The 56,403-nt window shown below is 46.7% G+C and carries 69 protein-coding genes, 1 rRNA gene and 1 other annotated feature (1 of these 71 only partly in view); of the genes, 68 read left to right on the forward strand and 2 right to left on the reverse strand.

What is annotated here, in order from left to right; translation table 11 throughout:
• From rrf to pssA, 9 genes are all read left to right on the forward strand, one after another.
• Window positions 1-89, forward strand: a 5S ribosomal RNA gene (rrf, locus tag FHS16_RS30405); the annotation flags it as partial.
• A 290-nt stretch (window positions 90-379) separates the two neighbouring features.
• Complete coding sequence (locus FHS16_RS30410; RefSeq protein ID WP_183571336.1) at window positions 380-841, forward strand: CtsR family transcriptional regulator; 462 nt, start codon at window positions 380-382, stop codon at window positions 839-841.
• A gap of 35 nt (window positions 842-876) precedes the next feature.
• The gene (gene mcsA, locus FHS16_RS30415) at window positions 877-1,398 is read left to right on the forward strand and encodes a protein-arginine kinase activator protein McsA (protein WP_183571338.1); all 522 of its coding nucleotides are present in this window, start codon (window positions 877-879) and stop codon (window positions 1,396-1,398) included.
• 19 nt (window positions 1,399-1,417) lie between these two features.
• Window positions 1,418-2,506, forward strand: coding sequence for a protein-arginine kinase McsB (gene mcsB, locus FHS16_RS30420; RefSeq protein ID WP_183571340.1), 1,089 nt, complete (start codon window positions 1,418-1,420; stop codon window positions 2,504-2,506).
• Between the two features lie 2 nt (window positions 2,507-2,508).
• The gene (gene clpC, locus FHS16_RS30425) at window positions 2,509-4,968 is read left to right on the forward strand and encodes an ATP-dependent protease ATP-binding subunit ClpC (RefSeq protein ID WP_183571342.1); all 2,460 of its coding nucleotides are present in this window, start codon (window positions 2,509-2,511) and stop codon (window positions 4,966-4,968) included.
• 145 nt (window positions 4,969-5,113) lie between these two features.
• Window positions 5,114-5,485, forward strand: coding sequence for an antibiotic biosynthesis monooxygenase (locus tag FHS16_RS30430; RefSeq protein WP_183571344.1), 372 nt, complete (start codon window positions 5,114-5,116; stop codon window positions 5,483-5,485).
• Between the two features lie 346 nt (window positions 5,486-5,831).
• The gene (radA, locus tag FHS16_RS30435) at window positions 5,832-7,199 is read left to right on the forward strand and encodes a DNA repair protein RadA (protein WP_183571346.1); all 1,368 of its coding nucleotides are present in this window, start codon (window positions 5,832-5,834) and stop codon (window positions 7,197-7,199) included.
• An 11-nt stretch (window positions 7,200-7,210) separates the two neighbouring features.
• Window positions 7,211-8,287 carry a DNA integrity scanning diadenylate cyclase DisA gene (disA, locus tag FHS16_RS30440; RefSeq protein WP_183571348.1) on the forward strand — a complete coding sequence of 359 codons (1,077 nt, stop codon included), beginning with the start codon at window positions 7,211-7,213 and terminating at the stop codon, window positions 8,285-8,287.
• A gap of 86 nt (window positions 8,288-8,373) precedes the next feature.
• Window positions 8,374-9,120, forward strand: a complete 747-nt coding sequence (gene pssA, locus FHS16_RS30445) for a CDP-diacylglycerol--serine O-phosphatidyltransferase (RefSeq protein ID WP_183571350.1) — start codon at window positions 8,374-8,376, stop codon at window positions 9,118-9,120.
• A gap of 290 nt (window positions 9,121-9,410) precedes the next feature.
• Here the strand turns inward: pssA and FHS16_RS30450 are convergent, their stop codons facing one another.
• Window positions 9,411-10,373: a tyrosine-type recombinase/integrase gene (locus tag FHS16_RS30450; protein WP_183571352.1), complete on the reverse strand. Its 963-nt coding sequence runs from the start codon at window positions 10,371-10,373 to the stop codon at window positions 9,411-9,413.
• A 159-nt stretch (window positions 10,374-10,532) separates the two neighbouring features.
• Here FHS16_RS30450 and FHS16_RS30455 point away from each other — a divergent pair, with 159 nt between their 5' ends.
• On the forward strand, window positions 10,533-11,150 hold the full coding sequence (locus tag FHS16_RS30455; protein WP_183571354.1) for an HD-GYP domain-containing protein: 618 nt from the start codon (window positions 10,533-10,535) through the stop codon (window positions 11,148-11,150).
• An 82-nt stretch (window positions 11,151-11,232) separates the two neighbouring features.
• Here the strand turns inward: FHS16_RS30455 and FHS16_RS30460 are convergent, their stop codons facing one another.
• The gene (locus tag FHS16_RS30460) at window positions 11,233-11,628 is read right to left on the reverse strand and encodes a nucleoside triphosphate pyrophosphohydrolase family protein (protein WP_138756310.1); all 396 of its coding nucleotides are present in this window, start codon (window positions 11,626-11,628) and stop codon (window positions 11,233-11,235) included.
• Window positions 11,629-11,804: 176 nt separating this feature from the next.
• On the opposite strand from FHS16_RS30460, the gene FHS16_RS30465 reads away from it, so the two are divergent.
• The 58 genes from FHS16_RS30465 to FHS16_RS30750 form a co-directional block, all read left to right on the forward strand.
• Window positions 11,805-12,902, forward strand: coding sequence for a PIN/TRAM domain-containing protein (locus FHS16_RS30465; protein WP_183571356.1), 1,098 nt, complete (start codon window positions 11,805-11,807; stop codon window positions 12,900-12,902).
• A 147-nt stretch (window positions 12,903-13,049) separates the two neighbouring features.
• Window positions 13,050-13,769, forward strand: a complete 720-nt coding sequence (gene ispD, locus FHS16_RS30470) for a 2-C-methyl-D-erythritol 4-phosphate cytidylyltransferase (protein ID WP_183571358.1) — start codon at window positions 13,050-13,052, stop codon at window positions 13,767-13,769.
• A complete protein-coding gene (gene ispF, locus FHS16_RS30475) occupies window positions 13,766-14,248 on the forward strand; it encodes a 2-C-methyl-D-erythritol 2,4-cyclodiphosphate synthase (RefSeq protein WP_183571360.1) in 483 nt (160 codons plus the stop codon). The genes ispD and ispF overlap by 4 nt, the downstream gene beginning before the upstream one ends.
• Window positions 14,249-14,324: 76 nt before the next feature.
• Complete coding sequence (gene gltX / locus FHS16_RS30480) at window positions 14,325-15,788, forward strand: glutamate--tRNA ligase (RefSeq protein ID WP_183571362.1); 1,464 nt, start codon at window positions 14,325-14,327, stop codon at window positions 15,786-15,788.
• A gap of 520 nt (window positions 15,789-16,308) precedes the next feature.
• A complete protein-coding gene (gene cysE, locus FHS16_RS30485) occupies window positions 16,309-16,971 on the forward strand; it encodes a serine O-acetyltransferase (RefSeq protein ID WP_183571364.1) in 663 nt (220 codons plus the stop codon).
• A complete protein-coding gene (gene cysS / locus FHS16_RS30490) occupies window positions 16,968-18,407 on the forward strand; it encodes a cysteine--tRNA ligase (protein ID WP_183571366.1) in 1,440 nt (479 codons plus the stop codon). Before cysE ends, cysS begins: the two co-directional genes overlap by 4 nt.
• Entirely contained in the window at window positions 18,404-18,838 is a 435-nt protein-coding gene (locus FHS16_RS30495; RefSeq protein ID WP_183571369.1) for a Mini-ribonuclease 3, read from the forward strand. Before cysS ends, FHS16_RS30495 begins: the two co-directional genes overlap by 4 nt.
• Window positions 18,839-18,882: 44 nt before the next feature.
• Entirely contained in the window at window positions 18,883-19,638 is a 756-nt protein-coding gene (gene rlmB, locus FHS16_RS30500) for a 23S rRNA (guanosine(2251)-2'-O)-methyltransferase RlmB (RefSeq protein ID WP_183571371.1), read from the forward strand.
• Between the two features lie 3 nt (window positions 19,639-19,641).
• Window positions 19,642-20,166, forward strand: a complete 525-nt coding sequence (locus tag FHS16_RS30505) for an NYN domain-containing protein (RefSeq protein ID WP_183571373.1) — start codon at window positions 19,642-19,644, stop codon at window positions 20,164-20,166.
• Between the two features lie 297 nt (window positions 20,167-20,463).
• Window positions 20,464-21,114 carry an RNA polymerase sporulation sigma factor SigH gene (sigH, locus tag FHS16_RS30510; protein WP_054025342.1) on the forward strand — a complete coding sequence of 217 codons (651 nt, stop codon included), beginning with the start codon at window positions 20,464-20,466 and terminating at the stop codon, window positions 21,112-21,114.
• Window positions 21,115-21,428: 314 nt separating this feature from the next.
• The gene (gene rpmG, locus FHS16_RS30515; protein ID WP_015847242.1) at window positions 21,429-21,578 is read left to right on the forward strand and encodes a 50S ribosomal protein L33; all 150 of its coding nucleotides are present in this window, start codon (window positions 21,429-21,431) and stop codon (window positions 21,576-21,578) included.
• A gap of 18 nt (window positions 21,579-21,596) precedes the next feature.
• A complete protein-coding gene (gene secE, locus FHS16_RS30520) occupies window positions 21,597-21,806 on the forward strand; it encodes a preprotein translocase subunit SecE (protein ID WP_138756299.1) in 210 nt (69 codons plus the stop codon).
• Between the two features lie 24 nt (window positions 21,807-21,830).
• Window positions 21,831-22,364: a transcription termination/antitermination protein NusG gene (gene nusG, locus FHS16_RS30525; protein WP_053373884.1), complete on the forward strand. Its 534-nt coding sequence runs from the start codon at window positions 21,831-21,833 to the stop codon at window positions 22,362-22,364.
• Window positions 22,365-22,487: 123 nt separating this feature from the next.
• Window positions 22,488-22,913, forward strand: a complete 426-nt coding sequence (gene rplK, locus FHS16_RS30530) for a 50S ribosomal protein L11 (RefSeq protein WP_028609671.1) — start codon at window positions 22,488-22,490, stop codon at window positions 22,911-22,913.
• 100 nt (window positions 22,914-23,013) lie between these two features.
• Entirely contained in the window at window positions 23,014-23,706 is a 693-nt protein-coding gene (rplA, locus tag FHS16_RS30535) for a 50S ribosomal protein L1 (protein ID WP_183571375.1), read from the forward strand.
• A 12-nt stretch (window positions 23,707-23,718) separates the two neighbouring features.
• Window positions 23,719-23,885 (forward strand) — a sequence feature (ribosomal protein L10 leader region).
• Between the two features lie 57 nt (window positions 23,886-23,942).
• Window positions 23,943-24,446, forward strand: a complete 504-nt coding sequence (gene rplJ, locus FHS16_RS30540; protein ID WP_183571376.1) for a 50S ribosomal protein L10 — start codon at window positions 23,943-23,945, stop codon at window positions 24,444-24,446.
• A gap of 90 nt (window positions 24,447-24,536) precedes the next feature.
• The gene (gene rplL, locus FHS16_RS30545; RefSeq protein WP_183571379.1) at window positions 24,537-24,896 is read left to right on the forward strand and encodes a 50S ribosomal protein L7/L12; all 360 of its coding nucleotides are present in this window, start codon (window positions 24,537-24,539) and stop codon (window positions 24,894-24,896) included.
• 226 nt (window positions 24,897-25,122) lie between these two features.
• Window positions 25,123-25,722: a class I SAM-dependent methyltransferase gene (locus tag FHS16_RS30550; protein WP_183571381.1), complete on the forward strand. Its 600-nt coding sequence runs from the start codon at window positions 25,123-25,125 to the stop codon at window positions 25,720-25,722.
• Window positions 25,723-26,106: 384 nt separating this feature from the next.
• The gene (rpoB, locus tag FHS16_RS30555; protein WP_183571383.1) at window positions 26,107-29,658 is read left to right on the forward strand and encodes a DNA-directed RNA polymerase subunit beta; all 3,552 of its coding nucleotides are present in this window, start codon (window positions 26,107-26,109) and stop codon (window positions 29,656-29,658) included.
• Between the two features lie 95 nt (window positions 29,659-29,753).
• The gene (gene rpoC / locus FHS16_RS30560) at window positions 29,754-33,380 is read left to right on the forward strand and encodes a DNA-directed RNA polymerase subunit beta' (protein WP_183571385.1); all 3,627 of its coding nucleotides are present in this window, start codon (window positions 29,754-29,756) and stop codon (window positions 33,378-33,380) included.
• Between the two features lie 245 nt (window positions 33,381-33,625).
• Window positions 33,626-33,856 (forward strand): ribosomal L7Ae/L30e/S12e/Gadd45 family protein, encoded by a 231-nt coding sequence (locus tag FHS16_RS30565; RefSeq protein ID WP_183571387.1) that lies wholly within the window; start codon window positions 33,626-33,628, stop codon window positions 33,854-33,856.
• A gap of 257 nt (window positions 33,857-34,113) precedes the next feature.
• Window positions 34,114-34,536, forward strand: a complete 423-nt coding sequence (gene rpsL, locus FHS16_RS30570) for a 30S ribosomal protein S12 (protein ID WP_054025332.1) — start codon at window positions 34,114-34,116, stop codon at window positions 34,534-34,536.
• 90 nt (window positions 34,537-34,626) lie between these two features.
• Window positions 34,627-35,097, forward strand: coding sequence for a 30S ribosomal protein S7 (rpsG, locus tag FHS16_RS30575; RefSeq protein WP_028609662.1), 471 nt, complete (start codon window positions 34,627-34,629; stop codon window positions 35,095-35,097).
• Between the two features lie 29 nt (window positions 35,098-35,126).
• Window positions 35,127-37,202 carry an elongation factor G gene (gene fusA / locus FHS16_RS30580; protein ID WP_183571389.1) on the forward strand — a complete coding sequence of 692 codons (2,076 nt, stop codon included), beginning with the start codon at window positions 35,127-35,129 and terminating at the stop codon, window positions 37,200-37,202.
• A 112-nt stretch (window positions 37,203-37,314) separates the two neighbouring features.
• The gene (gene tuf / locus FHS16_RS30585) at window positions 37,315-38,505 is read left to right on the forward strand and encodes an elongation factor Tu (protein WP_138756290.1); all 1,191 of its coding nucleotides are present in this window, start codon (window positions 37,315-37,317) and stop codon (window positions 38,503-38,505) included.
• A gap of 313 nt (window positions 38,506-38,818) precedes the next feature.
• Window positions 38,819-39,862: an ABC transporter substrate-binding protein gene (locus FHS16_RS30590; RefSeq protein ID WP_183571391.1), complete on the forward strand. Its 1,044-nt coding sequence runs from the start codon at window positions 38,819-38,821 to the stop codon at window positions 39,860-39,862.
• A gap of 96 nt (window positions 39,863-39,958) precedes the next feature.
• On the forward strand, window positions 39,959-40,873 hold the full coding sequence (locus tag FHS16_RS30595; protein ID WP_183571393.1) for an ABC transporter permease: 915 nt from the start codon (window positions 39,959-39,961) through the stop codon (window positions 40,871-40,873).
• Complete coding sequence (locus FHS16_RS30600; RefSeq protein ID WP_183571394.1) at window positions 40,873-41,667, forward strand: ABC transporter ATP-binding protein; 795 nt, start codon at window positions 40,873-40,875, stop codon at window positions 41,665-41,667. Before FHS16_RS30595 ends, FHS16_RS30600 begins: the two co-directional genes overlap by 1 nt.
• A gap of 561 nt (window positions 41,668-42,228) precedes the next feature.
• Window positions 42,229-42,537, forward strand: a complete 309-nt coding sequence (gene rpsJ, locus FHS16_RS30605) for a 30S ribosomal protein S10 (protein ID WP_017692074.1) — start codon at window positions 42,229-42,231, stop codon at window positions 42,535-42,537.
• Window positions 42,538-42,578: 41 nt separating this feature from the next.
• Window positions 42,579-43,202, forward strand: a complete 624-nt coding sequence (gene rplC / locus FHS16_RS30610; protein ID WP_138756286.1) for a 50S ribosomal protein L3 — start codon at window positions 42,579-42,581, stop codon at window positions 43,200-43,202.
• Window positions 43,203-43,230: 28 nt separating this feature from the next.
• Window positions 43,231-43,854, forward strand: coding sequence for a 50S ribosomal protein L4 (rplD, locus tag FHS16_RS30615; protein ID WP_183571396.1), 624 nt, complete (start codon window positions 43,231-43,233; stop codon window positions 43,852-43,854).
• On the forward strand, window positions 43,854-44,147 hold the full coding sequence (gene rplW, locus FHS16_RS30620; RefSeq protein ID WP_053373900.1) for a 50S ribosomal protein L23: 294 nt from the start codon (window positions 43,854-43,856) through the stop codon (window positions 44,145-44,147). Before rplD ends, rplW begins: the two co-directional genes overlap by 1 nt.
• A 17-nt stretch (window positions 44,148-44,164) precedes the next feature.
• Entirely contained in the window at window positions 44,165-44,995 is an 831-nt protein-coding gene (rplB, locus tag FHS16_RS30625) for a 50S ribosomal protein L2 (RefSeq protein WP_183571398.1), read from the forward strand.
• Between the two features lie 67 nt (window positions 44,996-45,062).
• Window positions 45,063-45,344 (forward strand): 30S ribosomal protein S19, encoded by a 282-nt coding sequence (gene rpsS, locus FHS16_RS30630; protein WP_183571400.1) that lies wholly within the window; start codon window positions 45,063-45,065, stop codon window positions 45,342-45,344.
• Window positions 45,345-45,387: 43 nt separating this feature from the next.
• Window positions 45,388-45,723, forward strand: a complete 336-nt coding sequence (rplV, locus tag FHS16_RS30635; RefSeq protein WP_183571402.1) for a 50S ribosomal protein L22 — start codon at window positions 45,388-45,390, stop codon at window positions 45,721-45,723.
• A 13-nt stretch (window positions 45,724-45,736) separates the two neighbouring features.
• Window positions 45,737-46,399 carry a 30S ribosomal protein S3 gene (rpsC, locus tag FHS16_RS30640; RefSeq protein ID WP_183571404.1) on the forward strand — a complete coding sequence of 221 codons (663 nt, stop codon included), beginning with the start codon at window positions 45,737-45,739 and terminating at the stop codon, window positions 46,397-46,399.
• A gap of 2 nt (window positions 46,400-46,401) precedes the next feature.
• Window positions 46,402-46,836 carry a 50S ribosomal protein L16 gene (rplP, locus tag FHS16_RS30645; RefSeq protein WP_028609647.1) on the forward strand — a complete coding sequence of 145 codons (435 nt, stop codon included), beginning with the start codon at window positions 46,402-46,404 and terminating at the stop codon, window positions 46,834-46,836.
• Entirely contained in the window at window positions 46,826-47,026 is a 201-nt protein-coding gene (gene rpmC / locus FHS16_RS30650) for a 50S ribosomal protein L29 (RefSeq protein ID WP_053373905.1), read from the forward strand. Before rplP ends, rpmC begins: the two co-directional genes overlap by 11 nt.
• Before the next feature lie 53 nt (window positions 47,027-47,079).
• Window positions 47,080-47,343: a 30S ribosomal protein S17 gene (rpsQ, locus tag FHS16_RS30655; protein ID WP_183571406.1), complete on the forward strand. Its 264-nt coding sequence runs from the start codon at window positions 47,080-47,082 to the stop codon at window positions 47,341-47,343.
• A 47-nt stretch (window positions 47,344-47,390) separates the two neighbouring features.
• Window positions 47,391-47,759, forward strand: coding sequence for a 50S ribosomal protein L14 (gene rplN, locus FHS16_RS30660; protein ID WP_054025318.1), 369 nt, complete (start codon window positions 47,391-47,393; stop codon window positions 47,757-47,759).
• Window positions 47,760-47,806: 47 nt separating this feature from the next.
• Window positions 47,807-48,160, forward strand: coding sequence for a 50S ribosomal protein L24 (gene rplX / locus FHS16_RS30665; protein ID WP_076271424.1), 354 nt, complete (start codon window positions 47,807-47,809; stop codon window positions 48,158-48,160).
• A gap of 31 nt (window positions 48,161-48,191) precedes the next feature.
• Window positions 48,192-48,734: a 50S ribosomal protein L5 gene (gene rplE / locus FHS16_RS30670; RefSeq protein WP_053373908.1), complete on the forward strand. Its 543-nt coding sequence runs from the start codon at window positions 48,192-48,194 to the stop codon at window positions 48,732-48,734.
• Between the two features lie 26 nt (window positions 48,735-48,760).
• Complete coding sequence (locus tag FHS16_RS30675) at window positions 48,761-48,946, forward strand: type Z 30S ribosomal protein S14 (protein WP_037291562.1); 186 nt, start codon at window positions 48,761-48,763, stop codon at window positions 48,944-48,946.
• Window positions 48,947-48,976: 30 nt separating this feature from the next.
• Complete coding sequence (rpsH, locus tag FHS16_RS30680) at window positions 48,977-49,375, forward strand: 30S ribosomal protein S8 (protein WP_053373909.1); 399 nt, start codon at window positions 48,977-48,979, stop codon at window positions 49,373-49,375.
• Window positions 49,376-49,406: 31 nt separating this feature from the next.
• Window positions 49,407-49,949 (forward strand): 50S ribosomal protein L6, encoded by a 543-nt coding sequence (rplF, locus tag FHS16_RS30685; RefSeq protein ID WP_183571408.1) that lies wholly within the window; start codon window positions 49,407-49,409, stop codon window positions 49,947-49,949.
• 60 nt (window positions 49,950-50,009) lie between these two features.
• Window positions 50,010-50,378 carry a 50S ribosomal protein L18 gene (gene rplR, locus FHS16_RS30690; protein ID WP_138756279.1) on the forward strand — a complete coding sequence of 123 codons (369 nt, stop codon included), beginning with the start codon at window positions 50,010-50,012 and terminating at the stop codon, window positions 50,376-50,378.
• 30 nt (window positions 50,379-50,408) lie between these two features.
• A complete protein-coding gene (gene rpsE / locus FHS16_RS30695) occupies window positions 50,409-50,906 on the forward strand; it encodes a 30S ribosomal protein S5 (protein ID WP_054025314.1) in 498 nt (165 codons plus the stop codon).
• 13 nt (window positions 50,907-50,919) lie between these two features.
• Complete coding sequence (gene rpmD, locus FHS16_RS30700) at window positions 50,920-51,105, forward strand: 50S ribosomal protein L30 (protein WP_076271422.1); 186 nt, start codon at window positions 50,920-50,922, stop codon at window positions 51,103-51,105.
• Window positions 51,106-51,144: 39 nt separating this feature from the next.
• Window positions 51,145-51,585, forward strand: coding sequence for a 50S ribosomal protein L15 (rplO, locus tag FHS16_RS30705; protein ID WP_053373914.1), 441 nt, complete (start codon window positions 51,145-51,147; stop codon window positions 51,583-51,585).
• Entirely contained in the window at window positions 51,586-52,887 is a 1,302-nt protein-coding gene (secY, locus tag FHS16_RS30710; protein ID WP_183571410.1) for a preprotein translocase subunit SecY, read from the forward strand. It abuts the gene before it with no gap.
• A gap of 91 nt (window positions 52,888-52,978) precedes the next feature.
• Entirely contained in the window at window positions 52,979-53,629 is a 651-nt protein-coding gene (locus tag FHS16_RS30715) for an adenylate kinase (RefSeq protein ID WP_183571412.1), read from the forward strand.
• The gene (map, locus tag FHS16_RS30720; RefSeq protein WP_183571414.1) at window positions 53,629-54,387 is read left to right on the forward strand and encodes a type I methionyl aminopeptidase; all 759 of its coding nucleotides are present in this window, start codon (window positions 53,629-53,631) and stop codon (window positions 54,385-54,387) included. Before FHS16_RS30715 ends, map begins: the two co-directional genes overlap by 1 nt.
• A gap of 8 nt (window positions 54,388-54,395) precedes the next feature.
• A complete protein-coding gene (locus tag FHS16_RS30725; RefSeq protein WP_183571427.1) occupies window positions 54,396-54,677 on the forward strand; it encodes a KOW domain-containing RNA-binding protein in 282 nt (93 codons plus the stop codon).
• Between the two features lie 3 nt (window positions 54,678-54,680).
• Window positions 54,681-54,896: a translation initiation factor IF-1 gene (infA, locus tag FHS16_RS30730; RefSeq protein WP_053373919.1), complete on the forward strand. Its 216-nt coding sequence runs from the start codon at window positions 54,681-54,683 to the stop codon at window positions 54,894-54,896.
• 39 nt (window positions 54,897-54,935) lie between these two features.
• Window positions 54,936-55,049 (forward strand): 50S ribosomal protein L36, encoded by a 114-nt coding sequence (gene rpmJ, locus FHS16_RS30735; protein ID WP_003333770.1) that lies wholly within the window; start codon window positions 54,936-54,938, stop codon window positions 55,047-55,049.
• A 19-nt stretch (window positions 55,050-55,068) separates the two neighbouring features.
• A complete protein-coding gene (gene rpsM, locus FHS16_RS30740; protein ID WP_054025308.1) occupies window positions 55,069-55,437 on the forward strand; it encodes a 30S ribosomal protein S13 in 369 nt (122 codons plus the stop codon).
• A gap of 19 nt (window positions 55,438-55,456) precedes the next feature.
• Window positions 55,457-55,852: a 30S ribosomal protein S11 gene (rpsK, locus tag FHS16_RS30745; RefSeq protein WP_054025307.1), complete on the forward strand. Its 396-nt coding sequence runs from the start codon at window positions 55,457-55,459 to the stop codon at window positions 55,850-55,852.
• 127 nt (window positions 55,853-55,979) lie between these two features.
• On the forward strand, window positions 55,980-56,403 hold the beginning of the coding sequence (locus tag FHS16_RS30750) for a DNA-directed RNA polymerase subunit alpha (RefSeq protein WP_053373922.1). It continues 521 nt past the right edge of the window; only the first 424 of its 945 coding nucleotides appear in the window; it begins with the start codon at window positions 55,980-55,982; its stop codon lies off the right edge, out of view.

Consider the following 56,403-nt stretch of genomic DNA (forward strand, 5'->3'; position numbering starts at 1 on the left):
GCGTTCCCATACCGAACACGACCGTTAAGCCCTCCAGCGCCAATGGTACTTAGACCGCAGGGTCTTGGGAGAGTAGGACGTCGCCAAGCACGAGAAACCTACCGCATTTATGCGGTAGGTTTTTTGTTTTACCCGTTATTATGATTTATTTTCTAAAGGTATATGTATAAACGGCCTGCAACGACACCAAGCTAATGGTAAATGATTTTTAAGGAGCACTTGACCTTTTGCGGAAATTGCATATAATAAAATCAAGGTCAAAGAAAGTCAAAGTCAATTGTCCGAATATTTGGTGTATGACTGATTTGATTGTAACACCTTTACTGTTAATTTGTTTCAATTTTAGTTTTATTGGTTATTTCTCAGGGAGGTTGGTGGTTTGCGAAACATTTCCGATCTCATCGAGCAGTATTTGAAGCATATGCTCCAGGATAGTCCGGAGGGCGCAGTAGAAATTCAACGCAATGACTTGGCTGACAAATTTTCATGTGTACCTTCGCAAATCAATTATGTAATCAGTACTCGATTTACCATGGAGAAAGGATACATGGTTGAAAGTAAGCGCGGAGGCGGAGGCTATATCCGAATACATCGGATTGATCTTCCGGCACTGAAGGCAATTCAGTTCCACATCGAAGAAACGGTGGGGGAATGCGTGGACCAAGGTGCGGCGGAAGGACTTATTTATCAGCTTGAGGAAGCAAGGCTTATAACCAAACGCGAAGGGAATTTGCTTCGTGCGGCAGTCCATCGCGATACCATCGCGCTCAAGCTGCCGTTAAGAGATGAAATTCGGGCGCGGTTGCTTAGGTCCATGCTTATCTCACTGCTCGTTAAATAACGAACAGCCGTTAATACCGGGAGGAGGGATCAGGCTTGTTTTGCCAAGAATGCGGCCAAAAGCCGGCTACGCTTCATTTTACAAAAATCGTCAATGGTGAGAAAACCGAATTTCACATTTGTGAAAGCTGTGCTCGTGAGAAGGGAGAAGGCATTCCTGGCGCGCCGAATAGTTTTTCCATTCATAGTTTATTGTCAGGTCTTCTTGACTTCGAGCAGTTAGGAGGTTCGGGTATCGTCGGTATTAAGCAGCCAACGCTTCAATGCGAGGAATGCGGCCTTACTTATACGCAGTTCAGCAAGATCGGTCGTTTCGGCTGCAGCTCCTGTTATCAAGCGTTTGAAAGCAAGCTCGATCCGCTGCTCAAGCGTGTTCACAGCAGTACCGTGCACAGCGGCAAGATTCCCAAGCGCTCAGGCGGTCAAATCCAGTGCAAGCGGGAAATTGAGGAGCTGAGGCGGAACCTGCAGGAGAAGATTGATCAAGAGGAGTTCGAGAGCGCGGCACAGCTGCGTGACCGGATACGCGAGTTGGAACGAAAAATTGCAGACCTGTAGGCTGGCATAGAAGGAGTGAATGATCCTCTTGACTAAGCATCGATTCTCACAGCATGCGCTTAGTGAATGGATGAAGGACACTGGCCCCGAATCCGAAATTGTCATAAGCAGCAGAGTGCGGGTAGCGCGTAATTTACGTCATCAGCCTTTTCCGCTGCTTGCAACAAATCAGCAATCCAAGGATGTAATGGATCAGCTCACAGAAGTGAGTCAGAGCGGCAAGCTGCAGTCTATTGGTTCTTTTGAGACGATCGTATTATCGGATTTGAGTGAGCTTGATAAAAGGGTGCTTGTAGAAAAGCATTTAATCAGTCCTAATTTAGCGAATGATTCGCGATGCGGGGCCGTTATTTTGAGCGATAACGAATCTGTTAGCATAATGATTAACGAAGAAGATCATTTGCGCATTCAATGTCTGTATCCGGGTTTTCAAATCCAGGAAGCATGGGCATTGGCCAGCGGAATTGACGATATTTTTGAGGAATCTGCGGATTATGCCTTTGATGAGAAACGCGGTTATCTGACGACTTGTCCGACGAATGTGGGAACGGGCATTCGAGCCTCGGTTATGATGCATCTTCCGGCTCTCGTGCTTACGTCGCAAATTAATCGCATATTGTCAGCGGTAACGCAGGTTGGATTAGCCGTTAGAGGATTGTATGGCGAAGGGAGTGAGGCACTTGGCAATTTATTTCAGGTGTCGAACCAAATTACGCTAGGACAATCGGAGAATGAAATCATTGAAAATTTATACGGCGTAGCAAGGCAAATTATTGAGCACGAGAAGGCTGCTCGCAAGCGGCTGATGCATGATTCAAGATTAAGGACAGAAGATCGCGTGAAAAGATCGTATGGGATATTATCACATGCCCAGATTATGGATTCGAAAGAATCTGCGCAGCGACTGTCTGATGTAAGGCTCGGCGCAGACCTCGGCATATTGCCGGATGTCACGCCGCATATGTTAAACGAGCTCTTAGTCATGACTCAGCCTGGATTCTTACAGCAAACCTTCGATGAGAAGATGAGTCCAGACCAGAGGGATTTCAGAAGAGCAGAACTCATACGCAATCAATTGCGTGTGGAAAAAGGCCATGGGGGTGCGTAACTATGATGTTTGGAAGATTTACGGAGCGAGCACAGAAGGTGCTGGCATTGGCGCAGGAAGAAGCGGTTCGTCTAGGACATAACAATATAGGTACGGAGCATATTTTACTTGGTCTTATTCGCGAAGGGGAAGGCATAGCAGCAAAAGCATTAATCGGGCTGGGACTCGGGCTTGAAAAAATTCAGGACGAGGTTGAAGCATTGATCGGCCGCGGTCAAGAACAGCCTAACAATATTGCTTATACGCCTCGCGCGAAAAAAGTAATTGAGCTCTCGATGGATGAGGCAAGAAAGCTTGGACATACGTATGTAGGCACGGAGCATATTCTGCTCGGCCTTATTCGTGAAGGAGAAGGCGTGGCAGCGCGCGTGCTCAATAATCTCGGCATTAGCCTTAATAAGGCTCGTCAGCAAGTATTGCAGCTTCTAGGCAGCAGTGAGGCCGTATCGAGCAATCACGGATCTCAAGCCAACGTAAGCACGCCGACGCTAGATGGTCTTGCCAGAGATTTGACCGCCTATGCAAAAGAAGGAAATCTTGATCCTGTTATTGGGCGCAGCAAGGAAATCGAGCGCGTTATTCAAGTGCTTAGCCGCCGTACCAAAAATAATCCCGTACTGATTGGCGAACCGGGCGTTGGTAAGACAGCCATTGCCGAGGGTCTTGCCCAGAAAATTATTGAAAATGAAATTCCTGAAACATTGCGTGATAAACGCGTAATGACGTTAGATATGGGTTCGGTTGTAGCGGGTACGAAATACCGCGGCGAGTTCGAGGATCGTCTTAAAAAGATCATGGACGAAATTCGGCAAGCAGGCAATATCATTCTCTTCATCGATGAGCTTCATACACTTATTGGTGCAGGCGGGGCAGAAGGAGCGATTGACGCATCGAACATTCTAAAGCCGGCATTGGCACGCGGCGAATTGCAATGCATCGGCGCTACGACGCTGGATGAATACCGGAAGTACATCGAGAAGGATGCGGCGTTAGAACGCCGATTCCAGCCGATAACGGTGGATCAGCCATCTCCTGAGGAAGCGATTCAAATTTTGTACGGTTTGCGTGACCGATATGAGGCACATCACCGTGTGAAAATTACGGATGAAGCGATTGTGCAAGCGGTGAAGCTGTCAGATCGCTATATTCCAGATCGGTTCCTGCCGGATAAAGCGATTGATCTTATTGATGAAGCTGGTTCCAAAGTGCGTTTGAATTCTTACACGGTACCTCCCAACTTGAAACAGCTAGAAAACCGTCTTGAGGATATTCGCAAAGAAAAGGATGCAGCGGTTCAGAGCCAGGAGTTCGAGAAAGCTGCGGCGCTTCGTGATACGGAGCAAAAAATTCGCGAAGAGCTCGACATTACGAAAAACCAGTGGAAAGAAAAACAAGGGCGTACTGATTCTGAAGTAACGCCGGAGGATATTGCTCAGGTCGTTGCAAGCTGGACAGGAATTCCGGTAAGCAAAATGGCCGAAGGCGAAACCGAGCGCTTGCTGAAGATGGAAGATATCCTCCATGATCGTATCATAGGTCAAGAGGATGCGGTTAAATCGGTTTCGAGAGCTATTCGCCGTGCTCGTGCAGGCTTGAAGGATCCGAAGCGTCCTATCGGCTCATTCATATTCCTAGGTCCGACTGGTGTAGGTAAAACAGAGCTGGCAAGAGCGCTTGCCGAAGCGATGTTCGGAGATGAGAATGCCGTTATCCGAATCGACATGTCGGAATACATGGAGAAGCACTCTACGTCCCGTCTAGTCGGAGCGCCTCCGGGCTACGTTGGCTATGAAGAAGGCGGCCAATTGACCGAGAAGGTTCGCCGCAAGCCTTACTCCGTGGTGTTGCTCGATGAGATCGAGAAAGCCCATCCGGAAGTATTTAATATTTTGCTGCAAGTGCTTGAAGATGGCAGACTGACCGATTCGAAAGGACGTATGGTCGATTTCCGCAATACTTTGATCATCATGACTTCGAATGTCGGCGCCGATCAAATTAAAAAGAATTCTTCCTTGGGCTTTACCGCCGTTCAGGATGCAGGACGTGATTTCTTGCAAATGAAGGACAAAGTTATGGCGGAGCTTAAGAAAAGCTTCCGTCCTGAGTTCTTGAACCGTATCGATGAAAGCATCGTGTTCCATTCGCTTGGTGAGGAGCATATCGCTCAAATCGTAACGCTGATGTCAGAGGAGCTTCGCAAGCGCCTGCGCGAGCAAGAGGTTGACTTCCTATTGACCGATGCTGCCAAAGCGTTTCTTGCCAAAGAAGGCTACGACCCGCAATATGGAGCACGTCCGTTGCGTCGTGCTATTCAGAAGCATATCGAGGATCGCTTATCAGAGGATCTGCTAATGGGCAAAATCCAAAAAGGCGATACGTTCACAATCGATGAAAAAGACGGCGGCTTAACGGTCAGCAAGTCTATTTCGGAACAAGAGCCTGAGGAATCCACAACCAAGTAATACAACCCAATAATCGTTTAATGCGAGCTGTCCCGCGAACAGAAACATCAGTCTGCGGGACAGCTTTTATTTTGCAATTAATTGACAATGAGAATCATTATCGTATAATAGAAGAATAGGATGCGATACAATAGGAGGAACAACGATGATAGTTGTTACCAATACGATAAAAGTAAAAAAAGGTTATGGGGAGACTGTGGCTAACCGATTCGAAAATTCAAAGGGAATTGATTTATCCCCAGGGTTTTTACGAATGGAGGTATTGTTCACGGAAGGACTAGAGGAGTGCGATGAGCTGAAGGTCAGCACGACTTGGGAAAATAAAGCGTCTTTTGAGGGCTGGGTGAACAGTGACTCCTTCCGGCAAGCACATGCATACAAGGGATCGCATAAGTCCGCGGAAGGGAAGCAAACAGAATGCGTAATGCTTGGTTCGCAGCTCACTACGCATCGCGTACTAGTTGCCAGACAAGCGGGAATTGTACAGCACAGTGAAGGCGTGTCGGATGCTGAATGAATGTTACGAATATAAAGGTATTGGAGCGCTCTCTTATCCACTGTGGATAAAGGGAGCCTTTTTTATGCCGTTTTTTCAAGCTGCTGCTGTGGGGATATGTTGATGACTTGTGGATAATGTTGATAAGTTGTTGGCAAATCTGTGGATAGAATAAAAAAACGGGCAAATGGGATAGGTTTAGCTGTGGTTAACGAATAATAGCTAGGTTATCGCCTTTTTTTCGTGCACAATGTGGGTTTATACATGGGGGATAAAATGGTAAACTTTATATAGTGTTAGTTTAAGCAGAATCGCTAGGGTTGGCTTCATCTATTCATGCTAGCCCATAACGTTTAAGGAGTATAGAATGGCCAAAATAAAAACGAAGTTTGTTTGTTCAGAATGCGGGACCGAATCGGCGAAATGGCTTGGCAAATGCCCGGGCTGCCATGCATGGAATTCCATGGTCGAAGAGAAGGAAACAGTGGTTAAAACGAAGGGAGTCGGATTGTCTTCGTTTCATGCGAAAGAAAAGCCGCAGTCCATCATACATATAGAAAGTGGGCAAGAGCCACGTATTGAAACAAGGATGCTTGAGCTAAACCGCGTGTTAGGCGGAGGCGTTGTGCCGGGCTCATTAATCCTTGTCGGCGGAGACCCAGGTATCGGGAAGTCAACGCTGCTGCTCCAGACCTCGCATGCCCTTGCCGTGAAAGGGCTAAAGGTTCTTTATATTTCGGGAGAGGAGTCGGTACGGCAAACGCGGCTTAGAGCGGATCGTCTAGGTGCCTTGACGGAATCGCTGTATGTATTATGCGAGACCAATATGGAGCAAATTAACGATGCGATCGAATCGGTTCAGCCGGATTTTCTCGTCATTGACTCCATACAGACCGTATATGACCCCAATGTGCAATCTGCGCCTGGAAGCGTATCGCAGGTTCGTGAATGTACAGCGCATTTCATGAGAGTAGCCAAAATCAAAGGAGTTGCAACGGTTCTGGTCGGCCACGTTACGAAGGAAGGGGCTATTGCCGGCCCAAGATTGCTTGAGCATATGGTCGATTGTGTTCTTTATTTCGAGGGAGAGCGCCATCATACTTATCGCATTTTGCGTGCTGTCAAAAACCGTTTCGGTTCGACGAATGAAATCGGCATTTTCGAAATGGGCGAGGATGGACTTCGGGAAGTTTCGAACCCTTCAGAATTGTTCTTATCCGAGCGGCCGCTTGGCGTATCTGGTTCGACGGTCGTTGCGAGCATGGAGGGAACTAGACCCGTACTCGTGGAGCTCCAGGCGCTAGTGGCGACAACAAACTTTCCATCCCCGCGAAGAATGTCAACGGGTATCGACCACAACCGCATGGCGCTTATAATCGCGGTGCTCGAGAAGCGCAACGGAATGTTTTTGCAAACGCAGGATGCTTATTTGAATGTGGCAGGCGGTGTAAAGCTTGACGAGCCGGCAGTCGATCTCGCGGCTGCAGTCAGCATTGCCTCCAGCTTTCGAGACGCGCCAACGAAGCCATACGATGTTATATTTGGCGAGGTTGGGCTTACGGGTGAGGTTCGCGCAGTATCTCGGGCGGAACAGCGGGTGAAAGAAGCAGAGAAGCTGGGCTTCAAACGCGTTATTATGCCGGAGAAAAGTTTAAAAGGGTGGAAGCCGCCCGAAGGTATTGAAATTATCGGCGTAAGCACAGTGTCGGAAGCACTTAAGGCAGCGCTTGGATAGGGGGGCAGACGATGAAAGAACCTACTCAGCTTGAAATTATGAATCAATTGTTGCAATTAGTCGCACCAGGTACCCCTTTTCGTGATGGGCTTGAGAATGTGCTTCGGGCCAAAACGGGGGCATTGCTTGTTGTAGGCTACAGTCCTGAGGTTATGGAGGTCGTCGATGGGGGTTTCTCCATTAACTGCGATTTCTCGCCTAACTATTTGTATGAGCTAGCCAAAATGGATGGCGCGATTATACTAAGCGAGGATATGCGAAGGATATTGTATGCGAACACGCAGCTCATCCCGAACAGCTCGATTCCGTCGATAGAAACGGGAATTAGGCACCGTACGGCGGAGCGCGTGGCGAAGCAGACCGGCAAGCTGGTCGTTTCCATATCCCAGCGGCGCAACATCATTACACTTTACCAAGGCAACCTCAGATACTCTCTGAAAGATATGGGCGTCATTCTAACGAAAGCGAATCAAGCGATTCAAACGCTGGAGAAATACAAAGCGGTGCTAAGCCAATCATTTACGAATTTATCGGCGCTTGAGTTCGAGGAGCTGGTTACCCTCCAGGAAGTGGCTCATGTCATCCAGCGCGTTGAGATGGTGCTGCGAATAAAAATGGAAATCAAACGCTACGTGAATGAGCTTGGTACGGAAGGCCGTCTTATCAGCATGCAAATGGATGAGCTGGTTGGAGGCGTGGAAGAGGACGCCTGGTACTTACTTAAAGACTACGCGAAAGAAAATTCGGATGAAAAAATCCGGGAAATTCGTGCTGGTCTGAAAAAACTAAGCTCGGATGAGCTATTGGATGCACCGCCAATCATTCGGCTAATTGGTTACCAACATACAAGCAATATGAATGATGAATCCGTCTCGCCTCGCGGATACCGTTTACTGAACAAAATTCCTCGATTGCCGCTCATCATCATGAATAACTTAATTGAACGTTTTGGACGTCTGCCTCATATTCTGATGGCCACAATCGAGGAGCTGGACGAAGTAGAGGGCATTGGAGAAGTACGTGCACGTGCGATCAAAGAGGGTCTTAAGCGGATTCAAGAGCAGATGTTCATTGACAGGCAAATCTAAATCCCATACAATAGATAGAATGTGGTTCTGTACGAACTTGTGCATTCGTTCGTGTTTTGGGGCATAGTAGAGAAGAGGTGGAAAAGATGATCGCAAAATCGATACCGAGCCTTCTCACGGTGGGGAATTTATTCTTAGGAGTAATCGCCATCATTCTTGTATTTAATGAAAAACCAGATACAGCGGCAATGATGGTTTTGATCGCCATGCTGCTTGATGGTGTAGACGGACGCGTTGCTCGGGCGCTGAACGTTCAAAGCGAATTCGGTAAGGAGCTTGATTCGTTATCCGATGTCATTTCGTTTGGCGTAGCACCAGCTTTTATTATGTACGTTGTTGCTTTTCAAGATCTTAGTCCCGCCTTGGCGTGGATTGTTACGGCGTTGTTTCCCATATGCGGCGCACTGCGGCTTGCTCGCTTTAATGTGATTTCAAGCGCTCCAGGCTATTTCATCGGTCTCCCTATACCGGCAGCCGGAGGCGTCCTAGCGACAATGGCTTTATTCAAAGACGACATTTATGTTTCAATACTGTTAACAAGCACGGTTGTACTTTCTCTGCTCATGGTGAGTACGATTAAATATCCAAACTTCAAGAAAGTTGGCATTCCGAAGAGTGCCGTTTGGGTTGTACCGATTATCATTGTAGTGGCTGTGGTGCTTGGTTTGTTTTTCAAAAATGATCTTTCCAAAATACTGTTTGTACCGCTGCTGTTATATGCGCTGTACGGCCTAAAAAAAAACGTTGATCGCCGACTGCCCAAGCGGAATCGGAAACGTAAGAAGCGTGACGAGGTTGTTGATGATACCGTCCAATCAGAAAAACCTGCATGACATGCAAATAAATACGAGAAATGAGAAAATAGCGATTCGAACACAGCAAATTGTGTTTGGAATCGCTATTTTTTGTGTATTTATTAGTTATTTGATTATTAATGCATTATGTAAGAATCAATTAACGAAAAAATAAATATATTTTCAAATGGTTAGTCGCATAATAACAGTTATACGACAAAATTAGACACTATAAACGAATTTGTTACTTACTATTATATGCCATTAATACCATCTTAACAACGTTGAGAGCGGTTGTCTAGGTCAAAAGAACCTTTTGATCCAGTCTTCTAGATATAGCTGATTAATACATCCTCTACATAATCAGAAGCCGATTTGGCAAGCTGTTCCACCGTATGCAGGTAGCGTTGCGTCGTATTGATATGTGCATGGCCTAAGCTTTCTTGAACCTGTTGCAAAGAGGCGCCATTCAGCAAGGCGAGTGTTGCGTTAGTATGCCTCAACCAGTGAGGTGTAACGGGCTTGTCCAATCCAGTTTTGGAACAAGAAATCTTAATCATTCGCTCAACTTGCCTTGACGATATACCGAAAATAACAACATCGGAACGATTGCTTAGATTAGGCTGGCGGTCGAGATAGCGAGAGTATAGCATCCATAAATGGCGAGGAACCTTGATATCCCTTACTTTCCCCCCTTTGCCCTTCGTAACCGTAAGCCACACGGTGGACTCTAACGGGTCTGAATAGAAATCACACCATTTGACTGCACATAGCTCAGAGACGCGCAGTCCAAGCAGGAGAAGGCTCAAAGCAATTAAATAGTTGCGCTCATTGTCATGCTGCAGAAAATGCAGAAGCTTGCCAACTTCGTTTTTTGTGAGAAAATGCTTTTTGCTCGTTAAGGGAATAACGGGGAGGCGGACACTGCTGGTCGGGTTCTGTTTGAACAAACCGATGTTGGGATCGCAGCCCCATTTATATAAAGATTTGAGAGCGGCAATAATGGCAGAGATGGTCGCGGGAGCCAGCGGGAGCCCGGTTTTCTCGTTTTTTATGGACATCAGAAAGAGTTTGAATGCTTCTATTTCTCGCCAAGAAACATCATTCAGGTCTCTTCCGGATATGAACAGGCGAAAGCGTTCGATTGCTCTGAAGTAGCTTTTGAAGGTATGTTGGGATTGGCTTCTGCTGCTCAAAAACATTTGGATTTTTTGTTCGTCTGTAAAGCGCGGTTCTTTCTCGGGCATTACGTGCAATAAGGCTTTTTCTTCAAAAATAGCTTCTGTTCTCATCAGATATCCTCCTCTTGTTGTCGTATAACTGTTATTATGCGACACCTCGCTGTATGTATATTTTTTCTAATCTATAGACTATGATTTACAAAAAAAGTTACAAAGGCAACTGAATTGTCATTTTAATTCGGTTTTAATTCGGTTGAAGAGGAGAAACGGATGACGATTAGTCAGAGCTATGCGGAAGTGATTTCTATGCAGCATACGGGCGCGGGCAGTTGGATGAAGTACTTGATGTATAAGAGCCCTGCTACGTACAGGCATTGTGTAAGAGTAGCTTTGTTAGCCGAAATTGTTGTTCCATATTTACCGATTGATGAGAAGGAGCATGCTGCGTTCATTAGAGGGTGCTTTCTTCACGACGTAGGGAAAACGAAGGTGCCGAACGATATTTTGCATAAAAAAGAGAGATTGAACGACTGGGAGTGGAGCGTACTTCGCAAGCATCCTGTCTATGGTGAGGAGATCCTTCGAAACCAATCTTTTTATGACGAAAATATTTTGCAGTTGGTAAGGTTTCATCATGAGCGATATGATGGAGCGGGATATCCGGAGGGCAGGAAAGGCGAGCAGATTCCTTTGTTTGCAAGAGCCTGTTCCGTTATCGATGCGCTGGACTCGATGTTATCCATGCGGCCTTATAAGAAACCGCTAACTGCATCCGAAGCTTACAGAGAGCTTGAGCGACACCGGAATACGCAATTTGACGCTGTAATCGTTGATTTGGTGCTGGAGCTTCCGGAGCATGAGATAGGGATATATTTGAACGGCATATAAAAAAAGAGAAATAAACCGGTAATAAAAAAAGCTTTGGAGAGAGAGGCTCCCCAAAGCTTCATGCTGACAGCGTTCTTGTATGCTACGTTAAATTAAACAGACCTAATGTTGAGCATTTGTCGTATTCATCTGCAATAACCTCATCCAACTGAATATCCAGCAAGTTGCACAATGCAGTCATGTAGAACAGATTGCGCCCTAAATCATTCTTAAGCGCGTCACGGCAATGCTCGCAAACGGCGCCAGTGAGATGACTTTGCAGCGTCGTTTTGGCATTCTCAAGATTCAGTTCATCCGAATATTGCTGCTTGCGTGCGTTCAGCTCGATACAGCCGCAGTCAGTGACTGCTTTCGTGACTGCGCGATTGACCGAAGCGCCGGACTGTCCGAATTTGGACATAACATCTAACAAGCTGCGGTGCCTAAGCAGCAATTCGGATACTTGCTGCTGAAATTGATCCAGTGTAGGAGCGCTCATCGGTTCCACCTCTTTCACCAACCTCGTATGTTGAAATCTTTAACTCCATTATAAGCTTGAACCCGACCGTTTACAAAATGTGAATTATTAAAATTTATAAATGTTTGCAATTAATAGGCGCCCCCACGGTTAACAAGGCAATTATTGGAACATAATTGTAGTGGAGGTGAACCATAATGGTTAGACGAATTATTCAATTGATGGGGATGTTGTTCGGTGGTATGGCAGGTGGCGAGGTATACGGATGGGTGAATGGAGCGGCCGTATGGTCAGGCTCATCCTTCGGTATGCTGCAGCGATCCGGCACTTATTACATGAATGTAGCCATTGGCGCGGTTTTTGGTGTAGTTGTGGCAACGATGCTCGCAGGTCAAATTATCCGTTATATGCAAAAAGGAGCCGAGCAGGCGGCTGAGCTTCCGATGCAGCAGCTTATCGCGGGCGCGGGAGGGCTTCTTGCAGGTTTATTGCTTACTGTATTGATCTATCCAGCGGTATCGGGTCTTGAAGGACTCGGAAGCTTAATTCCGGCAGCAATGATGGTATGCTTTGGTTATTTGGGCATGCGCATTGGCTTGAATAAGCAGCAGGAGCTTGCAGACGGGTTTGCTGCCATGCTGGAGAAGCGCAGGGTTGCGCCCGCAGCTGACGAGGCTGGCGGCTACGAGGAACATAAGATACTCGATACGAGCGTTATTATTGACGGACGGATCGCGGATATCTGCAAGACTGGATTCATTGAAGGCACGCTGGTCATTCCGGAGTTTGTGCTCGAGGAGCTTCAGCACATTGCAGATTCATCCGATTTGCTTAAACGCAATAGAGGACGCCGCGGGCTTGATATTTTGAACAAAATTCAAAAAGAGCTTGATGTGAAGGTCTTGATTTATGAAGGGGATTTCGAAGAGATCGGTGAGGTGGACAGCAAGCTTGTGAAGCTAGCCAAGGCGCTGCATGGGAAAGTCGTGACCAACGATTTCAATTTAAACAAGGTATGCGAGCTGCAGGGTGTTTCTGTGCTCAATATTAATGATCTAGCTAATGCAGTAAAACCAGTTGTTTTACCGGGAGAAGAAATCATCGTACAAGTGATAAAGGACGGTAAAGAGCATGGGCAAGGCGTCGCTTATTTGGATGACGGCACGATGATCGTAGTTGAGGGCGGCCGCGAATACATTGGCACAACGATGGAAGTGCTCGTGACCAGCGTGCTGCAAACCTCAGCTGGGAGAATGATATTCGCAAAGCCGAAGCTGTTGGAAAAAGCGCTATAACAAGGTATGATAGTACTATTGTTTAAGCGCAAACGGCTGACGCCGCTCCATGGCGGCAAAAGCTCGTTTCGCGGTGAAGGATAGGGCAGCTATAAGGAAAGCTGTATAGACGCATATCCTTTAACACGGTATGAGGCGGGTCGGTACATGGGAGCAGATTGGGGAGTCATCATCGTAGCGGCCGGTAAAGGCACGCGGATGGGTACGAAGGAAAGCAAGCAATATTTGCAGCTGGCGGACAAGCCTATACTTGTTCATACGCTAGAGTTTTTTCAGTCACTGGATTGGGTCAAGGAAGCGGTGCTTGTCGTCGGAAGCGACGATGTGGAACGCTGCCGCGATTGGGTGAAGGAATATGGAATGTCGAAAGTAACGGCAGTTGTAGCCGGAGGAACAGAGCGGCAGCATTCCGTACATTGCGGGCTGCAGGAGCTGTCAACGGACTGGGTGATGGTCCATGACGGGGTACGCCCGCTTGTCACCGCTGAGGCTGTGCGCGCATGCTGTACGCAAGCGGAACAAAGCGGTGCCTCCGTACTCGCCGTTCCTGTTAAAGATACGATTAAACAAGTCAATGAAGCGGGCGTGATCGTCTCTACGCCAGACCGCCGAAGCTTGTGGGCGATACAAACGCCGCAGGCTTTTCGGCGCGTCTTGCTGCTGGAAGCGCATGAGCGGGCTTTGGCGGAGCGGTTCGTTGGGACGGACGATGCGATGGTGGTTGAGCGCATGGGCGTGAACGTTACGGTCGCTGAAGGGGAATACACCAATATTAAAATAACGACGCCTGAGGATTTGCCGTGGGCGGAATTTTTGCTTGCGAAGCGTCGTGCCGACAGAGCAGAGGGGAAAGGTGAACAAAGATGATTCGAGTGGGACAAGGATTTGACGTGCATCAATTGGTAGAGGGTCGTCCGTGTATAATAGGCGGGGTAACGATTCCTTATGAAAAGGGGCTGCTAGGCCACTCAGACGCGGATGTGCTTCTTCATGCGATTACGGATGCCATTCTAGGCGCGCTTGGGCTTGGGGATATCGGCAAGCATTTTCCTGACACGGACGCAGCATACAAAGATGCTGACAGCTTGAAGCTGCTTGAGGACGTATGGAAACTCGTGCGCGAGCGCGGCTATAAGCTTGGCAATATCGATTCGACCATTATAGCGCAGCGGCCCAAAATGCTGCCGTATATTCCGCAAATGACGGCTGTCATTGCAAAGGCGCTGGAAGCGGACATTTCACAGGTAAACGTCAAAGCAACGACAACCGAGCAGCTTGGCTTCACGGGACGCGGTGAGGGGATTGCGGCGCAATCCGTTGTTTGTCTAATCATGGATGTGATATGATCGGATTTATTCATGGAGAGGCATTGCTTGCGGAGACCTGCAATCGCTACGCTAAACTTTTAGGAGGTAATTGGAGATGACAGCAGAGGTAAGAGTTCGTTATGCCCCGTCACCGACGGGCCATTTACATATCGGCAACGCTAGAACGGCCTTATTTAATTATTTGTATGCAAGAAACAAAGGCGGCAAATTCATCATTCGGATCGAAGATACCGATGTGAAGCGCAATGTTGCTGGCGGGGAAGAAAGCCAGCTCAAGTATTTGAAGTGGCTGGGCATCGACTGGGATGAAAGCATCGATATTGGAGGCGGCTACGGACCGTATCGGCAGACAGAACGCCTCGACATTTACAGCAAGTATTGGCAGGAGCTGCTAGATCGAGGTCTTGCTTACCGGTGCTACTGTACGGAGGAAGAGCTGGAGCAGGAGCGGGAAGAGCAGACAGAACGCGGCGAGACGCCTCGCTATTCCGGTCGCCATCGCCATCTGACCGAAGAGCAGCGTCAGGCTTTCGAAGCGGAGGGCCGCGTACCGAGCATCCGCTTTATCGTGCCGGAAGGGCGTACCTATGCATTTGATGATCTAGTTAAAGGCTCGATCAGCTTTGATACAGCCGAAATGGGCGATTTCGTCATCGTGAAGAAGGATGGCATACCTACGTATAATTTTGCGGTTGTACTGGACGATTATTTGATGAGAATCAGCCATGTGCTACGCGGCGAAGATCATATTTCGAATACGCCGCGCCAACTGATGATCTATGAAGCTTTTGGCTGGGCGCCTCCTATATTCGGACATATGACGCTTATCGTGAATGAACAGCGCAAGAAGTTAAGCAAACGCGACGAGTCTATTATTCAGTTCATTTCGCAGTATGACGATTTAGGTTATCTGCCTGAAGCCATGTTTAATTTCATAACGCTATTGGGCTGGTCGCCAGAGGGCGAGCAAGAGATCTTTACGCGCGAAGAGCTGGTCTCCGTATTCAATGCGGATCGATTAAGCAAAAGCCCTGCCGTATTCGATACGCAGAAGCTGAGCTGGATGAATAACGAATATTTGAAAAAAGCTGACACGGCTCGAGTGGTTGATCTATGTCTGCCGCACCTTCAGCAGGCGGGCCGCGTTGAGAGTGAACTCGACGCTGCTGGACGCGCATGGGTGACGGATTTGGTTGCCCTGCATCAAGACAAGCTGCGCAGCGCTTCGGATATCGTGCCGATGACGGAGCTTTTCTTCCGCGATGCGGTGGAGGACGAGGAAGAGGCAGCAGCGGTTCTGGCGGAGGAGCAGGTTCCGACCGTTCTCCAGGCTTTCTTGACGCTTATTGAAGCGGGCGAGACGCCATTCGAGGTTGACGGCATCAAGGACATGATTAAAGCCGTTCAGAAAGCTACCGGCTTTAAAGGCAAGCAGCTGTTCATGCCGATCCGGGCAGCGCTGACGGGACAGACGCATGGTCCTGACCTTAATCAATCACTTGCTTTGCTCGGCAAGGAGAAGGTTGTTAAGCGTCTTCGGAACCGTCTGGCTAGTTAGTCAGTTTAACGGGCATAAGGGTAAGCAAAACGTACGGATAGAATACCCTTGTCACTTTTTTGGGTATTCGGTATACTATGACTAATAGAAGAATGAATCGAACGGCCATGAACAGGAGAAGTACGTTTGCTTGTGGATTCGCAGAGAGGACAACCGTCATTCGAATCGACGCCCCATTTTGGTGCGGCTATGAGACTCGGATGGGGCTGCAAGTTGTCTGGTCCGCCGAACGGAAATATGCACCTGGGAGCTTTGTTCCGAGCTGCTTCAGCATGACATGCACGATCAGTAGGATTAGGCGGAGACGCATAATCGTTCTTGAAGGCGTACATGGGACTGGGCAGGGTAGGCAGCAACGTATCGTCTGCGTTAAAGACTTTGAGATGAATGATCCAAGGCTACGTCGCCTTGCTTGTTCAAGCAGAGTGGAACCGCGAGATTGCACGCCTCTGCAGCATAATATGCTGCAGGGGCTTTTTTTATTGGAAATTTATGAGCGCATGAAAAAGGAGCATTGCTTATGTTTCGTCACTTTCGATCGGACATCCAAGCGGTTTTTGAGAATGATCCGGCTGCACGCAGCCGCTTCGAGGTTGTTTTCACCTATTCGGGCTTGCATGCCATATGGGCACACCGCATTGCTCATCCGTTATACCGAAGAGGCTGGTTCACGATAGCTCGAATGATCTCTCAGGTAAGCCGGTTCATGACAGGGATAGAGATCCATCCAGGCGCGCGAGTCGGCGATCGGCTGTTTATTGACCACGGCATGGGTGTCGTTATCGGGGAAACCTGCGAGATTGGCGATGACGTTGTGATCTATCAAGGCGTCACTCTGGGCGGAACCGGCAAGGAAAAAGGTAAGCGCCACCCGACAATTGGCAATAATGTAGTTATTGGTTCCGGAGCGAAGGTGCTGGGCTCCTTCCAAGTGGGCGAGTTTTCCAATATAGGCTCCAATGCGGTCGTGCTTCGGGAAGTGCCGACGAATTGTACGGTAGTCGGAAATCCTGGGCGCGTCGTGAAGCGAAACGGCGAGCGGGTAGGCGACCGTCTAGACCATACGCAGCTCCCGGATCCGGTAATTGAAATGTTCCGTACGATGCAGAAGGAAATTGATGAATTAAAAACCGAGCTGAAGCAGCTTCGGGAACCAGTGGCCGGAGGAGAGATACGAAAATGACAGTATCCATTTACAATACAGTTTCGAGGCTTAAAGAGCCTTTTGTACCCCAAGAACCGGGTAAGGTCAAAATGTATGTATGCGGTCCAACCGTGTACGATTATATCCATATTGGCAATGCACGCCCTGTCATTTTCTTTGACGTTGTTCGGCGGTATTTGGAGGAGTCGGGGAATGACGTGCAATACGTCGTTAACTTTACGGACGTGGACGACAAGCTTATCCGCAAAGCCGAACAGCTTGATACAACAGTGCCTGAAGTAGCAGAAAAGTTCATTGCGGCATTTTATGCAGACATTGAAGCGCTTGGCGTGCATAAGGCAACGCTCAATCCGCGAGTAACGGAGCATATTCCTCAAATTATTGCGTTTATCCAAGGTCTAATCGACAAAGGCTATGCATATATGAGCGATGGCGATGTTTATTTCCGAACGGCTGCTTTCGCTGATTATGGGAAGCTGTCGCATCAGAACATCGAAGAGCTGCAGTTTGGTATTCGTGTTGAGATTGGCGACCGCAAAGAGAATCAGCAGGACTTCGTATTGTGGAAAGGCGCGAAGCCGGGAGAGATTAAGTGGGAAAGTCCTTTTGGGGAAGGGCGTCCGGGCTGGCACATTGAATGCTCGGCTATGGCTCGCGCTTACCTTGGCGATACGCTTGATATTCACGGAGGAGGGCATGATCTGCAATTCCCCCACCATGAATGCGAAGTGGCGCAATCCGAGGCGCTGACAGGAAAGCCGCTGGCGAATTATTGGATGCATAACGGGTACATTCATATCAATAATGAGAAGATGTCCAAATCGCTTGGCAATGGCATCACGGTACATGAGCTTGTGAAGCGGGTTAAGCCTCATGCGATTCGTTACTTCATGCTTTCTACGCATTATCGCAGTCCGCTTAATTTCAGCGATGATACCGTAGCTCAAGCAGAGAATAGCGTGGAGCGGATCGCTAATTGCGCGGTCAACCTTAGGCATAGGCTTGCAGCGTCTGCAGGCGGAGCAAACCAAGCGGCAGCAGGAACTGGACTTGTCGCATCTGATGATGCAGAGCTCGATGCAAGGCTGAAAGTTATTCATGACCAGTTCCATGCCAAAATGAGCGATGATTTCAATACGCCAGACGCAATTACCTCCGTGTTTGACTTGGTTGCCGAGGCGAATCAATATCTCAATCGATCCGAAGCAGCCGCAGGCGGGGTTAGTGCTTTGCTCACGCTGCTCGAGCACATGGATGCGGTGCTTGGCTTGCTGCCGCAGCAGCAGGCGGACTCAGAGCTGCTTGACGCGGACATCGAACAGCTTATCGTAGAGCGTACGGAAGCAAGAGCTTCGAAAAATTGGGCGAGAGCGGATGAAATTCGGGTACTGCTCACAGAAAAAAACATTGTTCTTGAGGATACGCCTCAAGGTATCCGCTGGCGGCGCAAATGAGCGAGCGCATAGATGCGAACGCACTGTTGTTTCACGCACCCTCCAAAACGCCGCAGCTGATGAATCCCGTCATCCTTGCATATATGGGCGATGCTGTGTTCGAGCTTTTGGTAAGGCAGTATTTAATATCGCTACCTAACCAAAAGTCTCATCATATACACCGTGAGGCAACAAAGTTTGTTTCGGCTAAAGGCCAGAAAAGGGTGCTTGATCTATGGCAGCCGCATCTGACTGAAGAAGAGGCGGACATCGTCCGCCGCGGCCGCAATTCAAAATCGGGAGCACCTCCCAAAAATGCGGACCTTGCAGATTATCGGCTTGCTACGGCTTTGGAGAGCTTAGTCGGTTATCTTTATTATGAAGGACGCATCGAACGCATGCATGAGCTATTTTCGATTGCCATCGGCAAACAACAGACAGTCGAAGGCTAAAAGAGCTTTGCACGATACTATAAAGATACGAGGAGGGTAACCGAATGACGGAAGAAACGATACAAGACGAGATGATTGCGGGCAAACACCCGGTACTGGAAGCTTTGCGCTCCGGACGAGAAATCAATAAAATTTGGATTGCCGACGGCGCTCAGAAAACATTAACACAGCCGATTGTCGCGGAAGCGAAAAAATTCGGCATCGTCGTACAGTTCGTTGATAAAAGAAAGCTGGACAGCTTAACGCCTGGCGTTACGCATCAAGGGGTAGTTGCACAGGCTGCCGCATTTGCGTATGTCGAGGTAGAGGAAATTCTTGAACGCGCGAAGGAGCGGGATGAAATTCCTTTTATTCTGCTGCTCGATGAGATCGAAGATCCGCATAACCTTGGGTCGATATTGCGTACGGCAGAATGTACTGGGGTTCATGGCGTGATAATTCCGAAAAGAAGGTCCGCAGGCTTAACGGCGACGGTTCTGAAAACATCAGCCGGAGCGGCAGAGCATGTGCCGGTTGCACGCGTGACGAACCTCGCTCAAACCATCGATAAGCTGAAAGAGGCTGGAGTGTGGGTAGCTGGCACCGACCTGAGCGCTTCGCAGGACGTGTACAAAATGAAATTCGACATGCCGCTCGTTGTGGTTATCGGAAATGAAAGCAAAGGAATGGGAAGGCTGATCAAGGAGAAATGCGATTTCCTTGTTAAATTGCCGATGTTAGGTCAGTTGAACTCCCTGAATGCTTCTGTAGCGGCAGGCGTTCTTATGTATGAGGTTGTACGCCAACGCCGGAGCCTTTAGGTGATGAACCGGAAGGACGATATTTTGTTAGTCGATGGATATAACATGATTGGCGCTTGGCCCGTGCTAGAGAAGCTGAAGGAGTATGACCTTGAGGAAGCGCGGGACAAGCTGCTGGACATGATGGCAGACTATCAAGGCTTTACGGGGATGCAGGTATACGTCGTATTCGATGCACATCAAGTTCCAGGACTAGGCGCAACATATAGACATCATAAGCTGACAATCGTATATACGAAAGAAAAGGAAACAGCCGACGAGTGCATCGAGCGTCTATGCTCCGAGCTATATGTACGCCGCAGGAACATTTACGTAGCCACATCGGATTTGGTGGAGCAGCATGTTGCTTTCGGCAAAGGCGCGCTTAGGGTTTCTGCCCGTGAATTGCTCATCGATATTGGTCAAAACCGGAAAAACATTGAGCAATCGCTCCGTGAAGATAAACCTGGCACGCGCAATTCGGTTGATGGGATAATCAGTCTTGAAATTCGCAGCCAACTTGAAAAGCTAAGGCGCGGAGAGAAATAGTGGAAGGATAGCAGCGGTGTTTGCTAAGGTTGCGAAGCGAATGCCAATGCAGATTCCACAAAGTTACAAAATTGCTAGATACTCGATAGTTTACGGATGCCCGATTGGTTGACGGTGTAAGGTTACATAATGTATACTGACTCTATTATTAGCGATAAGAACGTGCTGTATTTCCATAAGAAACTTTCTTATCTTTGGACGTAAATTGCTGCCGGGGCCATGCTACTGGATCGGCAGGATAAATTTGCGTGAATACGAATCTAGCGGTGTACGCCTTGCAGGCCGGAGGGATAGTTCGTGAGTATCGACCTCAAAGAATGGAGTACGCTTGAGTATGACAGCAGTACGGACGAGGATATCGTCGAAGCGGTCCGCAATGGCGACAGTATGGCGTTGGAATACTTGATTAATAAGTATAAGAATTTCGTGAGGGCTAAAGCGCGCTCCTATTTTCTTATCGGTGCGGATCGTGAAGATATCGTGCAGGAGGGTATGATAGGTCTATATAAAGCAATTCGAGATTTCAAAGGGGACAAGCTAGCTAGCTTCAAGGCCTTTGCGGAGTTGTGTATTACTAGACAGATTATTACCGCCATCAAAACAGCCACGCGTCAGAAGCATATCCCGCTTAATTCCTACGTATCGCTTGATAAGCCCATTTATGACGAAGATTCGGATCGCACGCTGCTGGATGTCATCTGTGGTACGCGAGTATCTGATCCCGAAGAATTGATTATCAATCAAGAAGAGTTTATTGGTCTGGAAGACAAGATGTCCGAGATTTTAAGCGATCTTGAGCGCAAGGTGCTTATGCTTTATTTGGATGGAAGATCGTATCAGGAAATTGCTGTCGATTTGGATCGACACGTGAAATCCATTGATAACGCTCTCCAACGAGTGAAACGCAAGCTAGAACGTTATTTGGAAGTCAGAGACATTAGCGGTTAAACGCATTCATACGTAAATCGTCATTAATGAGGGCTGTCTTCCATCTGGCGGTGTCTAGATGGAATATAGGTCCTTTTTGTTTTAAACGGGCGTAAGTAGACTATAATGGTAGAAACGAGCCCGATGCTCTTGTGATTACCAGTTTTTCGCAGGCTTGACACTTATCTTTTACATTGACATCAAAATTGCTGTGTGATAAAGTGTTTAGGTAGGCCTAAAATCGAGGTTTTTTTTCGTTTTGGCGTTGGAATCAATGAACTTTCATATAGAGCTTCATGATTCGTATTTTGTAGCAGTTCGGGAGGTGTAATTCAATGCGGGTAATTATCACGTTGGCATGCACAAACTGCAAACAGAGAAACTATGCGAGCAGCAAGAACAAACGCAATCACCCCGACCGCATCGAGTTGAAGAAGTTTTGCAAGTTCTGTAACGAGCAGACTCCTCATCGCGAGACGAGATAGTCAATTGGAGGTGTGAACGTGGCATTTTTGGCTAAACTAAAGCAAAGCTTTGGTACAACGTTTAGTTTTTTTGCCGACAGCTGGGCGGAACTTAAGAAGGTTCGCTGGCCAAGCCGTAAAGAGTTGACAAGCTATTCGATCGTGGTATTGTTGACGATCACGTTTGTAACGATTTATTTCTGGCTTCTTGACATCGGGATCTCGTCTCTGGTTGAATTCATTGTTTAAGAATGGTCCAAAGGTGGATTTGTGATGGAAAAAAGATGGTACGTCGTGCATACTTACTCAGGCTATGAGAACAAGGTGAAAGCCAATTTGGAGCGCCGTGTTGAATCGATGGGCATGGAAGACAAAATCTTCCGCGTGCTCGTTCCTATGGAAGATGAAGTGGTAGAGAAGGACGGTAAGAAAAAGACTGTCCAACGTAAAGTCTACCCCGGATATGTTCTTGTGGAAATGGTTCAAACCGACGATTCATGGTACGTTGTTCGAAATACGCCTGGCGTAACTGGATTTGTAGGATCAACTGGATCAGGTTCAAAACCGATTCCTCTATTGCCAGATGAGGTTGAGCAAATACTCAAGCACATGGGCATGGAAGAGCCGAAACCGAAAATCGAGTTTGATCTGAAAGAAACGGTTCGCGTCAAAGTAGGTCCTTTCGCAGATTTTGTTGGTACAGTAGAAGAAATTTTGCTGGACAAAGCGAAGTTAAAGGTTCATGTAAACATGTTTGGCAGGGAGACCCCGCTAGAGCTGGATTACACTCAAGTGGAGAAGATATAATATCTGGTTTCCAAAACCCACTGGGTTAAACCGGTGGAGGTTTGGACGCGAAGTGGCAATGCCTCTTAATCAGTGGCATATGCTATTTACGCATGGAATAAAGGGTAAGGAGGTGTGTCAGGCATGGCAAAAAAGGTCATTAAAATGGTCAAATTGCAAGTTCCTGCAGGTAAAGCAAACCCAGCGCCGCCGATCGGTCCAGCACTTGGTCAAGCAGGCGTTAACATCATGGCGTTTTGTAAAGAGTTTAATGCTCGTACCGCAGATCAAGCAGGCTTGATTATTCCAGTCGTTATTACAGTATTCGAAGACCGTTCTTTCACTTTCGAAACAAAAACGCCGCCGGCAGCAGTATTGCTTCGCGTCGCAGCTGGTATCGAAAAAGGTTCAGGCGAACCGAACAAGAAAAAGGTCGCTACTGTAAAACGTGACAAAGTTCGCGAAATCGCTGAGCAAAAAATGCCGGATCTTAACGCAGCTTCAGTTGAAGCAGCAATGCGTATGGTTGAAGGTACTGCTCGCAGCATGGGCGTAACTATTGTTGACTAATTTTACTCAGTAGCTTGCTTTGCGAAGCTTCGGCTTTCGCGAGTGGGAGGATCATCCTTAGGAGGATTTTTCGCTACTACCACATGAGGAGGAAATTACAATGGCTAAACAAGGTAAAAAATATCTAGAAGCTGTTAAGCTGATTGACAGCGAAGCAACTTACGAGCCTTTAGAAGCGATTGAGCTTGTAAAGAAGGCAGCAACAGCTAAGTTCGACGAATCCGTTGAAGTAGCAGTTCGTTTGGGTGTAGACCCGCGTAAACAAGACCAAGCCGTTCGTGGCGTAGTTGTACTTCCACACGGAACTGGTAAAACAAAACGCGTTCTCGTTTTCGCAAAAGGCGAAAAAGTGAAAGAAGCGGAAGCTGCGGGCGCAGACTTTGTCGGCGATGCAGACATGATCAACAAAATCCAACAAGGCTGGTTCGAATTCGACGTTTGCGTAGCAACGCCGGACATGATGGCTGAAGTTGGTAAACTTGGACGTATTCTTGGTGGTAAAGGCTTGATGCCTAACCCTAAAGCTGGTACAGTAACGTTTGACGTTGCTAAAGCCGTTCAAGAAATTAAAGCCGGTAAGATTGAATACCGTCTTGATAAAGCAGGTCAAATCCATGCTCCAATCGGAAAAGTATCATTTGATGCTGAGAAACTCAACGAGAACCTCAAATCATTGATCGATGCACTTAACCGTGCTAAACCGGCTGCTGCAAAAGGTGTTTACCTGAAAAACATCGCCGTTTCTTCGACAATGGGCCCTGGCGCTCGTGTTTCTACAGCGGTTTATCGCTAAGAAGAACGGAACTAAATTCGAATACGCATACCGTAGACAGTAGGTGCCATAAGGCTTAATTTCCTACCGAGGTGTTATGATAAAACGTTTGTAAGCAATATTCAATCCTTTCCGGGTTGATGCGCGATAACGACATCATGGCCTTCGCAGTGTCTGCGAAGGCCTTTCTCATGCATCGAGGCGTGGAAAGCCCGTCGTAATTAACGGAATGTATACTATTACGGGAGGTGTACAGTTTGGCTAACGCAAATATCATCCAAGAGAAACAAGAGGCAGTTGCCGTAATCGCGGCGAAAATTGCTTCTAGCTCCAGTACAGTAGTAGCTGACTACCGTGGATTGAACGTTGCGCAAGTTACTGAGCTTCGGAAACAGCTTCGTGAAGCAGGAATTGAATTCCAAGTTCTTAAAAACTCGCTCGTTCGCCGCGCAACTGAAGGTACGGATTATGTAGAATTGAACAACATTCTTACAGGTCCTACTGCAATTGCATTCGGTAAGGAAGACGCTGTTGCTCCAGCAAAAATTTTGAACGATTTTGCTAAGAAAAACGATGCTTTGAAACTTAAAGGCGGCGTTGTAGAAGGTAAAGTCGTATCTCAAGAAGAAATTAAAGCTCTTGCGGAACTTCCGTCCCGCGAAGGTTTGCTCTCTATGCTACTCAGCGTATTGCAAGCTCCAGTGCGCAACTTCGCGCTTGCAGTTAAAGCAGTCGGTGAAAAACAAGAAGCAGGCGTTTAATTTCTACTCAAGACCGCTTACAGTATTGAACCGGCGTAAGCCGGCTTAGGATAAAACAAAAAAATAAACCACATTCCCGGAGGTATAATCATGTCTAAAGAACAAATCTTAGAAGCGATTAAAGTTATGAACGTTCTTGAACTGAACGAGCTTGTTAAAGCAATTGAAGAAGAATTCGGCGTAACTGCAGCAGCTCCAGTAGCAGCAGCAGGTGCAGGCGCGGCTGTTGAAGCTGAGCAAACAGAATTCGACGTAATCCTTAACGGCGCTGGCGCTTCCAAAATCAACGTAATCAAAGTTGTTCGCGAAATTACAGGTCTTGGCCTGAAAGAAGCGAAAGACTTGGTTGACAGCGCTCCTAAAGCTGTTAAAGAAAAAGTTGCTAAAGAAGAAGCTGAAGCAGTTGCAGCTAAACTTTCTGAAGCTGGCGCTTCTGTAGAAGTTAAGTAGTATTCGTTAAACCATATAAGCTGATCATGCGATTGTACGATGAATCGGCTGGCGAGCCCCTTGAATCCGTCAGGTTTCAAGGGGTTCGTTGTATGTTAAAGGATAAGAATGTATAAATGAAAAGACTTATACATTCTTATCTTTCAACGCGAGTTTAGCCTTTCGTGCGTAAGGATGACAGCTAAATGTTTGAAGAAGTTTTGGAATAACGGGAGAGTGATGAATTATGTCGAATCACTATTACTCACAAAGCCCGGACGTGAAACATAATCGTCAGGTTCATGAAGTGTCACTACGAGGCTTTTCTTTTCGGTTTATGACAGATACAGGCGTATTCTCGAAATCGGGTGTCGATTATGGGAGTCAGGTATTGATTGATGCGATTGAGATCAGTACAAATGCTAACGTTCTCGATGTCGGCTGCGGCTACGGTCCAATCGGATTGACTTCAGCCAAGCTTGCAGAACTTGGGCATGTAACAATGATTGATATAAATGAAAGAGCGGTACAGCTCTCGATAGAAAATGCAAAGCTTAACCAGCTTACGAACGTAACGGTTCTGCAGAGCGACTTATTCGTAGCAGTCAAAGGTAAAACGTTTGATGTGATCGTGACCAATCCGCCCATCCGCGCAGGTAAAACCGTTGTTCACCGCATATTTGAAGAAGGTTTTGAATTGCTTGAGCCCGGTGGCAGCATGTGGGTCGTCATTCAGAAGAAACAAGGCGCGCCTTCGGCAAAAGCAAAGCTGGAGTCGCTGTTCGCAGATGTTGAGGAAGTTACGAAGGATAAGGGCTACCGCATTTTCCGTGCTGTAAAAGGATAGGAAAAATAGACAAATGCTGTTTTGAAAATATCTTTGAAAACGGAATAAAAATTATTGACTTGACATTTTAGATATGGTAAAATTATAAAATGTCAGCATTAAATTGGGCTCGATCTCTTTAGTTAACTAAAATGTCAAGTGTAAATTTAAAGCGCGGAATGCATAAGTTTTACACATTTGACGTATAATGTTTACGTTTTGGGCAAAATTATTTGATATGAGACTATCACGGCCGCGCTGTGATTGGTTAACTGCCGGAACATGCTCTTTTTTCGAACTATTCGATAAGGGCTTTTCTTTATTTGACTATATAGGCGGCTGGTCCGTTTATAGTGACGCAGTGATTATCGATGCTGTGATACAGACATGAGGGGTGAGGTTAAGTTGGCAGGACAACTTGTTCAGTATGGTCGGCGCGCGCGCAGAAGCTACGCCAGGATCAACGAGGTGCTGGAAGTCCCGAACCTGATTGAAATCCAACAAAAATCGTATGAGAAGTTTTTGGACAGCGATCTAATCGAACTGTTCCAAGACATTTCTCCGATTTCGGACTTTACGGGCAATCTATCGCTTGAGTTTATCGACTATAGCTTAGGCGAACCGAAATATTCGGTCGATGAATCAAAAGAGCGCGACGTGACGTATGCGGCTCCTTTACGCGTTAAGGTGCGACTTTTCAATAAGGAGACCGGCGAAGTAAAGGAACAAGAAGTTTTCATGGGTGATTTCCCGCTTATGACAGAGACTGGCACGTTTATTATTAACGGGGCTGAGCGTGTCATAGTTAGCCAATTGGTTCGATCCCCGAGTGTGTACTTCAGCACGAAGGTCGATAAAAACGGGAAGAAAAACTACACGGCTACGGTTATACCTAACCGCGGCGCTTGGCTAGAGCTTGAAACAGATGCGAAAGATATCATCTACGTACGTATTGACCGGACCCGGAAAATTCCGGTAACGGTGCTTTTGCGTTCGTTAGGCTTCGGTACTGACGCTGAAATTCTAGAACTGCTAGGACATGATGAGTACATTCGCAACACGCTTGACAAAGATAATACGGATTCCACGGAGAAAGCGCTGATAGAAATTTATGAGCGTCTTCGTCCAGGCGAGCCTCCGACTTTGGACAATGCGAAGAGCTTGCTTGTGGCTCGCTTCTTTGACCCGAAACGTTATGACTTGGCCAATGTAGGCCGTTACAAAATAAACAAAAAGCTCCACATCAAGAACCGTTTGTTTAATCAGCGGCTAGCGGAAAATCTAGTTGACCCTACGACAGGCGAGATTATCGCTGAATCGGGACAAATGATTGACCGTCGCTTGCTTGATGAAATTCTCGAGAAGCTTGAGAAGGATGTTGGCTTCAAGACGTACCACGTTGCAAACGGCGTATTGGATGCTGATAGTATTCCTCTACAAACGATCAGCGTATTCTCGCCATATGACGAAAGCAAAGTAATTAAAGTAATAGCGAATGGCATTATTGATAAATCCGTTAAGCACATTACGCCTGCGGATATCATTTCTTCCATTAACTACTTTATTAATTTGCTGCACGGCGTAGGAAGCACGGATGATATCGATCATCTTGGTAACCGTCGTCTGCGTTCGGTAGGTGAGCTGCTTCAAAATCAATTCCGTATCGGTTTGTCTCGTATGGAGCGCGTAGTGCGCGAGAGAATGTCCATTCAAGACGCGAATGCGATTACGCCGCAAGCGCTAATCAACATTCGTCCGGTTATTGCTTCTATAAAAGAGTTCTTCGGCTCCTCGCAGCTGTCTCAATTTATGGACCAAACGAATCCGCTTGCTGAATTGACACATAAACGTCGTCTATCTGCACTCGGACCCGGTGGTTTGACTCGGGAACGCGCGGGATTTGAAGTGCGTGACGTCCATCACTCCCACTATGGGCGGATGTGTCCGATCGAGACGCCAGAGGGACCGAATATCGGTTTGATCAACTCCTTGTCATCGTTCGCCCGCATTAACGAATATGGCTTCATTGAAGCGCCATACCGTTGGGTTGATCCGAAAACAGGAATCGTAACTGAGCAAATCGCGTACTTGACTGCCGACGAGGAAGACAACTACGTAATCGCGCAAGCGAATGCGAAGCTTACTCCGGAAGACAAGTTTGCCGAAGAAAACACGATTGTTCGTTACAACAAGCAAGCTGATAACATCCTGACTATGCCTAGCGATCGCGTTGACTACATGGACGTATCTCCTAAGCAGGTAGTATCTGTTGCGACAGCGTTAATTCCGTTCCTGGAAAACGATGACTCCAACCGTGCCCTCATGGGATCGAACATGCAACGTCAAGCGGTTCCACTACTTATTCCTAGATCTCCGCTTGTTGGTACGGGTATGGAGCATAAGGCTGCGAAGGATTCAGGCGTTTGTATCGTTGCCAAGCATGACGGCGTCATTGAGCGTTCGTCCGCGAATGAGATCTGGCTGCGCCGCGTTGAACAAATCGACGGCAAGCCGGTTACTGGCGACCTTGTGAAACATAAGCTGCACAAGTTTATGCGATCAAACCAAGGAACGTGCATCAATCAGCGCCCGCTTGTACGCAAAGGCGATGTAATCAAGAAAGGTGATATCCTTGCGGATGGACCTTCCACTGAAAAGGGCGAATTGGCTCTTGGACGCAACGTAGTCGTTGCATTCATGACGTGGGAAGGGTACAACTATGAGGATGCGATCCTGCTTAGCGAGAAACTTGTGAAAGAAGATGTTTATACATCGATTCACATCGAGGAATATGAGTCCGAGGCTCGTGACACGAAGCTTGGACCGGAAGAAATCACACGCGACATCCCGAACGTTGGCGAAGAAGCTCTTCGCAACCTAGATGAGCGCGGAATCATTCGTGTCGGTGCTGAAATCGGTGCTGGCGATATCCTGGTTGGTAAAGTAACGCCGAAGGGTGTAACGGAGCTGACTGCGGAAGAACGTTTGCTTCATGCGATCTTCGGTGAGAAGGCTCGTGAGGTTCGTGATACTTCGCTCCGCGTACCGCATGGTACAGACGGTATCGTTGTTGACGTGAAAGTCTTTACTCGGGAGAACGGCGATGAGCTTCCACCAGGCGTTAACCAATTGGTACGTGCTTACATTGCTCAAAAACGGAAAATTTCCGAAGGCGACAAAATGGCCGGCCGACATGGTAACAAAGGGGTTATCGCCCGTATTATGCCTGAAGAAGATATGCCTTTCCTTCCAGATGGTACACCAGTCGAGGTTGTTCTTAACCCGCTCGGCGTTCCGTCACGGATGAATATCGGTCAGGCACTTGAAGTTCACTTAGGTATGGCTTGTAAGCATCTTGGCATTCATGCTGCAACACCAGTATTCGATGGTGCGCGCGAGAATGACGTTTTCGATACGATGGAAGAAGCAGGCATGCAGCGTAACGGTAAAACCGTACTGTATGATGGACGGACAGGAGAAAACTTCGAACGTGAAGTTACAGTTGGGGTCATGTATATGATCAAACTGGCGCACATGGTCGATGATAAAATTCATGCCCGTTCAACTGGACCTTACTCGCTCGTTACGCAACAACCACTCGGTGGTAAAGCCCAATTCGGCGGACAACGTTTCGGGGAGATGGAGGTATGGGCGCTTGAGGCATATGGCGCTGCATACACGCTTCAAGAAATCTTGACGGTGAAATCCGATGACGTGGTTGGTCGTGTCAAAACGTACGAGTCAATCGTCAAAGGCGAGAATGTTCCAGAACCAGGCGTTCCTGAATCGTTCAAAGTTTTGATCAAAGAGCTTCAAAGCTTGGGTATGGATGTTAAAATTCTATCCGAGAACGAAGAAGAGATCGAGATGAAAGAAATGGACGATGAAGACGAAGCTACAGGTGATAAGCTCAACCTCAATATAGAAGGTGCCGAGGTCGGCGCTGCTACTGAATAAACTAGTTGCTGGATTCCGTCGCATGGTCACGCGCCTATGACGGAATCTAGCTGATTAGATAGACATTGTCATACATGACGGAGGAGGGTTGCTCCTTGTTGGACGTGAACAACTTCGAGTATATGAAAATCGGTCTGGCATCGCCGGATAAAATTCGCTCGTGGTCCCGCGGAGAAGTTAAGAAACCGGAGACGATCAACTATAGGACCTTAAAGCCGGAGAAGGAAGGTCTCTTCTGCGAGAAAATTTTCGGACCTACAAAAGACTGGGAATGTCATTGCGGCAAATACAAACGTGTACGCTATAAAGGTGTCGTTTGTGATCGCTGTGGCGTAGAAGTAACACGCGCTAAAGTACGTCGCGAGCGCATGGGTCACATTGAATTGGCTGCACCAGTTTCCCACATTTGGTATTTCAAAGGGATTCCAAGCCGCATGGGTCTTGCGCTGGATATGTCCCCTCGTTCGCTCGAGGAGATCATTTACTTTGCATCCTATGTGGTTACTGATCCAGGTGATACGCCGCTTGAGAAAAAACAACTCCTTTCGGAGAAAGAATACCGCAGCTACCGGGAGAAATACGGGTATGGTTTTCATGCTGGTATGGGCGCCGAAGCTGTCAAAAAGCTTTTGCAGGACATCGACGTTGATAAAGAGCTAGAGCAACTGAAGGAAGAGCTGCGTACGGCTCAAGGCCAACGCCGCAACCGTGCGATTAAGCGTCTGGAAGTCGTAGAAGCATTCCGCAACTCCGGCAACGAGCCGGAATGGATGATTCTTGACGTGCTTCCTGTCATTCCTCCTGAGCTTCGTCCTATGGTTCAGCTTGATGGCGGACGATTCGCGACATCCGATCTTAATGATCTGTATCGCCGTGTTATTAACCGTAACAACCGTCTGAAGAGACTGCTAGACCTAGGCGCTCCTGACATCATCGTTCAGAATGAAAAACGGATGCTGCAGGAAGCGGTTGACGCGTTGATCGATAATGGTCGTCGCGGTCGTCCCGTAACTGGTCCTGGTAACCGTCCGCTTAAATCCCTCAGCCATATGCTGAAAGGTAAGCAAGGACGTTTCCGTCAGAACTTGCTCGGTAAACGGGTTGACTACTCTGGTCGTTCGGTTATCGTAGTAGGTCCAAACTTGAAAATGTTCCAGTGCGGCCTTCCGAAGGAAATGGCACTAGAATTGTTCAAGCCTTTCGTTATGAAAGAGCTTGTTAATAAAGGCTTGGCGCATAACATCAAGAGCGCGAAGCGCAAAGTTGAACGCGTAAGCCCTGAGGTGTGGGACGTTCTTGAGGAAGTTATTAAAGAACACCCGGTACTGCTTAACCGTGCCCCGACGCTTCATAGACTAGGTATTCAAGCATTTGAACCTATTCTGGTAGAAGGTCGCGCAATTAAGCTTCATCCGCTCGTATGTACAGCGTACAACGCTGACTTCGACGGTGACCAAATGGCCGTTCACGTTCCGTTGTCTGCTGAAGCACAAGCGGAAGCTCGCTTGCTGATGCTTGCATCAGGCAATATTCTTAACCCGAAAGACGGCAAACCGGTCGTTACTCCTTCACAGGATATGGTTCTAGGAAGCTTCTACTTAACGATGGATAACAAAGAAGCCAAAGGCAGTGGTTCCGTATTCGGTACCATTAACGAGGCCATCTCTGCTTACCAACGTGGTATCGTTTCCTTGCACGCTAGAATTTTCATTCCAGTTCGCGTGCTCAAAAAAGTTAATTTCACCGAGCAACAACAAAACTCGCTACTCGTAACAACGGTTGGTAAAGTAATCTTCAATGAAATTTTCCCGGAAGATTTCCCTTACATCAACGAAGCTACGAAAACGAATTTGCTGCACGGTACACCTGACAAATATTTCGTCTACGAAAAAGGTGCCGATCTTCCAAAGTTCTTGGATGCTATCGAAACGCCAGGTGCGGTAGGTAAGGACTATCTTGCATTAGTCATTGCAGAATGCTTCCGCCAATACCACACAACGCTAACAGCGATGCTTCTTGACCGCATTAAGCAGCTGGGCTTTACGTACTCGACTAAGGCTGGTATTACGATCGGCGTTTCCGACGTAATCATTCCGGTTGAGAAAGACGAGATCATGAAGCGCTCCGATGAGAAGGTATCTACCGTTATGAATCAATACCGTCGTGGTTTGATTACGAACGAAGAGCGTTATGACCGTATCATCAGCATTTGGAGCAAATGTAAGGACGAAATCACCGAAGTTCTTATGAAGTCGATGGATCGTTACAATAACATTATGCTCATGGTAGACTCCAAAGCACGGGGTAACAAATCACAAATTACACAGCTTGGTGGTATGCGTGGTCTGATGGCCAATCCATCCGGTCGTATCATCGAGTTGCCAATTAAATCGAACTTCCGTGAAGGCCTAACGGTACTCGAGTACTTTATCTCGACTCACGGAGCGCGTAAAGGTTTGGCGGATACAGCACTTCGGACTGCCGATTCCGGTTACCTGACTCGTCGACTTGTTGACGTTGCTCAAGACGTAATCGTGCGGGAAGAAGATTGTGGTACGGATAAAGGCTTCTCCGTAAGCAAAATTCAAGACGGTAAAGAGGTTATCGAAGATCTTTATGACCGTATTGAAGGCCGCTATGCGTTCGAAACCGTTCGTAACCCAAAAACTGGCGAAATCATTGTTAACCGCAGCGAGCTGATTGATTCCAATAAAGCAGATGCGATTATCGATGCCGGCGTAGAAAAACTGCAAATTCGTTCCGTACTGAGCTGCCGTGCGCGTCATGGCGTATGTAAGATCTGTTACGGCCGTAACCTTGCAACTGGCAAGCACGTTGAGATTGGGGAAGCGGTTGGTATTATCGCCGCACAATCCATCGGAGAGCCAGGAACACAGCTGACGATGCGTACGTTCCATACGGGCGGCGTTGCCGGCGATGATATTACACAAGGTTTGCCGCGTATTCAAGAGTTGTTTGAGGCGCGTAATCCGAAAGGTCAAGCGATTATCTCTGAGCTTGACGGTGTAATTAAAGAAATTCGCGAAGCGAAGGACCGTCGCGAAATCGAGGTTCAAGGCGAAGCGGAATCGAAAGTGTATGCAGTTACCTATGGATCGCGTATTCGCGTAACGCAAGGTCAACAAATCGAAGCCGGCGATGAGCTGACGGATGGTTCGATTGACCCTAAAGATATGCTGCGCATCAAAGGTATCCGTGGCGTTCAAAACTACATTTTGCAAGAAGTACAGCGCGTTTACCGGAACCAAGGGGTAGAAATCAATGACAAGCACGTTGAGGTCATGATTAAGCAAATGCTCCGGAAAATCCGTATCGTAGACGCAGGCGGCACAACTCTGCTTCCAGGAGCGTTTGTTGACATTCATGAATATGAGTCTCAGAACCGCACTGCGATCTTTGCAGATTTGGAACCTGCTGTTGCAAAACCAGTTTTGCTCGGTATTACGAAAGCATCGCTTGAGACAGATTCATTCTTGTCGGCGGCATCCTTCCAAGAAACAACTCGTGTATTGACTGATGCGGCTATTAAAGGCAAAGTTGACCAGTTGCTTGGACTCAAGGAAAATGTTATTATCGGTAAGTTGATTCCTGCAGGTACGGGAATGGCTCGATACCGTAACATTCGCTTTGCTGGCCTAGAAGATGAAGCTACTACTGCAGTTGAAGGGGAATTGGAAACGGAAGCTGTAACTGTCGATTAATTGACGGTTGCCGATTGCGTTCTATGACCGGATACTAAACCATACAGAAAGAGCGTAACATCTTCCGCTTTATTTGGAAGCGGAAGATGGCCGCTCTTTTGCATGTTTACAGTGTAAATCTCATTGCTAATTGGTTTGCAAATGATTATCTTGAAGTTTCTTGACACAATCACGGTATAGGTGCTATTATATCGAAGTGTGCCTAATTGTGTGATCGCTGAATGGAAGAATTGAAGGTGATTTTCATGCAATTCAAAGTCGGCGCAAAGCAGACTGCCAAGATGCTCGAGCAAGATAGAGCGATTGAAGTCTATGTTGCACGAGATGCAGATCCGCAGATGAAAGAGAAGATTGTTCATCTATGTGAGCGGACGGGAGTTCCGGTGAAATGGATCGATTCAATGAATGAGCTTGGGGAAACCTGCGGCATTGATATCGGGGCCGCGATGGCAGCGCTCGTAACCGAAGAAGAATAATGCAATATCCGTTTTTGTTAGTTGATTATTTAACGATGATTGACTGGCGAGAACTTTTGTTTGTTCTTTTATGAACCGCCTGGATCTGTGGGCTTAATTTTAGGTAAAATGTCTACCATACAAGCGTATACGGCTGTTGCTGTCTTTTGGTGGAAAGAGCTCGTTGCGCAAAAGAAATATAAGTTGATTTATAAACAAATGTATTTATAAATGCTTATATTCTCAAAAGACATGAATATAAGGAAGGGGGTGGCAACATGCCAACTATTAACCAGCTAGTCCGTAAAGGACGCCAAGCGAAAGTCGTTAAATCGAAATCGCCGGCATTGCAAAAAGGTTTCAATGCATTGAAACGTGAAGCTACTAACATCAGCGCTCCTCAAAAACGCGGTGTGTGCACTCGTGTAGGTACAATGACTCCAAGGAAACCGAACTCCGCACTTCGTAAATATGCTCGTGTTCGTTTAACGAACCGTTTAGAGGTTACGGCTTACATTCCTGGTATCGGACACAACTTGCAAGAGCATAGCGTTGTTTTGATCCGTGGCGGTAAAGTAAAAGACTTAGCAGGAGTACGCTACCATATCGTTCGCGGCGCGCTTGATACTGCAGGTGTTAACAACCGTATGCAAGCTCGTTCGAAATACGGTACTAAACGTCCGAAAGTTAAAAAATCATAAGTAAAATCCTTATAGGGATATAGAACATATTCCTAATGGGTCATTGAAATGCTAGAAATAGCGACTATTAGAAGAAAGGGGGACTTTCTCATGCCACGCAAAGGTCCTGTAACGAAACGCGATGTGCTTCCAGATCCGCTGTATAACAGCAAGCTGGTAACGCGCCTAATCAACCGCATTATGCTAGACGGTAAAAGAGGCGTTGCACAAACGCTATTGTATGATGCATTCAAACTGATTCAAGAACGCACGGGTAAAGATCCGATGGAAGTGTTCGAAGCAGCTTTGAAAAATATTATGCCAGTACTTGAGGTTAAAGCACGCCGTGTCGGCGGTGCGAACTATCAAGTGCCTATCGAAGTTAAACCAGAGCGCCGTACGGCACTTGGTCTCCGTTGGCTCGTGAACTACTCACGTAACCGCGGTGAGAAAACGATGGAAGAGCGTTTAGCTGCTGAAATCACAGATGCTTCCAATAACACTGGCGCAGCTGTTAAAAAGCGCGAAGACACTCACAAAATGGCTGAAGCAAATAAAGCATTTGCTCACTACCGCTGGTAGAATTCTAACATTCGAGAGGAGACCATTTTATGTCAAGAGAGTTCTCCTTGAACAATACGCGTAATATCGGGATTATGGCGCATATTGATGCTGGTAAAACCACGACAACTGAACGGATCTTGTTCTTCACAGGCCGTACTCACAAAATCGGAGAAGTGCACGAAGGTGCAGCTACGATGGACTGGATGGAGCAAGAACAAGAGCGCGGTATTACGATTACGTCTGCCGCGACAACCGCTCAATGGGATGGACACCGTATCAATATTATCGATACCCCGGGACACGTTGACTTCACAGTAGAAGTTGAACGTTCCCTGCGCGTACTGGACGGGGCCGTTGGAGTTTTCAGTGCGAAAGAAGGAGTCGAGCCACAGTCCGAGACTGTATGGCGTCAAGCAGACCGTTACAACGTTCCGCGGATCGCATACGTCAACAAAATGGACATCATTGGTGCTGACTTCCTAAACGTTATCAAGGATATGCGCGAGCGTCTTCAAGCAAACGCAGTTGCCATTCAAATTCCGATTGGTGCTGAGTCTGATTTTGTCGGCGTTATCGATATCGTTGAACGCGTAGCATACAAGTACAAAGACGATACAGGTAAAGATCCGATTCAAGTTGAAATTCCTTCGGAGTATGCTGACCAAGTGGAAGAGCTTCGTACGGAATTGATTGAAAAGGTAGCAGAGCTTGACGAAGAGTTGACTATGAAATATCTGGAAGGCGAAGAAATTACAATTCCAGAAATCAAAGCAGCGCTACGTAAAGGTGTTTGCGAAGTTAAAATCTTCCCAGTAATCGTTGGATCTTCCTACCGTAACAAAGGTGTTCAACTGATGTTGGATGCGGTTGTAGACTACCTTCCATCTCCACTTGATGTACCGGCAATTAAAGGTACAACTGAAGAAGGCGAAGAAGGCGAACGTCCATCATCCGATTCAGAGCCGTTCTCGGCTTTGGCATTCAAAATCATGACGGATCCTTATGTTGGTAGATTGACGTTCTTCCGTGTGTACTCAGGAATTCTGAAATCCGGTTCTTATGTTCTTAACTCAACTAAGGGCAAACGCGAGCGGATTGGACGTATTCTTCAAATGCACGCGAACGCTCGTCAAGAGATTTCAGAAGTGTATGCAGGCGATATCGCTGCAGCAGTTGGACTTAAAGATACGACGACTGGGGACACTCTTTGTGACGAAAAGAATATTATCATTCTTGAGTCAATGAACTTCCCTGAGCCGGTTATCTCGGTTGCTATCGAACCAAAAACGAAAGCTGACCAAGACAAACTAGGTATCGCTATTTCCAAGCTGGCAGAAGAAGATCCTACCTTCCGTGCACATACGGACGAAGAGACAAACCAGACAATTATTTCTGGTATGGGTGAGCTTCACCTTGAGATCCTCGTTGACCGTATGTTCCGCGAATTCAAAGTTGAAACTAACGTTGGTAAACCGCAAGTTGCTTACCGTGAAACGTTCCGTGAAGCTGCGAAGGTTGAAGGTAAGTTCGTTCGTCAGTCCGGTGGTAAAGGTCAATTCGGTCATTGTTGGGTTGAATTCTCACCACTTGAGCCAGGTTCAGGCTTCATATTCGAAAACAAAACAGTCGGCGGTTCGATTCCTCGTGAATTTATCGCTCCAATCCAGGCTGGTATCGAAGAGTCAATGAAGAACGGTGTAGTAGCCGGCTTCCCGCTCGTTGATGTCAAGGCTGTTGTAGTAGACGGATCTTACCATGATGTTGACTCCTCGGAGATGGCGTTTAAAATTGCAGGTTCGATGGCGCTTAAAGCTGCCAAAGATAAATGTAAGCCAGTTCTTCTTGAGCCAATCATGAAAGTAGAAGTTACTGTTCCTGAAGAGTACATGGGCGATGTTATGGGTATGCTTAACTCCCGTCGTGGTCGTATCGAAGGTATGGATACTCGTGCAGGTGCGCAAATTATCCGCTCCAAGGTGCCTCTCTCCGAGATGTTTGGTTATTCCACTACACTACGTTCCGGTACACAAGGACGCGGCGTATTCTCCATGGAGCTTTCTCATTATGAAGAAGTTCCTAAATCGATCTCTGAAGAGATCATTGCTAAGAACAAAGGCGAGTAATCGTTTTTGTCCAACCAAACCATTTGCTTTTGGCCGTCAGCTTGTTTGCTTGCAAACCTGATGCCGGCCCACACATAAAAAATTCATGATATATTGAGGAGGCTCAAGTTCAATGGCTAAGGCTAAATTTGAACGTAACAAACCGCACGTTAATATCGGTACTATCGGTCACGTCGATCACGGTAAAACGACTTTGACTGCAGCTATCACAACTGTACTTTCCAAAAAATACGGCGGTGCAGCAATCGCATTCGACCAAATCGATAAAGCTCCAGAAGAGCGCGAGCGCGGTATCACGATCTCGACAGCTCACGTTGAGTATGAGACGCCAGCTCGTCACTACGCACACGTTGACTGCCCAGGTCACGCCGACTATGTAAAAAACATGATCACTGGTGCTGCTCAAATGGACGGAGCTATTCTTGTAGTTTCCGCTACTGACGGTCCTATGCCACAAACTCGTGAGCACATCTTGCTTTCGAAACAAGTAGGCGTACCTTACATCGTTGTTTTCTTGAACAAATGCGACATGGTTGAAGACGAAGAGCTTCTTGAGCTAGTTGAAATGGAAGTTCGTGACCTTCTTTCCGAGTATGAGTTCCCAGGCGACGACACTCCAATCATCCGCGGAGCTGCTCGTGAAGCTCTTGCTAACCCAGAAGGTCCTTGGGCTGAAAAAATCATCGAGCTTTTCGAGCAAGTTGATACTTACATCCCAACTCCTGAGCGCGACACAGCTAAGCCTTTCCTTATGCCTGTCGAGGACGTATTCACAATCACTGGCCGTGGTACAGTTGCTACAGGTCGCGTAGAGCGTGGCGTTATCAAAGTCGGCGACGAGGTAGAAATTATCGGTCTTGCTGAAGAGTCCCGCAAATCCGTAGTAACAGGCGTTGAAATGTTCCGTAAATTGCTTGACTCCGCTCAAGCAGGGGACAACGTAGGTGCATTGCTTCGTGGTGTAGACCGCAGCAACATCGAGCGTGGACAAGTTTTGGCTAAACCGGGTTCGGTTAAACCACACACTAACTTTACAGCTCAAATCTACGTTCTTACTAAAGAAGAGGGTGGCCGTCACAAGCCTTTCTTCACTGGCTACCGTCCACAGTTCTACTTCCGTACAACTGACGTAACGGGTATCATCAGCCTGCCAGAAGGTACTGAAATGGTTATGCCTGGCGACAACATCACTGTAACGGTTGAGCTTATCGCTCCAATCGCTGTAGAAGATGGAACTCGTTTCTCTATTCGTGAAGGCGGCCGTACTGTAGGCGCTGGCGCTGTAGCTTCTATCCAAAAATAATTGATGGCGGCTAAGCCGCTATGAATAGAAAAAGCCCTCACTTCGGTGAGGGCTTTTGATTTTTAGGACATTCACAAATAAACAGCAGAAATAATTTACTTAATCTTTACAATCAACTAATGATTGACGGTAGACCTTACAGCCATTTAATATTAGGGAATAGTAAAAGAGGTTGTCCATGTCCCATAATAATCGTTATACAATTGCAGCTGCTGACTTTACTAAGAGAAAGCAGTGCTGCTTTGATGCGTATGCACGAATTTGAATGGGCTATATGACCAAGGGATTTATATGATGAGAGGGGTTTAGACGAATGAGTAAAAAATTTTGGATCAGCATTGCTTTGGCTTCTGTAATGATCGTGACAGCAGCTTGTGGGGCTAAAACGGAATCAGAAACAAATGCAGGCACAAATGCGCCTAACACAGGCGGCGAGGCTGAAAAGTCATATACGGTTGCGATTTCTCAAATTGTAGAACATCCATCATTGGATGCTACGCGTGAGGGCTTTATTGCTGCACTTAAAGATGCAGGACTAGAAGAAGGCAAAAATCTAACCATCGACTTTAATAACGCGCAAGGCGATCCAACGAATATTAAAACGATTTCTCAAAAAATCGCGAGCGGTAAAAGTGACCTAGCACTAGGAATCGCAACGCCAACAGCACAAGCGCTTGCTGATGACGTTAAGGACATCCCAGTTTTGTTCGCTGCTGTAACAGATCCGATCGATGCAGGCATCGTGACGCAATTGGAAGCGCCAGGCGGCAATATTACAGGTGCATCTGATACGAACCCTGCTGCGATCACACAAACAATGGATTTCATTGCATCGCAATTCCCTAATACAAAAAATGTCGGACTTATCATAAATGAAGGCGAACAAAACGCAGTAGTTATGGGCAAGATTGCGGAAGAAGCTTTGGCGAAGCATAATATTAAATTGATTAAAGCTTCTGTCGCTAACTCATCTGATGTTAAGCAGGCTGCAGACTCATTGGTTGGCCGTGTTGATGCAATCTACATCACATTGGACAATATGGTTGTTACAGGTGCGGATGCCATTATTGAAGTAGCTAACGCTAACAAAATTCCTTTCTTTTCAGCTGACCGTGATACCGTAGAAAAAGGCGCGTTTGCGGCAGTCGGCTTCAAGTATTATGACCACGGTTATGAAGTAGGACAAATGGCTGTTGAAATTTTGAAAAATGGCAAATATCCTGGTGATATGAATGTGACTGTCCCTCAAAAGCTTGATTTCATCTTCAACATGAAAGCAGCAGCTGATCAGGGCATTACCGTTACGGACGAAATGAAAGCTTTTGTCAAAGATCCCGCAAACAACATCATTGAGTAGCAATAGCATTAAGCGTTTAAAATAATACGAACAAAACGATACGGGGGGGATCAGGCAACTGGTTCACCCTCTTGTTTTGAAGAGGAGGTATGTCATATGCTCGCATCGATGCAAGGAGCTGTAGAAAGCGGATTATTGTATGCGCTTATGGCACTTGGCGTTTATATCACGTTCCGCATACTCGACTTTCCGGATTTGACGGTAGACGGAAGCTTTACAACAGGCGCTGCAATCGGATCGGTAATGACCGTCAGCGGTACCCCGCCTTGGCTTGCAGTGTTGTGCGCATTTATTGGAGGCGCATTAGCAGGTACATGTACTGGACTTCTGCACACGAAGGGTAAAATCAACGGCCTGCTTTCGGGCATTATTATGATGATTGCCTTGTACTCCATTAACTTAAGGATTATGGGCAAACCAAATGTCTCGTTGCGGGGTCAGGAAAACTTGTTCGATCATGTATCTACGCTAGGTATGATGATCATTTTTGTTATTGTAGTGAAGGTCATTCTCGATTTATTTTTCCGAACAGATATTGGCTTGAGCTTGCGCGCGACTGGGGATAACTCAAGAATGATTCGCAGCTTTGGTGCGAACACGGATATTACAACTATTTTCGGCATCGCATTGTCGAATGCTCTTGTCGCCACTTCTGGCGCATTGATTGCTCATTATCAAAAATATGCAGATAACAGCATGGGTATCGGGATGATTGTTATCGGACTTGCTTCTGTTATTATCGGTGAGGCCATTTTCGGTTCACGTACGATATTTAGAGCAACATTGGCCGTTATTCTTGGTTCTATCATTTATCGGATCATTTATGCATTAGCAATTCGTGTGGAGTGGTTGGATGCATCTGATATGAAGCTTATAACGGCTGTGATCATTATATTTGCTCTGATTGTTCCTTCAGCGAGAAGAGTATGGAAGCAAAAGAACACGGCTCGCAGACGCACGGCTGAAATGCTGACAGCTTTAGATAAAGCACAACCGGGGGGTGGACGCTGATGTTGGAAATTGCAAAGGTGTCTAAGCTGTTTAATCCGGGAACGGTAGACGAGAAGACCGCACTTGTTGGTGCTAACCTTATAATGAAGCCGGGCGATTTTATTACGGTAATTGGAAGTAATGGCGCTGGCAAATCGACGCTCATGAATATCATATCTGGTGTCATGAAGCCAGATGCGGGTGAAGTTAGGATTGATGGGCAAAATATAAGCAATCTAACAGAGTATCAGCGGAGCAAATGGATTGGCCGCGTATTTCAGGATCCAATGGCAGGAACAGCGCCTCGCATGTCTATAGAAGAAAACTTGGCAATTGCATACGCGCGTGGCAAAACTCGTGGATTCTCTTTCGGTGTGACGCGTGCAAAACGTGCCATATTCAAACAAGAGCTTCAGCGGCTGGGAATTGGGCTTGAGAACCGTTTGGGCGCAAAGGTTGGTTTATTGTCCGGTGGAGAGAGACAAGCACTAAGTTTGCTAATGGCTACCTTTACAAGGCCGCAGATTCTGCTATTAGATGAGCATACCGCTGCGCTTGACCCAGCGAGAGCGGAGCTTATTACAACGTTAACAGAAACGCTAGTGAGGGAAATGAACCTAACGACGTTGATGGTTACCCACAACATGGAACAAGCCATCAGGCTAGGCAACCGGTTAATTATGATGGACAAGGGTCGAATTATTCTCGATGTACCAGAAGACAGGAAGAAAGACCTGACTGTTGCGGAGCTGCTGGGGGAATTTGAGATCATTAGCGGGAAGAAGCTGGCTGATGATCGAATTGTACTGGGCTAATTTGAAAGAACCATTCGATTCGCTTTATGCGAGCGTGTGGTTCTTTTTGTATTCAGAAGACAAGAGAAATAGTAACAGTGGCTTCTAGTGGCAGATAATGATATACATATCAATTAATTTGAAATGATCCTCGCTTCTGGCGTTATTTGGCGGTGTCTTTTCATATCGGATGTGTTTATAATCAGAAAGCACCCATCTTGTCCGTTATTATAACCAGATAAGTATTGAGCGCTTGTAATAAGGGACATAATGGGTGATGTATGGGCGTTTGCCTAATTTTCAGGTTCCAGACATCCCTTTTGAAGTCTTTTACAGCTAGATTGAGTCGGAACTGACAGACCGCACTACTGAGCCATTTGACAAGTAGAGTAGTGCTTTAAAAGAACTTAAACTTTATGTTGCAATTGCCCAATCAATTCGGTATAATAGTGTCTGTTGGTCTGACGTTGCGATGATGTGAGAGGTTGCCGACACACCCGGCCCCTTTGCCATGGGGCATGTGCAGGGTTTTCTTACGGAGTATGTCCGATAATAAATTGGGCGATAGAAGGAGGGACTTATATGGCAAAGCAAAAGATTCGTATTCGCTTGAAAGCATACGATCACAGGATTCTTGATCAATCCGCAGAGAAAATCGTTGAAACTGCAAAACGTTCCGGTGCAGGCGTATCCGGGCCGATTCCGTTGCCAACGGAAAAGCAAATCATCACCATTCTCCGTGCGGTACACAAGTACAAGGATTCGAGGGAGCAATTCGAACAACGCACTCATAAGCGTTTGATCGACATTGTGAACCCAACGCCGCAAACGGTTGATGCGTTGATGCGCCTGGATTTACCATCCGGTGTAGATATCGAAATCAAACTGTAATATCAGCATATGCGATTATAGGAAGGAAATGAGGTGTCAACATGAAAGGTATCTTAGGAAAAAAACTTGGTATGACTCAAGTGTTCACTGCTGAAGGTAACGTCGTTCCAGTAACGGTTATCGAAGCTGGACCTTGCGTAGTACTACAGAAGAAAGACCAAGAAAACGATGGCTACGAAGCTGTTCAATTCGGTTTCTCCGATAAAAAGGAAAGCAGATCGAACAAGCCGGAAGCTGGTCACGCCAAAAAGGCAAATGCAACACCTAAGCGCTACGTTCGTGAAATTCGCGGCATTAACTTGGGCGATTATGAAGTTGGCCAAGAAGTTAAAGCTGACCTTTTCACAGAGGGCGAGTTCGTTGACGTAACAGGTATTTCTAAAGGTAAAGGCTTTGCCGGCGTTATCAAACGTTGGGGACAAAGCACGGGTCCTATGTCTCACGGTTCCCGTTACCACCGTGGACCAGGTTCGATGGGTTCGATCCAAGCGAACCGTGTACCGAAAGGCAAACGCCTTCCAGGACATATGGGTCACGAAACAATCACGATTCAAAAGCTTGAAGTTATCCGTGTAGATGTAGAACGTAACGTTCTTCTAATAAAAGGTTCGATTCCGGGCCCGAAAAACGGATTCGTAAAAGTGAAACAAACCGTTAAGAACTAATCGCTTTTAAAGAAAGGAGGAACAGGAAATGCCTAAAGTAACAGTATATAACGTGAGTGGCGCACAAGTGGGCGAGCTTGAACTGGCTGAAACAGTTTTCGGAATTCAACCAAACGTTCATGTTTTGCACAGTGCTGTTGTAAACCAACAAGCATCTGAACGCTTCGGCAATCACAAAACTAAAGGACGCTCCGAAGTACGCGGCGGCGGTCGTAAACCTTGGAAACAAAAAGGTACTGGCCGTGCTCGTCAAGGTAGCATTCGCTCCCCGCAATGGGTTGGCGGCGGTACGGTTTTCGGACCGACTCCACGCTCATACGGATTCAAGCTTCCTAAGAAAGTTCGTCGTCTTGCGATTAAATCGGCATTGTCATCAAAAGTGATTGCAAACGAGATTATCGTTTTGGATCAACTGACATTTGCAGCTCCTAAGACGAAAGAATTCGCAGCAATTCTAAGCAACCTGAAAGTTGGCCGCAAAGCTCTTGTAGTAACGGCTAATTATGAAGATAACGTTGCATTGTCTGCTCGTAATATCCCAGGTGTTAAATTCGTTGCAGCTGACGGCATTAATGTTCTGGATGTATTGGTGCATGACAACCTAATCATCACTAAAGAAGCAGTAGAGAAAGTACAGGAGGTGCTTGCGTAATGAAAAATCCACGCGATATTATCAAGCGCCCGGTTATCACGGAACGTACGTCCGATTACATGGTTGATAAAAAGTATGTGTTTGAAGTAGATCTTCGTTCAAACAAAACTGAAATCAAACTTGCTATCGAGCAAATCTTTAAAGTAAAAGTAACCGGCGTTAACACGATGCGTGTTGCGGGTAAACCAAAACGTTATGGTAAACATAGCGGATACAGACCGGATTGGAAAAAAGCGATCGTTCAACTGAGCGCTGACAGCAAAGAACTTGAATTCTTTGAAACGTCTGTTTAGAAAAGGAGGGAATCGAAGTGCCAATTAAAAAGTACAAACCGACATCTCCAGCACGTCGTAACATGTCCGTCTCAACTTTCGAAGAGATCACGACAAGTACACCGGAGAAATCGTTACTTGCTCCGCTTTTCAAAAAAGCTGGACGTAACAACCAAGGTAAAATTACGGTTCGTCACCACGGCGGCGGACACAAACGTAAATACCGGATTATCGACTTCAAACGTACCAAAGATGGTATTGTTGGTAACGTAGCGACGATCGAATACGATCCAAACCGTTCATCCAACATCGCTTTGATCCATTACGCTGATGGTGAGAAAGCATACATCATTGCACCAAAAGGTTTGAAAGTTGGAGACAAAATCACTTCTGGTGTTGGCTCTGACATTAAACCAGGAAATACTTTGCCGCTTGTGAATATCCCAGTCGGTACAGTTATCCACAACATCGAATTGAAACCGGGCAAAGGCGGACAACTTGTTCGTGCAGCTGGTACTAGTGCTCAACTTCTTGGTAAAGAAGAAAACTATGTATCCATTCGTTTGACTTCGGGTGAAGTTCGTCGCATTCTGAACACTTGCCGCGCAACAATCGGTTCTGTTGGTAACGAAGATCACGAACTTGTGAAAATCGGTAAAGCCGGCCGTAACCGTTGGCTCGGAAATCGTCCTACTGTACGTGGTGTTGTCATGAACCCTAACGATCACCCACACGGTGGTGGTGAAGGCCGTGCTCCAATCGGACGTAAATCTCCGTTGTCACCTTGGGGTAAACCTACTCTTGGTTACAAAACGCGCAAGAAGAAAAAAGCATCAAGCCAATACATTATTCGTCGTCGCACGAAATAATAGCAGCTTGAAAAAAACCGCGTGATACGAGAGTATCGCTACCGCTTATATGAAGGGAGGAACACAAATGGGTCGCAGTTTAAAGAAAGGGCCGTTTATTGACGGTTACCTGCTTAAAAAAGTCGAGGTATTGAACGAATCTGAGAAAAAGGTCGTTATCAAAACCTGGTCCCGCCGCTCGACCATTTTCCCGCAATTCATTGGTCACACGTTTGCAGTATATGACGGTCGCAAGCACGTGCCGGTATATGTAACGGAAGATATGGTTGGACACAAGCTTGGTGAATTTGCACCAACTCGTACGTATAAAGGCCATGCTGGTGAAGACAAAAAAACGGGCAGACGTTAATTTGCCCTTAAACATCTCTAACTGAACGAGAGGAGGTTCCTACATGCCAGAAGCTAAAGCGCACGCTAAATTTATCCGTATTGCTCCCCGTAAAGCACAGCTTGTTGCGGATTTGATTCGCGGTAAACAAGTTGGCGAAGCAATCGCGATTTTGCGTCACACGCCTAAGTCTGCATCCCCAATTTTGGAGAAGCTGCTGAACTCTGCCATTGCTAACGCTGAGCATAACTACCAGCTTGACGTAAACAAATTGGTTATATCGCAAGCTTTCGTTAACCAAGGGCCAACGATGAAGCGTTTCCGTCCTCGTGCGATGGGTCGCGCAAGCCGGATCAATAAAAGAACCAGCCACATTACCTTGGTGGTATCTGAAAAATAAGGAGGGATTACGTGTGGGTCAAAAGGTAAATCCAGTAGGCTTCCGGGTCGGAGTTATCCGTGATTGGGAGTCCAAATGGTTCGCGGGAAAAGATTTCGGCGATCTTCTAATGGAAGACGTTAGAATCCGTGAATACTTGAAAAACAAGCTGAAAGACGCAGCAGTTTCTCACATCGAGATCGAACGTGCAGCTAACCGCGTGAACGTAACGATCCAAACCGCTAAACCAGGTATGGTTATTGGTAAAGGCGGTTCCGAAGTAGAAAACCTTCGTACTGAGCTTGGTAAAATCACTAAAGGCAAAAAAGTACACATCAACATCTCTGAAATCAAACATGCAGATCTTGACGCTATTCTTGTAGCTGAAAGCATCGCACAACAACTTGAGCGTCGTGTATCTTTCCGTCGCGCATTGAAGCAAGCAATTCAACGCTCCATGCGTTCAGGTGCTAAAGGGATTAAAACCGCAGTTAGCGGTCGTCTCGGTGGCGCGGAAATCGCACGTTCGGAAGGCTACAGCGAAGGAACAGTACCACTTCATACAATTCGTGCAGATATTGATTACGGCACGGCTGAAGCGGCTACAACATACGGCCGTATTGGCGTTAAAGTATGGATCTATCGCGGCGAAGTCCTTCCGACTAAGAAGAAAGCTCCCCAGGAAGGAGGCAACTAATCATGTTGGTACCTAAACGTGTCAAACACCGCAAACAACAACGCGGTCATATGAAGGGTCGCGCTAAAGGCGGCACTACAGTAGCATTCGGCGAATTTGGTCTTCAAGCTCTAGAACCATCATGGATTACCAACCGTCAGATCGAAGCGGCTCGTATTGCAATGACTCGCTACATCAAACGTGGTGGTAAAGTGTGGATTAAGATTTTCCCTGCTAAACCAATTACTCAAAAGCCTCTTGAAGTGCGTATGGGTAGTGGTAAAGGTAACGTTGAGAAATGGGTAGCCGTAGTTAAACCAGGAAAAATCCTGTTTGAACTTGCTGGTGTATCCGAAGAAACCGCTCGTGAAGCGATGCGTCTTGCGGCTCATAAATTGCCGATCAAGACTAAGTTCGTGAAACGTGAAGAAGTGGGTGGTGAAGCAAATGAAAGCTAGTGAATTTAGAAACCTAACCTCCGCTGAGCTTGAACAACAGGTCGCTGGTTTTAAAGAAGAGCTTTTCAATCTTCGTTTCCAACTGGCTACTGGTCAATTGGATAACCCGACTCGGATCCGTGATGTGCGTAAAGGAATCGCTCGTGCTAAAACGATTTTGCGTGAAAGAGAACTCGGAATTAGCAGCTAGTCAAAACCCTTACATGAATGCATAAACACGGCTGGAGGAAGGAGGAAGAACACATGAGCGATCGCAATGCCCGTAAAGTTCTAATTGGCAAAGTGGTAAGCGACAAGATGGATAAAACAATCGTTGTTGCTATTGAGACTTACAAAAAACACGATTTGTACCATAAACGCATTAAAGTTACGAAAAAATTTAAGGCGCACGATGAAAATGGCCAAGCGAAAATTGGCGATATCGTGAAAATCATGGAGACTCGTCCGCTATCGAAAGACAAACGCTTCAGACTTGTAGAAGTCGTTGAAGTTGCTGTTATTATCTAATGAGCGTATGCAGTACCTGAGCATTTTTCCGAAAGGAGGACGTTGAAATGATTCAACCATTCTCGCGCTTAGCGGTTGCTGACAACTCCGGCGCAAAGCAATTAATGTGTATCCGTGTACTTGGTGGAACGGGACGTCGCGTTGGACACATCGGCGATTTGATCGTTTGCTCAGTTAAACAAGCAACACCAGGCGGCGTTGTCAAAAAAGGTGACGTTGTTAAAGCGGTTATCGTTCGTACAAAGCGTTCGGTTCGTCGTAAAGACGGTTCGTACATCGCATTTGACGAAAATGCAGCTGTAATTGTTAAGGAAGACAAAAGCCCGCGCGGTACTCGTATCTTTGGACCAGTTGCCCGTGAGCTTCGTGATAAAGATTTCATGAAAATCGTATCACTAGCACCAGAAGTTATCTAAGAACCAAATATAAGCTTGAAAGCACAAGCGTGCAGGAGGTGTAACTCATGCCAAGGCTGAAAAAAGTACTCGAATCCCATAACAATAAATTGCACGTGAAAAAAGACGACACGGTTATCGTCATTACCGGTAAAGACAAAGGTAAGAAGGGCCGCGTTATCGCTGCGTATCCGCGTGAAAACCGCGTACTCGTAGAAGGTGTAAATACTGTTAAGAAACATACTCGTCCATCGCAAGCTAATCCACAGGGCGGTATTATCGAACAAGAAGCGCCGATTCACGTTTCAAACGTTATGCATATCGATCCGAAAAGCGGTAAAGTAACACGTATCGGATACAAAGTGCTCGACAACGGCAAGAAAGTTCGGATCGCGAAACGTTCCGGAGAAGTAATCGACTAATCGTTACGGTAGGAAAGGAGGTCCATGATCAATGGCAGCAAGATTGAAAGGTCGTTTCTTAAACGAAATAACTCCTGCTCTTATGCAGAAGTTCAACTATACGTCTGTTATGCAAGTGCCGAAGATTGAGAAGGTAGTTATCAACATGGGGGTAGGCGAAGCGGTTTCCAATTCGAAAATCCTTGATGTAGCAGTTGAAGAACTACGTATCATTTCCGGTCAAAAACCAGTCGTTACTCGTGCGAAGAAGTCTATTGCAGGCTTCAAACTTCGTGAGAACATGCCAATCGGGGTTAAAGTTACATTGCGCGGCGAGCGTATGTATCATTTCCTAGATAAACTGTTCAACATTTCTCTTCCGCGTGTACGTGACTTCCGCGGTGTATCAAACAAAGCTTTTGATGGCCGTGGTAACTATACGCTTGGCTTGAAAGAGCAATTGATATTCCCAGAGATCGAGTACGACAAAGTCGATAAAGTGCGCGGTATGGACATCGTCATCGTCACGACGGCAAAAACGGACGAAGAATCTCGTGAACTGCTGACCCAAATGGGCATGCCGTTTACGAAGTAATCCACTTTTAGGAGGTGTAATACCCAGTGGCAAAAACTTCGATGAAAGTGAAGCAACAACGCACACCGAAATTTAAAGTGCGTGCATATACGCGCTGTGAGCGTTGCGGCCGTCCGCATTCTGTTTTGCAAAAGTTTAAAATTTGCCGGATTTGTTTCCGTGAGTTAGCACATAAGGGCCAGATTCCTGGCGTTAAAAAAGCAAGCTGGTAATCAGCCTAGTTTGGGAAGGAGGTTAACACAATGGTTATGTCTGATCCGGTTGCAGATATGTTGACACGCATTCGTAATGCGAATGTTGTTCGTCACGAGACCGTGGAAATGCCCGCTTCGAAAATGAAGAAGCAAATCGCTGAGATTTTGAAGCGCGAGGGTTTTATCCGCGACGCTGAATATATCGAAGACAACAAACAAGGGATTATCCGTATTTTCTTGAAATACGGCCCTAACCAAGAGCGCGTTATTACTGGCTTGAAACGTATTTCGAAACCAGGCCTTCGCGTTTATACACAATCAACTGAAATCCCCCGTGTACTCGGTGGACTTGGAATTGCTATCATTTCCACTTCCAAAGGGATTATGACTGATAAAGAAGCTCGTCAGGTTAAATCCGGCGGCGAAGTAGTTTGCTACGTTTGGTAAGTAACAAGTCACAAAGATAGGAGGTGTAACAATGTCCCGTATTGGTCGCAAACCAATCCAAGTGCCTAACGGCGTAACAATTAACTTGGACAACACAGTAATTACTGTAAAAGGACCGAAAGGATCGCTTTCCCGTGAACTTCACAAAGATATGAAAGTGAATGTAACGGAAACGGAAATCCAAGTAGAACGTCCTTCCGATAATAAATTGCATCGCTCGTTGCACGGAACAACTCGCAGCGTCATCGCTAACATGGTGAGTGGCGTTACTGAAGGCTTCTTCAAAAACTTGGAGCTAGTAGGCGTTGGATACCGTGCAAATAAAGCTGGTGATAAAATCGTACTTAACGTAGGATATTCTCACCCAGTCGAGATCGCACCTGATAACGGAATCGAATTCGAAGTACCGGCAAACACGAAAATCACTGTTCGCGGTATCGATAAAGAGCTCGTTGGTGCAACTGCTGCAAAAATTCGTTCCGTACGTGAACCAGAGCCGTATAAAGGTAAAGGTATCAAGTACGAAGGCGAACGCATCATCCGCAAAGAAGGTAAAGCTGGTAAGAAAAAATAAGCAAACGGTCCGTTTGCTTAAGATAGCGTCTTAAGGCTGAAAGAAAGGAGTGAACTTTGTATGATTACGAAAGGCGACAAAAACAAGGCTCGTCTGAAAAGACACCTTCGTGTTCGTAAAAAAATTAACGGTACAGCTGCACGTCCGCGTCTATCTGTATTCCGTTCCTCCAAGCATATGTATGCTCAACTAATCGACGATGTTTCAGGCGTAACAATCGTTTCTGCATCCACACAGGATAAAGAATTGACTGAAGCGGTTGGCAACGGTGGCAACATCGATGCAGCGAGCAAAGTCGGAGAATTGATTGCGAAACGCGCTCAAGCTAAGGGTGTAACCCAAGTAGTATTTGATCGCGGCGGTTACTTGTATCACGGCAGAATTCAGGCACTTGCTACAGCAGCTCGCGAAGCTGGCCTAGAATTCTAATCGACTTTATTTATAAGGAGGTTAAACGACTTGCGTGTAGATCCAAATACGTTAGAACTGACTGAAAAAGTTGTTAATATCAATCGCGTATCTAAAGTTGTAAAAGGCGGACGCCGTTTCAGCTTTAGTGCACTTGTAGTAGTCGGCGACGGTAAAGGCTACGTTGGCGCAGGGATCGGTAAAGCAGGCGAAGTACCTGATGCAATCCGCAAAGGTATCGAAGATGCTAAGAAAAACCTGATCCACGTTCCAATCGTTGGCACGACTATTCCCCACCTTGTTCTCGGACATTTCGGAGCAGGTGAAGTTCTTCTGAAGCCCGCTTCTGAAGGTACTGGCGTTATCGCTGGCGGCCCGGTTCGTGCAGTTCTCGAACTTGCTGGTGTCGGCGACATCTTGACGAAATCGCTAGGTTCTTCGAACTCCATGAATATGGTTAACGCAACGCTTGAAGGTCTTTCCCGTCTTAAACGCGTGGAAGAAGTTGCAAAGCTACGTGGAAAAACAGTCGAAGAGCTGTTACGCTAAGGAGGGAAATAAGATGGCAAAATTGCAAATCACCCTCGTTCGCAGTTTAATCGGTCGCAACGAGAAACAACGTGCAACGGTTGAATCTTTCGGTCTTAAAAAGATTCGTCAGGCAGTTGTTTTGAACGACAGCCCAGCTGTCCGCGGCATGGTTAACACTGTTAGTCACTTGGTAAAAGTAGAAGAAGTACAAGAATAGCATGTAGTTCCAAGAAATAAATAAGGAGGTGCACGAACGATGAAATTGCATGAGCTAGCACCAGCACCGGGCTCAACCCAAGCGCCAAAGCGCAAAGGTCGCGGTATCGGTTCCGGTAACGGTAAAACAGCCGGTAAAGGTCACAAAGGTCAAAACGCTCGTTCCGGCGGCGGCGTTCGTCCTGGTTTCGAGGGCGGACAAAACCCTTTGTATCGTCGAGTGCCGAAACGTGGATTTAACAACCCGTTCCGCAAAGAGTACGCGATTGTCAACATTGAAGAACTAAATGCGTTTGCAGCAGGAACTGAAGTCACTCCAGAAGTTCTCATCGAGACTGGGATCGTTAAGAACCCGCTCGCAGGAATTAAAATTTTGGGTAATGGTGAAGTTAGCGTTACACTTACTGTAAAAGCAAACAAGTTCTCTCAATCTGCGGTAGAGAAAATCCAGGCTGCCGGCGGTAAAACCGAGGTGATCTAATTGTTCAAGACCGTGTCCAACATTTGGAAAGTGGCGGATCTTCGTACAAGGATCCTCTTCACCCTTTTCATCCTTTTGATTTACCGCATCGGTTCGTTTATCCCGGTTCCCGATGTAAACAAAGATGTGTTTAAGCAGGTTGATGCAGCCGGTGCGGATCTGTTCGGCTTGCTTAACACGTTTTCCGGCGGTGCTTTGTTCCAATTCTCAATCTTCGCAATCGGAATTACACCATACATTACAGCGTCGATTATCGTACAGCTGTTGTCTATGGACGTTATTCCTAAGTTTGCGGAATGGGCAAAGGAAGGCGAGAACGGTAAACGCAAGCTCGCACAAATCACTCGTTATGGTACGATTGTACTTGGCTTGATCCAAGGTTTCGCTACGGCAATCGGCTTTAACCGTCAATACGGTTACGAAATGATTGTTGGCGCGACATTCGTCGATTATGTTCTCATCGCGATTATCTTGACTGCAGGTACTGCTTTCTTGATGTGGCTTGGTGAGCAAATCACGGAAAAAGGAATCGGAAATGGTATTTCCATTCTTATCTTTGCAGCAATTGCAGCTGGTATCCCTGGACACATTCGTACGATTGTTGAAGATCAGTTCGTAGGTGCTCAAGATCAGTTGTTCCTGAACATTATCAAAATGGTACTGGTTCTGGTTGCGATCATCGCAATCATTGTCGGTGTTATATTCGTACAACAAGGTATTCGTAAAATTCCTGTTCAATACGCCAAGCGTGTTGTTGGACGGAAAATGTACGGCGGACAGTCGACTCACATTCCTATGAAAGTGAACGGCGCTGGCGTTATCCCGGTTATCTTCGCGGTATCGCTCGTTATGTTCCCGATTACGATTGCTCAGTTCTGGGCTACTCAGAATTGGGCAGACTGGATTATTAAAAATATGAGCTATGACCAACCGCTTGGTATGGTATTGTACGTATTGTTAATTATCGGGTTTACCTTCTTCTACACTTTCGTGCAAATTAATCCGGTTCAAATGGCTGATCAGATGAAGAAGAACGGCGGTTACATTCCTGGCATTCGTCCAGGTAAGCCAACTTCGTCATACCTGACTCGCGTTATGTCGCGGATCACGTTGACAGGAGCGATCTTCCTGGCGGTTATCTCAGTCATTCCGGTATTCTTCGGTACACTTGCTGGATTACCTAAATCAGTACAGCTAGGCGGCACCTCGCTCCTAATCGTTATCGGTGTTGCACTAGATACGATGAAGCAAATCGAGAGCCAGTTGATCAAACGCCATTACAAAGGGTTTATCAATAAATAACAATAGGTTCTGACCGGGCTTCCGCGTTCGTCAACTTGCGCACAGCGGTAGCCCGCCCGAGCCTATTGTGCTTAAAGCGAGGAACTCAGCAATGAACATTTTATTCATGGGCCCCCCGGGAGCCGGTAAAGGTACACAAGCTGAACGGATCGTTGAAGAGTTCGGTATTCCCCATATTTCTACTGGCGATGCTTTCCGCCTCGCTATGAAAGAAGGAACCGCACTTGGAATCAAAGCGAAAGAGTATGTCGATCAAGGCTTGCTCGTTCCCGATGAGATCACGAACGGTATTGTGAAGGAAAGACTTGAACAATCCGATTGCAAAAATGGATTCTTGCTCGACGGGTTTCCTCGCACACTGCAACAAGCAGAAGCACTCGATGTTATGCTTGCGGAGCTCGGACGCAGTATTGACCATGTTGTAAATTTAAAGGTTGATCGCAGTTTGCTGCTTGCTCGCTTGACGGGCAGACGCATATCGAAAACGACAGGTACGACTTATCACGTAATCTTTAACCCGCCTAAGGTCGAAGGTATTTGCGACAAAGACGGCGGCGAGCTGTATCAGCGTTCTGATGATACAGAAGAAAAGGTTGGTACGCGTTTGGATGAGTATTCATCTAAGACGGCTCCTCTTCTTGATTACTACAGTGCTAAAGGTCTCCTTCGCGAAGTCGACGGCGAGAAGGATATTGATGTCGTAACATCCGACATTATTTCCAACTTGAGAGGTTCATTGTAATGATTATTTGCAAATCCGAATCGGAGCTGCGATATATGAGGGAAGCTGGACGCATTGTTGCGGAAACGCATCGATTGATGGCGGAGGCTGTGAAACCAGGCATCACAACTCGTGAGCTTGACCAAATCGCTGAAACGTTCATTAAGAGTCAAAATGCGATTCCATCCTTCAAAGGTTACAATGGTTTTCCTTCCAGCATTTGTGCTTCTGTGAATGACGAGCTGGTGCACGGCTTCCCTGGTTCACGCAAGTTGAACGAAGGCGATATTATTAGTATCGATATCGGTGCGCAGTATGAAGGGTATCATGGCGATTCGGCTTGGACCTATGCGGTTGGAGCAGTAACGCCTGATGTTCAGAAGCTGCTTGATGTAACGGAAGCATCGCTATATGCGGGGCTTGCGCTTATCAAACCAGATATTAGACTATATACAATTTCGCACGCTATTCAAAAGGTAATTGAAGATGCAGGATTCTCCGTAGTTAGGGAATACGTAGGGCACGGAATCGGCGCGGACCTCCATGAGGAACCACAAATACCGAACTACGGCATACCTGATCGCGGCCCTCGTTTGAAGACCGGAATGGTGCTTGCAATCGAACCAATGGTTAATATCGGTGAACGATATGTCCGTACGCTCGAAGACAATTGGACGGTTGTAACGGAAGACGGCTCATGGTGTGCACATTTCGAGCATACAGTAGCTGTTACAGAGGACGGCTTTGAAATATTGACCATTCTGCCGCAGCAGTCATAAGCATGACAATGGATGCTCGTCCCCAGATTGGTCAGTTCGTCAAAGTTCTTCGCGGTAAAGATGAGGAAAGCTATGCTGTTATTTTAACAATCGTTGATGATCGATTCGTCACGATTGCTGATGGTCATAAGCGCCGATTCGATCAGCCGAAGAGAAAGAACGTTCTACATCTCGAGTTACAGCCTGCAATTAGTTCTGAGGTTTCAAGCAGTATGCAAGAAACCGGCAGGGTGACCAACGCAAAGTTACGTTACGCTATTCAGAAGTATGTTAATGCGAAAGGAGAATGACGCTTGGCTAAGGAAGACATCATTGAGGTCGAAGGTACGGTTATAGAGCCGTTGCCGAATGCCACGTTTAAGGTGGAACTGGAGAACGGTCACCAAATTCTCGCACATGTTTCCGGTAAGCTCAGAATGCACTTTATCCGCATCCTGACAGGAGACAAGGTGGTTATACAGTTATCGCCTTATGATTTATCAAAAGGGCGCATCACCTATCGTAAGTAAGCAGCTGCTTACTCACGAAAGATTCGGGAGGTAATCACAATGAAGGTAAGACCTTCGGTAAAGCCGATCTGCGAAAAATGCAAAGTCATTCGTCGCAAAGGCAACGTTATGGTGATTTGTGAAAATCCGAAACACAAACAAAAACAAGGATAGAAGGAGGGGAATATAGCCTATGGCACGTATAGCTGGTGTAGACTTGCCGCGTGACAAACGCGTCGAAATCGCCCTGACATACATTTTCGGTATCGGCAAAACAACGTCGCAAAAACTTTTGAATACAGCTGAAGTTAGCTACGACACTCGCGTTCGCGATTTGACAGAAGATGAACTTGCTCGCCTTCGTGAAGCAATTGATAAATCTGTTAAAGTAGAAGGCGACCTGCGTCGTGAAATTTCGCTTAACATTAAACGTCTGACTGAAATCGGATGCTACCGTGGTCTTCGTCACCGTCGCGGCTTGCCTGTTCGCGGTCAACGTACGAAAACAAATGCGCGTACGCGTAAAGGTCCTCGTCGGACTGTAGCTAACAAGAAGAAATAAGAAGGGAGGATAATGGACAATGGCTAAACCAAAAAAAGTCGTTCGTACGAAACGTCGCGACCGGAAAAATATTGAGACTGGCGTTGCGCACATTCGCTCAACGTTCAACAATACGATCGTTACGATCACGGATCCGCACGGCAATGCGATTTCATGGGCAAGCTCTGGTAACATGGGTTTCAGAGGCTCACGTAAGAGCACGCCTTTCGCAGCTCAAATGGCTGCTGAAACGGCTGCGAAAGCAGCAATGGAGCATGGCATGAGAACCGTAGAAGTGATGGTAAAAGGACCAGGCGCTGGCCGTGAAGCAGCGATTCGTTCGCTTCAAGCAGCTGGATTGGAAGTTAACCTCATTAAAGACGTAACACCAGTTCCTCACAACGGATGCCGTCCTCCGAAACGTCGTCGCGTATAGTTGGATCCGATGTGGTATCAAATAACAACAACTTGTGAATAATGGTTGTGAAGGTTTGGCATACTACAAGGTTTGACTTAAATTAACGGTAAGCTTACGGAGCGACGTTTGAAGGAGGGTACTATTAGTGATTGAGATCGAAAAGCCGAAAATCGAAACCGTAGAACTGAATGATGAGGGAACTTACGGACGTTTCGTCGTTGAGCCGCTTGAACGCGGATATGGCACGACGCTTGGAAATTCGCTTCGCCGAATTTTGTTGTCTTCGTTGCCGGGTGCAGCAGTAACCTCGGTTCAAATCGATGGAGTGCTTCACGAGTTCTCTACGGTTCCCGGAGTGATTGAGGATGTTACCGAAATCATTCTGAACCTGAAGGGCCTCTCGTTGAAAATCCACTCCGATGAAGAAAAGGTGTTGGAAATCGACGCGGATGGCGAAGGGAATATTACAGCGGGCGACATTCGAGCAGACAGCGATGTCGAGATTTTAAGCCCTGATCTTCACATCGCAACCTTGGCTTCCGGCGCGCGGCTCCATATGCGGGTTTTTG

Source organism: Paenibacillus endophyticus (assembly GCF_014192395.1).
Lineage (GTDB): Bacteria > Bacillota > Bacilli > Paenibacillales > Paenibacillaceae > Pristimantibacillus > Pristimantibacillus endophyticus.

Coding starts and splice junctions, on each gene's coding strand:
- rplA (WP_183571375.1), top strand. CDS start 23,014: ATGGCTAAACAAGGTAAAAAATATCTAGAAGCTGTTAAGCTGATTGAC.
- rplO (WP_053373914.1), top strand. CDS start 51,145: ATGAAATTGCATGAGCTAGCACCAGCACCGGGCTCAACCCAAGCGCCA.
- FHS16_RS30550 (WP_183571381.1), top strand. CDS start 25,123: ATGTCGAATCACTATTACTCACAAAGCCCGGACGTGAAACATAATCGT.
- tuf (WP_138756290.1), top strand. CDS start 37,315: ATGGCTAAGGCTAAATTTGAACGTAACAAACCGCACGTTAATATCGGT.
- fusA (WP_183571389.1), top strand. CDS start 35,127: ATGTCAAGAGAGTTCTCCTTGAACAATACGCGTAATATCGGGATTATG.
- rpsJ (WP_017692074.1), top strand. CDS start 42,229: ATGGCAAAGCAAAAGATTCGTATTCGCTTGAAAGCATACGATCACAGG.
- rplP (WP_028609647.1), top strand. CDS start 46,402: ATGTTGGTACCTAAACGTGTCAAACACCGCAAACAACAACGCGGTCAT.
- rplR (WP_138756279.1), top strand. CDS start 50,010: ATGATTACGAAAGGCGACAAAAACAAGGCTCGTCTGAAAAGACACCTT.
- rpmC (WP_053373905.1), top strand. CDS start 46,826: ATGAAAGCTAGTGAATTTAGAAACCTAACCTCCGCTGAGCTTGAACAA.
- FHS16_RS30495 (WP_183571369.1), top strand. CDS start 18,404: ATGAGCGAGCGCATAGATGCGAACGCACTGTTGTTTCACGCACCCTCC.
- cysE (WP_183571364.1), top strand. CDS start 16,309: ATGTTTCGTCACTTTCGATCGGACATCCAAGCGGTTTTTGAGAATGAT.
- FHS16_RS30455 (WP_183571354.1), top strand. CDS start 10,533: ATGACGATTAGTCAGAGCTATGCGGAAGTGATTTCTATGCAGCATACG.
- rpsG (WP_028609662.1), top strand. CDS start 34,627: ATGCCACGCAAAGGTCCTGTAACGAAACGCGATGTGCTTCCAGATCCG.
- rplX (WP_076271424.1), top strand. CDS start 47,807: ATGCCAAGGCTGAAAAAAGTACTCGAATCCCATAACAATAAATTGCAC.
- rpsK (WP_054025307.1), top strand. CDS start 55,457: ATGGCTAAACCAAAAAAAGTCGTTCGTACGAAACGTCGCGACCGGAAA.
- FHS16_RS30725 (WP_183571427.1), top strand. CDS start 54,396: ATGGATGCTCGTCCCCAGATTGGTCAGTTCGTCAAAGTTCTTCGCGGT.
- gltX (WP_183571362.1), top strand. CDS start 14,325: ATGACAGCAGAGGTAAGAGTTCGTTATGCCCCGTCACCGACGGGCCAT.
- pssA (WP_183571350.1), top strand. CDS start 8,374: ATGATCGCAAAATCGATACCGAGCCTTCTCACGGTGGGGAATTTATTC.
- rpsS (WP_183571400.1), top strand. CDS start 45,063: ATGGGTCGCAGTTTAAAGAAAGGGCCGTTTATTGACGGTTACCTGCTT.
- ispD (WP_183571358.1), top strand. CDS start 13,050: ATGGGAGCAGATTGGGGAGTCATCATCGTAGCGGCCGGTAAAGGCACG.
- rplE (WP_053373908.1), top strand. CDS start 48,192: ATGGCAGCAAGATTGAAAGGTCGTTTCTTAAACGAAATAACTCCTGCT.
- clpC (WP_183571342.1), top strand. CDS start 2,509: ATGATGTTTGGAAGATTTACGGAGCGAGCACAGAAGGTGCTGGCATTG.
- FHS16_RS30505 (WP_183571373.1), top strand. CDS start 19,642: ATGAACCGGAAGGACGATATTTTGTTAGTCGATGGATATAACATGATT.
- FHS16_RS30565 (WP_183571387.1), top strand. CDS start 33,626: ATGCAATTCAAAGTCGGCGCAAAGCAGACTGCCAAGATGCTCGAGCAA.
- rpmJ (WP_003333770.1), top strand. CDS start 54,936: ATGAAGGTAAGACCTTCGGTAAAGCCGATCTGCGAAAAATGCAAAGTC.
- disA (WP_183571348.1), top strand. CDS start 7,211: ATGAAAGAACCTACTCAGCTTGAAATTATGAATCAATTGTTGCAATTA.
- rpsL (WP_054025332.1), top strand. CDS start 34,114: ATGCCAACTATTAACCAGCTAGTCCGTAAAGGACGCCAAGCGAAAGTC.
- rplW (WP_053373900.1), top strand. CDS start 43,854: ATGAAAAATCCACGCGATATTATCAAGCGCCCGGTTATCACGGAACGT.
- ispF (WP_183571360.1), top strand. CDS start 13,766: ATGATTCGAGTGGGACAAGGATTTGACGTGCATCAATTGGTAGAGGGT.
- rplC (WP_138756286.1), top strand. CDS start 42,579: ATGAAAGGTATCTTAGGAAAAAAACTTGGTATGACTCAAGTGTTCACT.
- map (WP_183571414.1), top strand. CDS start 53,629: ATGATTATTTGCAAATCCGAATCGGAGCTGCGATATATGAGGGAAGCT.
- FHS16_RS30465 (WP_183571356.1), top strand. CDS start 11,805: ATGGTTAGACGAATTATTCAATTGATGGGGATGTTGTTCGGTGGTATG.
- radA (WP_183571346.1), top strand. CDS start 5,832: ATGGCCAAAATAAAAACGAAGTTTGTTTGTTCAGAATGCGGGACCGAA.
- FHS16_RS30450 (WP_183571352.1), bottom strand. CDS start 10,373: ATGAGAACAGAAGCTATTTTTGAAGAAAAAGCCTTATTGCACGTAATG.
- rlmB (WP_183571371.1), top strand. CDS start 18,883: ATGACGGAAGAAACGATACAAGACGAGATGATTGCGGGCAAACACCCG.
- nusG (WP_053373884.1), top strand. CDS start 21,831: ATGGAAAAAAGATGGTACGTCGTGCATACTTACTCAGGCTATGAGAAC.
- rplD (WP_183571396.1), top strand. CDS start 43,231: ATGCCTAAAGTAACAGTATATAACGTGAGTGGCGCACAAGTGGGCGAG.
- rplN (WP_054025318.1), top strand. CDS start 47,391: ATGATTCAACCATTCTCGCGCTTAGCGGTTGCTGACAACTCCGGCGCA.
- mcsB (WP_183571340.1), top strand. CDS start 1,418: ATGATCCTCTTGACTAAGCATCGATTCTCACAGCATGCGCTTAGTGAA.
- FHS16_RS30595 (WP_183571393.1), top strand. CDS start 39,959: ATGCTCGCATCGATGCAAGGAGCTGTAGAAAGCGGATTATTGTATGCG.
- FHS16_RS30460 (WP_138756310.1), bottom strand. CDS start 11,628: ATGAGCGCTCCTACACTGGATCAATTTCAGCAGCAAGTATCCGAATTG.
- rpmD (WP_076271422.1), top strand. CDS start 50,920: ATGGCAAAATTGCAAATCACCCTCGTTCGCAGTTTAATCGGTCGCAAC.
- rpmG (WP_015847242.1), top strand. CDS start 21,429: ATGCGGGTAATTATCACGTTGGCATGCACAAACTGCAAACAGAGAAAC.
- rpsQ (WP_183571406.1), top strand. CDS start 47,080: ATGAGCGATCGCAATGCCCGTAAAGTTCTAATTGGCAAAGTGGTAAGC.
- rplK (WP_028609671.1), top strand. CDS start 22,488: ATGGCAAAAAAGGTCATTAAAATGGTCAAATTGCAAGTTCCTGCAGGT.
- cysS (WP_183571366.1), top strand. CDS start 16,968: ATGACAGTATCCATTTACAATACAGTTTCGAGGCTTAAAGAGCCTTTT.
- FHS16_RS30600 (WP_183571394.1), top strand. CDS start 40,873: ATGTTGGAAATTGCAAAGGTGTCTAAGCTGTTTAATCCGGGAACGGTA.
- rpsM (WP_054025308.1), top strand. CDS start 55,069: ATGGCACGTATAGCTGGTGTAGACTTGCCGCGTGACAAACGCGTCGAA.
- rplV (WP_183571402.1), top strand. CDS start 45,388: ATGCCAGAAGCTAAAGCGCACGCTAAATTTATCCGTATTGCTCCCCGT.
- FHS16_RS30430 (WP_183571344.1), top strand. CDS start 5,114: ATGATAGTTGTTACCAATACGATAAAAGTAAAAAAAGGTTATGGGGAG.
- rpsH (WP_053373909.1), top strand. CDS start 48,977: ATGGTTATGTCTGATCCGGTTGCAGATATGTTGACACGCATTCGTAAT.
- FHS16_RS30715 (WP_183571412.1), top strand. CDS start 52,979: ATGAACATTTTATTCATGGGCCCCCCGGGAGCCGGTAAAGGTACACAA.
- rplL (WP_183571379.1), top strand. CDS start 24,537: ATGTCTAAAGAACAAATCTTAGAAGCGATTAAAGTTATGAACGTTCTT.
- FHS16_RS30590 (WP_183571391.1), top strand. CDS start 38,819: ATGAGTAAAAAATTTTGGATCAGCATTGCTTTGGCTTCTGTAATGATC.
- rplF (WP_183571408.1), top strand. CDS start 49,407: ATGTCCCGTATTGGTCGCAAACCAATCCAAGTGCCTAACGGCGTAACA.